The organism is Pseudomonas sp. SLBN-26 (assembly GCF_006715895.1).
Lineage (GTDB): Bacteria > Pseudomonadota > Gammaproteobacteria > Pseudomonadales > Pseudomonadaceae > Metapseudomonas > Metapseudomonas otitidis.
Map to the genome: position 1 here is coordinate 336,380 of NZ_VFOB01000001.1, position 54,356 is coordinate 390,735.

The 54,356-nt window shown below is 67.3% G+C and carries 54 protein-coding genes, 1 pseudogene and 1 riboswitch (2 of these 56 running past the window's edge); of the genes and pseudogenes, 25 read left to right on the top strand and 30 right to left on the bottom strand.

Going from position 1 to position 54,356, the window contains the following annotated elements:
• A protein-coding gene (locus tag FBY21_RS01640) for a CynX/NimT family MFS transporter (protein ID WP_107331160.1) crosses the window boundary here: on the top strand, positions 1 to 531 show its end. Its footprint begins 744 nt before the window's first position; 531 of the gene's 1,275 nt are visible here — the last part of the coding sequence; its start codon lies off the left edge, out of view; its stop codon occupies positions 529 to 531.
• 375 nt (positions 532 to 906) lie between these two features.
• On the opposite strand, the gene FBY21_RS01645 is transcribed toward FBY21_RS01640, so the two are convergent.
• Genes FBY21_RS01645 through FBY21_RS01660 form a run of 4 tightly spaced genes read right to left on the bottom strand, consistent with a single transcriptional unit; the run spans position 907 to position 5,816 of the window.
• On the bottom strand, positions 907 to 1,920 hold the full coding sequence (locus tag FBY21_RS01645) for a FecCD family ABC transporter permease (RefSeq protein WP_301307846.1): 1,014 nt from the start codon (positions 1,918 to 1,920) through the stop codon (positions 907 to 909).
• 5 nt (positions 1,921 to 1,925) lie between these two features.
• Positions 1,926 to 2,891, bottom strand: coding sequence for an ABC transporter substrate-binding protein (locus FBY21_RS01650; RefSeq protein ID WP_142008151.1), 966 nt, complete (start codon positions 2,889 to 2,891; stop codon positions 1,926 to 1,928).
• Positions 2,888 to 3,667 (bottom strand): ABC transporter ATP-binding protein, encoded by a 780-nt coding sequence (locus FBY21_RS01655; protein WP_142008153.1) that lies wholly within the window; start codon positions 3,665 to 3,667, stop codon positions 2,888 to 2,890. The genes FBY21_RS01650 and FBY21_RS01655 overlap by 4 nt, the downstream gene beginning before the upstream one ends.
• A 10-nt stretch (positions 3,668 to 3,677) precedes the next feature.
• On the bottom strand, positions 3,678 to 5,816 hold the full coding sequence (locus tag FBY21_RS01660; protein ID WP_142008155.1) for a TonB-dependent receptor: 2,139 nt from the start codon (positions 5,814 to 5,816) through the stop codon (positions 3,678 to 3,680).
• A 107-nt stretch (positions 5,817 to 5,923) separates the two neighbouring features.
• A riboswitch (cobalamin riboswitch) is annotated at positions 5,924 to 6,128 on the bottom strand.
• Between the two features lie 118 nt (positions 6,129 to 6,246).
• Between FBY21_RS01660 and FBY21_RS01665 the strand changes: the two genes are divergently transcribed.
• Complete coding sequence (locus FBY21_RS01665; RefSeq protein ID WP_142008158.1) at positions 6,247 to 6,876, top strand: class I SAM-dependent methyltransferase; 630 nt, start codon at positions 6,247 to 6,249, stop codon at positions 6,874 to 6,876.
• Positions 6,877 to 7,359: 483 nt separating this feature from the next.
• Here FBY21_RS01665 and FBY21_RS01675 read toward each other — a convergent pair whose 3' ends face one another.
• Positions 7,360 to 7,845 carry a flavin reductase family protein gene (locus FBY21_RS01675; RefSeq protein ID WP_142008163.1) on the bottom strand — a complete coding sequence of 162 codons (486 nt, stop codon included), beginning with the start codon at positions 7,843 to 7,845 and terminating at the stop codon, positions 7,360 to 7,362.
• A gap of 320 nt (positions 7,846 to 8,165) precedes the next feature.
• Here FBY21_RS01675 and FBY21_RS01680 point away from each other — a divergent pair, with 320 nt between their 5' ends.
• The 9 genes from FBY21_RS01680 (at position 8,166) to FBY21_RS01720 (ending at position 17,356) form a co-directional block, all read left to right on the top strand.
• Entirely contained in the window at positions 8,166 to 9,572 is a 1,407-nt protein-coding gene (locus FBY21_RS01680; protein ID WP_142008166.1) for a purine-cytosine permease family protein, read from the top strand.
• A gap of 140 nt (positions 9,573 to 9,712) precedes the next feature.
• Positions 9,713 to 10,339 (top strand): LysE family translocator, encoded by a 627-nt coding sequence (locus tag FBY21_RS01685; protein WP_142008168.1) that lies wholly within the window; start codon positions 9,713 to 9,715, stop codon positions 10,337 to 10,339.
• Between the two features lie 57 nt (positions 10,340 to 10,396).
• Positions 10,397 to 11,203: an AraC family transcriptional regulator gene (locus tag FBY21_RS01690; RefSeq protein ID WP_142008171.1), complete on the top strand. Its 807-nt coding sequence runs from the start codon at positions 10,397 to 10,399 to the stop codon at positions 11,201 to 11,203.
• 108 nt (positions 11,204 to 11,311) lie between these two features.
• Positions 11,312 to 12,121, top strand: a complete 810-nt coding sequence (locus tag FBY21_RS01695) for an alpha/beta fold hydrolase (RefSeq protein WP_044400362.1) — start codon at positions 11,312 to 11,314, stop codon at positions 12,119 to 12,121.
• A complete protein-coding gene (locus FBY21_RS01700; RefSeq protein WP_142008173.1) occupies positions 12,118 to 12,981 on the top strand; it encodes an alpha/beta fold hydrolase in 864 nt (287 codons plus the stop codon). The genes FBY21_RS01695 and FBY21_RS01700 overlap by 4 nt, the downstream gene beginning before the upstream one ends.
• 51 nt (positions 12,982 to 13,032) lie before the next feature.
• Positions 13,033 to 13,695, top strand: coding sequence for a glutathione S-transferase family protein (locus FBY21_RS01705; protein WP_142008176.1), 663 nt, complete (start codon positions 13,033 to 13,035; stop codon positions 13,693 to 13,695).
• A gap of 8 nt (positions 13,696 to 13,703) precedes the next feature.
• A complete protein-coding gene (locus tag FBY21_RS01710; RefSeq protein WP_044400369.1) occupies positions 13,704 to 14,510 on the top strand; it encodes a DUF4892 domain-containing protein in 807 nt (268 codons plus the stop codon).
• A 73-nt stretch (positions 14,511 to 14,583) separates the two neighbouring features.
• The gene (locus FBY21_RS01715) at positions 14,584 to 15,645 is read left to right on the top strand and encodes an AI-2E family transporter (protein WP_142008179.1); all 1,062 of its coding nucleotides are present in this window, start codon (positions 14,584 to 14,586) and stop codon (positions 15,643 to 15,645) included.
• A gap of 148 nt (positions 15,646 to 15,793) precedes the next feature.
• Positions 15,794 to 17,356, top strand: coding sequence for a YdgA family protein (locus FBY21_RS01720; protein ID WP_160158549.1), 1,563 nt, complete (start codon positions 15,794 to 15,796; stop codon positions 17,354 to 17,356).
• 60 nt (positions 17,357 to 17,416) lie between these two features.
• Here FBY21_RS01720 and xopAW read toward each other — a convergent pair whose 3' ends face one another.
• From xopAW to FBY21_RS01735, 3 genes are all read right to left on the bottom strand, one after another.
• Positions 17,417 to 18,013 carry an EF-hand domain-containing protein gene (xopAW, locus tag FBY21_RS01725; RefSeq protein WP_142008184.1) on the bottom strand — a complete coding sequence of 199 codons (597 nt, stop codon included), beginning with the start codon at positions 18,011 to 18,013 and terminating at the stop codon, positions 17,417 to 17,419.
• Positions 18,014 to 18,133: 120 nt separating this feature from the next.
• Entirely contained in the window at positions 18,134 to 19,168 is a 1,035-nt protein-coding gene (locus tag FBY21_RS01730) for an ATP-binding protein (protein WP_142008186.1), read from the bottom strand.
• Positions 19,165 to 19,914 carry a response regulator gene (locus FBY21_RS01735; RefSeq protein WP_044400382.1) on the bottom strand — a complete coding sequence of 250 codons (750 nt, stop codon included), beginning with the start codon at positions 19,912 to 19,914 and terminating at the stop codon, positions 19,165 to 19,167. Before FBY21_RS01735 ends, FBY21_RS01730 begins: the two co-directional genes overlap by 4 nt.
• A 287-nt stretch (positions 19,915 to 20,201) precedes the next feature.
• Between FBY21_RS01735 and FBY21_RS01740 the strand changes: the two genes are divergently transcribed.
• Entirely contained in the window at positions 20,202 to 20,939 is a 738-nt protein-coding gene (locus tag FBY21_RS01740; protein ID WP_142008188.1) for a ZIP family metal transporter, read from the top strand.
• Between the two features lie 81 nt (positions 20,940 to 21,020).
• Positions 21,021 to 21,719 (top strand): orotidine-5'-phosphate decarboxylase, encoded by a 699-nt coding sequence (gene pyrF, locus FBY21_RS01745; protein WP_074967722.1) that lies wholly within the window; start codon positions 21,021 to 21,023, stop codon positions 21,717 to 21,719.
• 69 nt (positions 21,720 to 21,788) lie between these two features.
• On the opposite strand, the gene FBY21_RS01750 is transcribed toward pyrF, so the two are convergent.
• Entirely contained in the window at positions 21,789 to 23,150 is a 1,362-nt protein-coding gene (locus FBY21_RS01750) for a class II 3-deoxy-7-phosphoheptulonate synthase (RefSeq protein WP_044400391.1), read from the bottom strand.
• 65 nt (positions 23,151 to 23,215) lie between these two features.
• A complete protein-coding gene (locus FBY21_RS01755) occupies positions 23,216 to 24,544 on the bottom strand; it encodes a flavin-containing monooxygenase (RefSeq protein WP_142008191.1) in 1,329 nt (442 codons plus the stop codon).
• A gap of 157 nt (positions 24,545 to 24,701) precedes the next feature.
• Here FBY21_RS01755 and FBY21_RS01760 point away from each other — a divergent pair, with 157 nt between their 5' ends.
• On the top strand, positions 24,702 to 25,448 hold the full coding sequence (locus tag FBY21_RS01760) for a spermidine synthase (protein ID WP_142008193.1): 747 nt from the start codon (positions 24,702 to 24,704) through the stop codon (positions 25,446 to 25,448).
• A gap of 124 nt (positions 25,449 to 25,572) precedes the next feature.
• Complete coding sequence (gene tpx / locus FBY21_RS01765; RefSeq protein WP_044400399.1) at positions 25,573 to 26,070, top strand: thiol peroxidase; 498 nt, start codon at positions 25,573 to 25,575, stop codon at positions 26,068 to 26,070.
• Between the two features lie 96 nt (positions 26,071 to 26,166).
• Here the strand turns inward: tpx and FBY21_RS01770 are convergent, their stop codons facing one another.
• A complete protein-coding gene (locus FBY21_RS01770) occupies positions 26,167 to 27,057 on the bottom strand; it encodes an SDR family NAD(P)-dependent oxidoreductase (RefSeq protein ID WP_069560295.1) in 891 nt (296 codons plus the stop codon).
• The gene (locus tag FBY21_RS01775; RefSeq protein WP_142008195.1) at positions 27,054 to 28,613 is read right to left on the bottom strand and encodes a flavin-containing monooxygenase; all 1,560 of its coding nucleotides are present in this window, start codon (positions 28,611 to 28,613) and stop codon (positions 27,054 to 27,056) included. Before FBY21_RS01775 ends, FBY21_RS01770 begins: the two co-directional genes overlap by 4 nt.
• A 112-nt stretch (positions 28,614 to 28,725) precedes the next feature.
• Here FBY21_RS01775 and FBY21_RS01780 point away from each other — a divergent pair, with 112 nt between their 5' ends.
• Entirely contained in the window at positions 28,726 to 29,439 is a 714-nt protein-coding gene (locus tag FBY21_RS01780; RefSeq protein WP_139233557.1) for a TetR family transcriptional regulator, read from the top strand.
• A 62-nt stretch (positions 29,440 to 29,501) separates the two neighbouring features.
• Here FBY21_RS01780 and FBY21_RS01785 read toward each other — a convergent pair whose 3' ends face one another.
• From FBY21_RS01785 to fnr, 3 genes are all read right to left on the bottom strand, one after another.
• A complete protein-coding gene (locus tag FBY21_RS01785) occupies positions 29,502 to 30,335 on the bottom strand; it encodes a metal-dependent hydrolase (RefSeq protein WP_044400408.1) in 834 nt (277 codons plus the stop codon).
• A 214-nt stretch (positions 30,336 to 30,549) separates the two neighbouring features.
• Complete coding sequence (locus FBY21_RS01790; protein WP_142008197.1) at positions 30,550 to 31,098, bottom strand: adenine phosphoribosyltransferase; 549 nt, start codon at positions 31,096 to 31,098, stop codon at positions 30,550 to 30,552.
• 61 nt (positions 31,099 to 31,159) lie between these two features.
• The gene (gene fnr, locus FBY21_RS01795) at positions 31,160 to 31,894 is read right to left on the bottom strand and encodes a fumarate/nitrate reduction transcriptional regulator Fnr (protein ID WP_044400414.1); all 735 of its coding nucleotides are present in this window, start codon (positions 31,892 to 31,894) and stop codon (positions 31,160 to 31,162) included.
• Between the two features lie 146 nt (positions 31,895 to 32,040).
• On the opposite strand from fnr, the gene FBY21_RS01800 reads away from it, so the two are divergent.
• On the top strand, positions 32,041 to 32,529 hold the full coding sequence (locus tag FBY21_RS01800) for a hypothetical protein (protein WP_253543605.1): 489 nt from the start codon (positions 32,041 to 32,043) through the stop codon (positions 32,527 to 32,529).
• Between the two features lie 33 nt (positions 32,530 to 32,562).
• Here the strand turns inward: FBY21_RS01800 and hemN are convergent, their stop codons facing one another.
• The 14 genes from hemN to ccoN (FBY21_RS01870) all read right to left on the bottom strand — a co-directional run bounded on the left by hemN (position 32,563) and on the right by ccoN (FBY21_RS01870) (position 46,305).
• The gene (hemN, locus tag FBY21_RS01805) at positions 32,563 to 33,945 is read right to left on the bottom strand and encodes an oxygen-independent coproporphyrinogen III oxidase (RefSeq protein WP_044400420.1); all 1,383 of its coding nucleotides are present in this window, start codon (positions 33,943 to 33,945) and stop codon (positions 32,563 to 32,565) included.
• A 124-nt stretch (positions 33,946 to 34,069) separates the two neighbouring features.
• Positions 34,070 to 34,753 carry a sulfite exporter TauE/SafE family protein gene (locus FBY21_RS01810; RefSeq protein ID WP_142008200.1) on the bottom strand — a complete coding sequence of 228 codons (684 nt, stop codon included), beginning with the start codon at positions 34,751 to 34,753 and terminating at the stop codon, positions 34,070 to 34,072.
• Entirely contained in the window at positions 34,746 to 34,964 is a 219-nt protein-coding gene (ccoS, locus tag FBY21_RS01815; RefSeq protein ID WP_044400426.1) for a cbb3-type cytochrome oxidase assembly protein CcoS, read from the bottom strand. Before ccoS ends, FBY21_RS01810 begins: the two co-directional genes overlap by 8 nt.
• 46 nt (positions 34,965 to 35,010) lie before the next feature.
• Entirely contained in the window at positions 35,011 to 37,410 is a 2,400-nt protein-coding gene (locus FBY21_RS01820) for a heavy metal translocating P-type ATPase (protein WP_142008203.1), read from the bottom strand.
• Positions 37,411 to 37,419: 9 nt separating this feature from the next.
• Complete coding sequence (locus FBY21_RS01825; protein WP_142008205.1) at positions 37,420 to 37,917, bottom strand: FixH family protein; 498 nt, start codon at positions 37,915 to 37,917, stop codon at positions 37,420 to 37,422.
• A gap of 12 nt (positions 37,918 to 37,929) precedes the next feature.
• On the bottom strand, positions 37,930 to 39,345 hold the full coding sequence (ccoG, locus tag FBY21_RS01830; protein WP_074967743.1) for a cytochrome c oxidase accessory protein CcoG: 1,416 nt from the start codon (positions 39,343 to 39,345) through the stop codon (positions 37,930 to 37,932).
• A 139-nt stretch (positions 39,346 to 39,484) separates the two neighbouring features.
• A complete protein-coding gene (gene ccoP / locus FBY21_RS01835; protein WP_074967745.1) occupies positions 39,485 to 40,459 on the bottom strand; it encodes a cytochrome-c oxidase, cbb3-type subunit III in 975 nt (324 codons plus the stop codon).
• Positions 40,456 to 40,644: a CcoQ/FixQ family Cbb3-type cytochrome c oxidase assembly chaperone gene (locus tag FBY21_RS01840; RefSeq protein ID WP_044400436.1), complete on the bottom strand. Its 189-nt coding sequence runs from the start codon at positions 40,642 to 40,644 to the stop codon at positions 40,456 to 40,458. The genes ccoP (FBY21_RS01835) and FBY21_RS01840 overlap by 4 nt, the downstream gene beginning before the upstream one ends.
• A gap of 5 nt (positions 40,645 to 40,649) precedes the next feature.
• On the bottom strand, positions 40,650 to 41,261 hold the full coding sequence (gene ccoO, locus FBY21_RS01845) for a cytochrome-c oxidase, cbb3-type subunit II (RefSeq protein WP_044400438.1): 612 nt from the start codon (positions 41,259 to 41,261) through the stop codon (positions 40,650 to 40,652).
• Complete coding sequence (gene ccoN, locus FBY21_RS01850) at positions 41,261 to 42,700, bottom strand: cytochrome-c oxidase, cbb3-type subunit I (RefSeq protein WP_044400440.1); 1,440 nt, start codon at positions 42,698 to 42,700, stop codon at positions 41,261 to 41,263. Before ccoN (FBY21_RS01850) ends, ccoO (FBY21_RS01845) begins: the two co-directional genes overlap by 1 nt.
• 436 nt (positions 42,701 to 43,136) lie before the next feature.
• Complete coding sequence (gene ccoP, locus FBY21_RS01855; protein ID WP_044400442.1) at positions 43,137 to 44,075, bottom strand: cytochrome-c oxidase, cbb3-type subunit III; 939 nt, start codon at positions 44,073 to 44,075, stop codon at positions 43,137 to 43,139.
• Complete coding sequence (locus FBY21_RS01860) at positions 44,072 to 44,254, bottom strand: CcoQ/FixQ family Cbb3-type cytochrome c oxidase assembly chaperone (protein WP_044400444.1); 183 nt, start codon at positions 44,252 to 44,254, stop codon at positions 44,072 to 44,074. The genes ccoP (FBY21_RS01855) and FBY21_RS01860 overlap by 4 nt, the downstream gene beginning before the upstream one ends.
• A 3-nt stretch (positions 44,255 to 44,257) precedes the next feature.
• A complete protein-coding gene (gene ccoO / locus FBY21_RS01865) occupies positions 44,258 to 44,869 on the bottom strand; it encodes a cytochrome-c oxidase, cbb3-type subunit II (RefSeq protein WP_044400446.1) in 612 nt (203 codons plus the stop codon).
• Between the two features lie 11 nt (positions 44,870 to 44,880).
• Positions 44,881 to 46,305, bottom strand: a complete 1,425-nt coding sequence (ccoN, locus tag FBY21_RS01870) for a cytochrome-c oxidase, cbb3-type subunit I (RefSeq protein WP_044400448.1) — start codon at positions 46,303 to 46,305, stop codon at positions 44,881 to 44,883.
• A 112-nt stretch (positions 46,306 to 46,417) separates the two neighbouring features.
• On the opposite strand from ccoN (FBY21_RS01870), the gene FBY21_RS01875 reads away from it, so the two are divergent.
• Entirely contained in the window at positions 46,418 to 47,035 is a 618-nt protein-coding gene (locus FBY21_RS01875; RefSeq protein ID WP_142008208.1) for an alpha/beta family hydrolase, read from the top strand.
• Positions 47,036 to 47,050: 15 nt separating this feature from the next.
• Here the strand turns inward: FBY21_RS01875 and FBY21_RS01880 are convergent, their stop codons facing one another.
• Complete coding sequence (locus tag FBY21_RS01880) at positions 47,051 to 47,521, bottom strand: Lrp/AsnC family transcriptional regulator (RefSeq protein ID WP_074967749.1); 471 nt, start codon at positions 47,519 to 47,521, stop codon at positions 47,051 to 47,053.
• 130 nt (positions 47,522 to 47,651) lie between these two features.
• Between FBY21_RS01880 and kynB the strand changes: the two genes are divergently transcribed.
• The 7 genes and pseudogenes from kynB to FBY21_RS30135 form a co-directional block, all read left to right on the top strand.
• A complete protein-coding gene (kynB, locus tag FBY21_RS01885; protein ID WP_142016202.1) occupies positions 47,652 to 48,293 on the top strand; it encodes an arylformamidase in 642 nt (213 codons plus the stop codon).
• A 9-nt stretch (positions 48,294 to 48,302) separates the two neighbouring features.
• On the top strand, positions 48,303 to 49,553 hold the full coding sequence (gene kynU, locus FBY21_RS01890; protein WP_142008210.1) for a kynureninase: 1,251 nt from the start codon (positions 48,303 to 48,305) through the stop codon (positions 49,551 to 49,553).
• Positions 49,554 to 49,622: 69 nt separating this feature from the next.
• Positions 49,623 to 50,933 carry an OprD family porin gene (locus tag FBY21_RS01895; protein WP_142008212.1) on the top strand — a complete coding sequence of 437 codons (1,311 nt, stop codon included), beginning with the start codon at positions 49,623 to 49,625 and terminating at the stop codon, positions 50,931 to 50,933.
• A gap of 32 nt (positions 50,934 to 50,965) precedes the next feature.
• The gene (locus tag FBY21_RS01900; RefSeq protein WP_142008214.1) at positions 50,966 to 52,384 is read left to right on the top strand and encodes an amino acid permease; all 1,419 of its coding nucleotides are present in this window, start codon (positions 50,966 to 50,968) and stop codon (positions 52,382 to 52,384) included.
• Positions 52,385 to 52,607: 223 nt separating this feature from the next.
• Positions 52,608 to 53,051, top strand: coding sequence for a hypothetical protein (locus FBY21_RS01905; RefSeq protein WP_142008216.1), 444 nt, complete (start codon positions 52,608 to 52,610; stop codon positions 53,049 to 53,051).
• A 316-nt stretch (positions 53,052 to 53,367) separates the two neighbouring features.
• Positions 53,368 to 54,138 (top strand): annotated as a pseudogene (locus tag FBY21_RS30130) (PAS domain-containing protein); the annotation flags it as partial.
• Positions 54,139 to 54,264: 126 nt separating this feature from the next.
• Positions 54,265 to 54,356, top strand: the 5' end (the start) of a protein-coding gene (locus tag FBY21_RS30135) for a methyl-accepting chemotaxis protein (RefSeq protein ID WP_373870829.1). It continues 310 nt past the right edge of the window; the window shows 92 of its 402 coding nt (coding positions 1-92); its start codon is at positions 54,265 to 54,267; the stop codon falls past the right edge of the window.

Below are 54,356 nucleotides of genomic sequence, written 5' to 3' on the forward strand. Positions count from 1 at the left end.
TCCCTGGCCTACATCGTGTTCGGCTGGCTGCCGTCGATCCTGATCGACCGCGGGCTGTCCGCCGTGGAGGCCGGGCTGGTGATGTCCGGTTCGGTGATGACCCAGCTGGTCAGCGCCCTCGGCGCCCCCTGGCTGGCCACCCGCGCGCGGGACCAGCGCCTGGCCGTGGTGCTGGTGATGGGCATGACCCTGGCGGGACTGATGGGAATGCTCTATGCGCCCCTGGGCGGCATCTGGGGCTGGGCGGTGGTGCTCGGCCTGGGGCAGGGCGGCACCTTCAGCATCGCGTTGGCGCTGATCGTCCTGCGCTCGCGGGACGCCCACGTGGCCGCCAACCTTTCCGGCATGGCCCAGGGCGTGGGCTACACCCTGGCCGCCATGGGCCCGCTGGCGGTGGGTGTGGTGCACGACCTGACCCACGGCTGGAGCGCGGTGGGCTTCATCTTCGTCGGCGTCAGCCTGGCAGCCACCGCCTTCGGCCTGGGGGCCGGGCGCAACCTGCTGGTGAATGCCCGCAGCGAACACCTCTGACACCCGTCTCCACGACAACGCCGGCCCCAGGGCCGGCGTTGTCGTTTCCGGGTACGTGGGGACCGTCAACAGCCCGTGCTTCAGCCCGGGATTGTGTGCCGCCTGCTCTCGGACCGAAGTCCGGGCTACGTGGGGTCGGCTAAGTCCGTAGCCTGGGCTTCAGCCCAGGGTTGTGTGCTGCCTATTCCCGGACTGAAGTCCGGGCTACGTGGGGGTGCAGGTCGTAGCCTGGGCTTCAGCCCAGGGTTGCGTGCTGCCTGTTCCCGGACTGAAGTCCGGGCTACGTGGGGTTGGCTCAGTCCGTAGCCTGGGCTTCAGCCCAGGGTTGTGTGCTGCCTGTCCCCGGACTGAGGTCCGGGCTACGTGGAGGGCGCGTCAGCGGCGGCGCAGCAGGCCGACGAAGAACAGCCCGCCGATGGCGGCGGTGGCGATGCCGATGGGCAGATCCTGGGGGGCGGCGAGGGTGCGGGCGCCGACGTCCACCCAGACCAGGAACAGCGCACCGAGCAGGGCGCTGGTAGGCAGCAGGCGGCGGTGCTCTGCGCCCACCAGGCGGCGCGCCAGGTGCGGCAGCATCAGCCCCACGAAGCCAATGGCGCCGCTCAGGGCCACCAGCACGCCGGTCAGCAGCGAGGCGCAGAGAAACACCCAGAGGCGCACCCGGCGGGGCTCGAAGCCGAGGCTGGCGGCGGTGTCTTCGCCGCTCATCAGGGCGTTCAGGCCGCGCGCCTGGGCCATCAGCAGCGCCAGCCCGAGGGCCAGGCTGACGGCTGGCAGGGCCAGCAGCTCCCAGCGGGCGAGGCCGAGCCCGCCGAGCATCCAGAACAGCACCGAGCTGGCGGCATGCGGGTCACCGAGGAACAGCAGCAGGTTGACCAGCGCCATGCACAGGAAGGACACCGCCACGCCCGCCAGCAACAGGCGGTCGCTCTCCAGGCGGCCGTGGCGGCTGGCGATGGCGAGCACCAGGGCGGTGCTCGCCAGGGCGCCGACGAAGGCTGCCAGGGGCAGGCTCAGGTGGCCGGCGAACTCGCCCAGGTAGAGCACCACCAGCACCGCGCCGAGGGCCGCGCCGGAACTGACGCCCAGCAGGTGCGGGTCGGCCAGGGGGTTGCGGGTGGTGGCCTGCAGGGCGCTGCCCACCAGGGCGAGGCCGGCGCCCACCAGGGCGCCGAGCAACACCCGTGGGGCGCGGATCAGCCAGACGATGCTGGCCTGGCCGTCGCTCCAGTCGCCCCGCTGCAGCAGCCCCAGGCGTTCGCCGACGATGGCCCAGACCTGCTCCTGGGGCAGCCGCGCCGGGCCGAAGCCGAGGGCGGCCACCAGCGACAGCGCCAGCAGCGCGGCCAGCCCCACCAGCAGCAGGCGGAAGGCGCCGGTCGAGCGCAACGGCCTCACCGGGCGACCCCGGCGAACACCTGCGGGTGCAACCCGGCAGCGAGGGCTTCGATGGCGGCGGCGTTCTCCACCGAGGGCGTGGCGTCCAGGTAGGGCAGCACCAGGAAGCGCCGCTCGCGGATGGCGGTGACCCCGGCCAGGGCCGGCTGGGCGAGCAGGAAGTCGCGCTTCTGCTGCCAGCTGCGCTCGCCGTAGTCGACGATGACGATCACCTGCGGGTCGCGCTCCACCACGGTTTCCCAGTTGACCTGGGTCCAGCTGGCGGCCAGGTCGCTGAGCAGGTTGTGCCCACCTGCGGCTTCGATCAGGGCCTGGGGCATGCCGAGGCGACCGCTGCTGAAGGGGCGGTCTTCGCCGCTGTCGTAGAGGAACACCCGGGGCCGCTCGGTGACGCCGGCCAGGCGTTCGCCCACCGCCGCCACGCGGGCCTTGAGGCCGGTCACCAGGGCCTGGGCGCGGGGCTCGACGTCGAAGATGCGGCCGAGGTTCTCCAGGTCGCGGTAGAGATCATCGAGGCTGGCCGCCTCGCGGGGCATGACGTGGGCGCAGGACTCGCTCAGTTCGTACACCGGGATGCCCAGCGGTGCGAGGGTGGCGGGGGTGACGTCGCCACCCACGTGCATGCCGTAGTTCCAGCCGGCGAAGAAGAAGTCGGTGTCGGCGGCCAGCAGGGTTTCCACCGAGGGGTACTTGCGGGCCAGTTCCGGCAGGCCGGCGAGGGCCTCGCGCAGGCTCGGGTCCAGGGTCTTCCAGCCGCTGACGCCGCTGTAGCCGGCCATGCGCTCGCGCAGGCCGAGGGCGATCAGCATGCCGGTGAGGTTCACGTCCTGGCTGACGGCGTGGGTGGGGGCGTGCTCGAACACCACCTGGCGGTTGCAGCTGGTGATGGTCACCGGGTACTGGGTGGCCTGGGCGCTGCCGGCGAGCAGCAGGGCGGTGAGGGCGAGGGAGCGGCTTTTCATGGGGGGGTGATCCAGGTGATGCGCGGGTGGCCGCCGATGGGGTGGCGGTCCACCAGCGCGGGGGTGCCGAACACCTCCAGCAGGCGTTGCGGCGTGAGTACGGTTTCGGGGGTGCCGCTGGCCACCAGGCGGCCGCCATCGAGCACCAGCAGGCGGTCGCAGAAGGCGGCGGCGAGGTTGAGGTCGTGGAAGCTGGCCAGGGTGCTCAGCCGCAGGCGGCGCAGCAGGGCCAGCAGTTCCAGCTGGTAGCGCGGGTCGAGGTGGTTGGTGGGTTCGTCGAGCAGCAGCAGGCCGGGGTCTTGCACCAGGGCGCGGGCCAGCAGGGCGCGTTGTTTTTCGCCGCCGGAGAGCCGGGCGAACGGGGTGTCGCGGTGGGCCTCCAGGGCCACCTGGCGCAGCGCTTCGCCGACCCGGGCGCGGTCGGCGGCGGTGTCGCCGTCGAACGGCCCCTGGTGGGGCGAGCGGCCCATGGCGGCGACCTCGGCGACGCTGAGACCGAAGTCGCTGGGGAACTCCTGCAGCACCACGGCGACCCGCTGTGCGCACCAGCGCGGCGGCTGGCGCCAGATGTCCTCGTCGTCCACCCGCACCGTGCCGCCGTGGGGGCGGGCGGCGCGGTAGATGCAGCGCAGCAGGCTGCTCTTGCCGCTGCCGTTGGGGCCGATGAGGCCGACGAACTCGCCTTCCGCCACGTCCAGCCCGATGCCGTCCAGGGACCAGCCGGCGAGGGCGCCGTCAGGGGCCCAGCGCAGGTCATGGAGGTTCAGGCGGGACATGGCGTAACCCTCAGAAGCTGTAGTCGGCGGTGACGAAGAACGAGCGCGGCTGGCCCAGCAGCCACTGCTGGCCGCCGTTCTGCTGGGTGACGGCGTAGCGGCGGTCCAGCAGGTTGTTCAGCTCCAGCCCCAGGCGCGTGTCGGGCAGCACCTGCCAGCCGAGGTTGGCGTCGAGCACGGTGTAGCCGGGCACTTTGACGGTGTTGGCGGCGTCGGCGTAACGGGCGTCGACGTAGCGCGCGCCGAGGCCGGCGTCCAGGTCATGGCTGAGCGCCTTGCTGACCCAGAGGTTGGCGGTGCGCCGTGGCACGTCGGTGGGGCGGTTGCCGGACCGGGAGACGAGCTGGCCGCCGACGGATTCGTTGAAGTCGTCGTATTCGGCGCGCAGCAGCGAGGCGTTGGCCGAGACGTGCCAGCCCTGCTCCAGGGCCAGTTCCAGGGTCGCTTCCAGGCCGTTGGAGGATTGCTGGCCGATCTGCTGGGTGGGGCGGGTCACCGATTCACGGGAGAGCAGCTTCTTCTTGACGATGTGGTAGGCGGCCAGGGTCCATTCGCCGCGCCCGTCCCAGAACTGCTGCTTGAGGCCGAACTCGGTCTGCTTCGACTCGGTCAGGTCCATCTGCTGCTGAGTGGGGCTGAGGGTGATGAGGTTGCTGACGCCGTCCTCGCTGGTGGAGTACTGGCCGTAGAAGGACAGCTGCGGGGTGGCGGCGAACACCAGGCCGGCGCGCCAGTTGCCGCCCTGGATGCTGCGGTCGCTGCGGCTGTTGGCGCGCAGGTCGGTGCGGTCGATGTGGTTCTGGTCGCGGCGCAGGCCGGTGACCACGGACCAGCGCTCGCTCAGTTGGGTGCGGTTCTCGGCGAACAGGGCGGCGGTGCGGGTTTCGCTGCGCGAGTGCGGGCGGTAGGCCGAGGCGCTCTGGTAGTAGCCGGGGGCTGGGTTCCACGGGTCGACGTAGTCGCCGCCGATGTCGGTGTAGGGCGCGTTGTTCAGCAGATCGAAGCGGATGCGGTTGAACTCGCCGCCCACCAGGGTGCGGCTGTCGAGGCCGAACAACGAATGGTCGAAGGTGAAGGTCTGGCGGTCGCCGATCTGCTCCTGCTCATGCTTGATGCGCAGCTGCTCGGCGCGCTCCAGCTGGCCACGGCCGGCGTCCCAGGTGTAGGCCTCGGCGTTGCGCCAGTAGCGGCGGCTCTTGATGTGGTAGAGCTGGTTGCTGGCGCTGAAGCCTTCGCTGGGCGTCCAGTCGGTGACGAGCCGGGTCCACTGGTCGTTGTAGTGCAGCTCGGCGTTGTGCAGGTTGTAGTTCTTGTCTTTCAGGCTGTCCCGCAGATGGCCGTCGATCAGCGGGGTGCCGAAATAGTTCATCGGCTGCAGGTCGCCCTGGTCGTGGGCCAGGGTGAAGGCCAGGGCGTCGCTGGCCTGCCAGCGCAGGGCGGCGCTGAGGCCGAGGTTCTTCGAGTCGCCCCGGTCGATCCAGCCGTGGCTGGTCTCGCGGTTGAGGTTGAGGCGGTAGCTGAGGGTGTCGGTGAGCGAGCCGCCGCTGTCCAGGGCCATCTGCTGGCGGTCGTCGGAGCCATAGCCCAGGCGCAGGCGGTTGCGGATCTCGCCGTCGAAGGGCTTCTTCGGCACCACGTTGATCACCGCGCCCGTGGCGCCTTCGCCGTAGAGCACCGAGGCCGGGCCACGGATCACGTCGATGCGCTCGACCATCCACGGATCGGTGGGGAAGGTGGTGGTGCCCATGCCGGTGTAGAAGCGCGTGCCGTCGTACAGCTGCATCACCGAGGCGTGGCCGGTGAAGCCCCGGGCCGAGAGGGCGGTGCCGCCGTTGCCGGGGGTGCCGATGTGGGTGATGCCGGGGCTGCGGGTCACGGCGTCCTGCACGGTGGCGTTGTTGCGAGCGCGTACTTCGTCACCGCTGATGGCGCTGGTGCTGGCCGGGGTTTCCAGGGCGGACAGGCCCAGGCGCGAGCCGGCGGGCACGGGCGTGTCGAGGCGGATGGCGGTGTCGTCCGCCTGGTCGGTGACGGCGGTGGCCGGTAGCGCCAGGGTGCCGTCTTCGGCGTGCAGGGAGAAGGAGATGGACAGCGCGAGCAGGCCGAGTGCGGCGCTCGCCGGAGCGTTGGAGCTGAAGGTACGGGACATGTCGTTCCTATCACGTCAGGAATGAATGGAGCCCGGAGGGAATGCAAAGGCGCGCGCGGGCGCGTGCACCCGTGCGAGAAACCGGCCCGTGCCCGCCCACCGCGGGTTTGCCTATCGATGCTCCAGGCCGGTCTCCGGGCTTGCGAGGATCACGCCGCATTCGCCTTCCCATGCCGTGGGCACAGTGGCGTATCGAATGCAGCGCTCGCTTACCGTTGCGGGGGCAGCGCCGGACTGGTCCTGATGGACGCACCGGCTTCCCGTTTCACCTCACGCGCGGCGGCGTGAGGCACCTGGAACGGCGCGCATCTGACCACTGGCACGGGGTGGCGTCAACCGTTGTCGGGAATCATTCGCCCTGTCGGCCGGCCATGGTCGTTCCCGTCGCAGCCGGTAGAATGCCCGCCGCCGTTCACTGCCCGGAGGCCCCATGAGCCTGGAACCCCACGATCTCGATGCCATCAGCGCCATCACCCTGGATGACTACCAGCGCAATGCCGAGGGCTTCCGCGAGGGCACCCGCGACCACGACGTGAGCCAGAACATCGAGGCGCTGCTGCGCCACCTGGGGCCGGGCGGGCCGTTCGACATCCTCGACTTCGGTTGCGGCCCGGGGCGCGACCTGCAGACCTTCCGCCGCCTTGGCCACCGCCCGGTGGGGCTGGACGGTACGGCGCGCTTCGTCGAGATGGCCCGCGCCGATGCCGGTTGCGAGGTGTGGCAGCAGAACTTCCTGGCGCTGGAGCTGCCCGCCGAGCGCTTCGATGGGGTGTTCGCCAATGCCAGCCTGTTCCATGTGCCGCTGCAGGAGTTGCCGCGTGTACTCGGCCAGTTGCACGCCACCTTGCGGCCGGGTGGCGTGTTGTTCAGCTCCAATCCACGGGGGCAGAACGAGGAGGGCTGGAACGGCCAGCGCTACGGCGCCTGGCACGACTACGCGCGCTGGCGTGAGTTGCTGGAGGCGGCCGGCTTTCAGGCGTTGGAACACTATTACCGGCCGGCGGGGCTGCCTCGCGAGCAGCAGCCCTGGCTGGCGAGCGTGTGGCGGAAGCCGGCCTGAGCAACGGCCATTGCCGGGGGGCTGTCGAGAGATGCCTGGGCAGGGCACCGTCTGAAAAGCTATGCCCAAAAGCGTGTTGCTGATTATCGAGTTCTATTGATGTCACCTGTTTCGCCTTGCCGGGCGAGTTTCTTTTTTCAATCGCCAAAAAAGAAACCAAAGAGGCTCGCCCCTACATCCGGGTCCCGCTGCGCGGGACTTCCCTCGCTCCATCGTTGCTCCAGGGGCCGGCGCGATGGGCCATCCATGGCCTGGCGCGCCTCTCGCGGCATCCATGCCGCTCGCTCCCCTGCACAACGACTGCGCTCGGCCTCCTGAAGGGGCAGATTCCCCGCCTCACCCTCTGAGCCAGGGCCGATTTCGTCGTGCGCTCTAGAGGGAGCGCCAGGTGGTGGCAGGTGCTGGAGCGTGGCAGCGGAAGAGTCGGGCATAGCCGAAAAAAGCCCCCATGGCGGGGGCTGAAAAACGCACGGTGGTCAGGTGTCAGGCCAGGGCGGGGAGGGCACCCATCTTGCCGTGGCAGTAGAGCAGGGGGGCGGCCTCTTCCTGGGGCAGGACCAGGTTCTTCACGGCGCCCACCATGATGGCGTGGTCGCCGCCTTCGTACTCCCGCCACAGTTCGCACTCGATGATCGCGCTGGCGCCGGCCAGCAGCGGGTTGCCCCGTTCGCTCAGGGTCCATTCGATGCCTTGCGCCTTGTCCTTGCCTTTGCGGGCGAAGGCATAGGCTTCCTTCTGCTGGGCGTCGGACAGGACGTGGATGGCGAAGCGCTTGTTGCGGATCAGCACCGGGTAGGAGTCGGAGCTGTAGTTGGGGCAGAACAGCACCAGGGCCGGGTCCATGGACAGCGAGCTGAAGGCGCTGGCGGTGAGGCCGACCACCTGTCCGTCGTCATCCAGGGTGGTGATCACGGTGACCCCGGACGGGAAGGAGGCCATGGCTTTCTTGTAGAGGGCGGCATCGATCATCGGTGGAACCTCGGTGGTGTACGGCAGGCTGAGTCAATTAGGTCTGATGGTATACCGTAATACGCAATTTGCAAGCGCTTTCATGGGCGCTCCGTCGGCCTTCTACTTTCGTCGGAAAGCCTCGAAGACCGGGGCTTTGGCTCTGGCGGCGGGACCTGGGGTTGCGTCAGGATGGCGGATCAGATGCGTCGTAGAAAAGCGGCTCAGGCTTGTCAAAAGTTTGGAATACCATAATATGGTGTTCATCTGAGGGGCGACGCAGAGCGCCTCCGGTTTGGCTTCAAACAACGATAAGAACAGACAAACTCGAGTTCATTTCCATGTCCCAGATGTCACGGCAAGACCCCCTGATCGAAAACCACACGGTGGACTACGTCCCCCTTGCGGAGCGCCACGGGAAGGCGCGCGATCTGTTCACCCTGTGGTTCAGCACCAACATCGCGCCACTGCCCATCGTCACCGGCGCCATGGTGGTCCAGGTGTTCCACCTCAACCTGTTCTGGGGGATGCTCGCGGTCGTCCTCGGGCACCTGATCGGTGGCGTGGTGATCGCCCTGGCCTCGGCCCAGGGGCCGCAGCTGGGGATTCCGCAGATGGTGCAGAGCCGCGGCCAGTTCGGGCGCTACGGGGCCCTGCTGATCGTGTTCTTCGCCGCGCTGATCTACGTCGGCTTCTTCATTTCCAACATCGTCCTGGCGGGCAAGTCCATCGTCGGTATCGCGCCGTCGGTCCCGGTGCCGGCCAGCATCCTGATCGGTGCGCTCAGCGCCACCGCCATCGGGGTGATCGGCTACCGCTTCATCCACACCCTCAACCGCATCGGCACCTGGGTGATGGGCTCGGCGTTGCTGGCCGGCTTCGCCTACATCTTTGCCCATGACCTGCCGGCGGATTTCTTCACCCGTGGCGGCTTCAACCTCGCCGGCTGGATCGCGACCCTGTCGCTGGGGATCATCTGGCAGATCAGCTTCTCGCCCTACACCTCGGACTATTCCCGCTACCTGCCGGTGGAAGTGGGCATCGCCCGGCCGTTCCTGGCCACCTACCTGGGGGCTACCCTGGGCACCATCCTGTCGTTCGCCTTCGGCCTGGTGGCGGCACTGGCCACTCCGGAGGGTACCGAGGCGATGGCGGCGGTGAAGCAGGCCACCGGCTGGCTGGGGCCGATCCTGATGGTGCTGTTCCTGCTCAACATCATCAGCCACAACGCCCTCAATCTTTATGGCGCGGTGCTGTCCATCGTCACCTCGATCCAGACCTTCGCCGGTCGCTGGACGCCGAGCATCCCGGTGCGCGTGGCGCTGTCGGCGGTGATCCTCGCCGGCTGCTGCGTGGTGGCGCTGGGGGCCTCGGCCGACTTCATCTCGCGGTTCATCGGCCTGGTGCTGGCGCTGCTGCTGGTGCTGGTGCCCTGGGCGTCGATCAACCTGATCGACTTCTACCTGATCAAGCGCGGCCGCTACGACATCGCCTCGATCTTCAGCCCGGACGGTGGCATCTACGGGCGCTTCAACCCGCACGCGATCATTGCCTACTTCATCGGCATCATCGTGCAGCTGCCCTTCGCCAACACCTCGCTCTACGCCGGCCCCTACGCCAACCTGGTGGAGGGCGCCGACCTCTCCTGGCTGGTGGGTCTGGTGGTGACCTGCCCGCTGTACTACTGCCTGGCCACCCGCAGCCGCAGCGCGGCCTCGAACCTGGCTGGCACCGCGCTGGCCGACTGAGCCCGGCGAACCTCGACACGCCGGTGCCAGGCCCTGCCTGGTGCCGGCGTTGTCGTACCGGGCGGGCCGTTTTGACCGCGTCTCGCCGCCCGGCATAGAGTGGCGAGCCGCCCTCCGACTCCCGCCCAGGCCACGGAACCATGATCGACCTGCCCCTGCTGCTCGCCTTCGTCGCGGCCGCCACCCTGCTGACCCTCACCCCCGGCGTGGACACCGCCATCGTGTTGCGTGCCGCCACTGCCCAGGGCCGGCGCCCGGCGGTGATGGCGTCCCTGGGAATCGGCCTGGGTTGCCTGCTCTGGGGCGCGGCGGTGTCCCTGGGGCTGGGGGCGCTGCTGCAGGCCTCGGAGCTGGCCTACACAGCGGTCAAGCTGGCCGGGGCGGCCTACCTGCTGTGGCTGGGAGCCGGGCTGCTGCTGCGCCCGCGCCAGGCCCTGGACGAGGACACGGATGCAGGCTCGGGCGGCCAAGGGGCAGCGTTCTGGCGGGGCTTCCTGACCAACCTGCTCAACCCCAAGGTCGGGGTGTTCTACGTCACCTTCCTGCCGCAGTTCGTGCCGGCGGGCGCCAGCGTGGCGGGCTATTCCTTCTTCCTCGCCGGGCTGCACGTGGTGCTGACGCTGATCTGGTTCGCCGTACTCATCGCTGCCACGGTGCCGCTGGGGCGTTTCCTGCGCCGAGCGGCGGTGATCCGCGCGCTGGACCGGCTCACCGGGGGCGTGCTGATCGCCTTCGGTGTGCGCCTGGCTGGCTCGTCGGCGCATTGAGCGCGGCTGCAATTTCGTCCAAGCCAGGACAGGGGGCGGCGCGCTAGAGTGGCGCGCATGGAACGCACCAGCCATATCGTCGGCGGCTTGCCCGGCATCCGCCTGATCGACGCCGAATACCACCGCTTCGCCTTCCCCCGGCATTTCCACCTGGAGTACCACGTGGGCCTGCTGCTGGAGGGGCGGCAGCGCTTCGTCTACCAGGGCGAGCGCCAGCTGGCGGGGCAGGGCGATGTGCTGCTGATGGCGCCGGAGCAGATCCACGACGGCGCCAGCCTGGACGCGGAGGGCTACCGCATTCGCGTGCTGGCCTTCGAGCCGCACTGGTTGGAGCAGGCCAGCCGCGCCTTGAGCGACGACCGCCGTGGCACGCCCCGGCTGCTCGGCGCGACCCTGCGCCACCCGGCGTTGCAGGCGCGCCTGCTGGCTGCCCATGACAGCCTGCTCGGGGATTCGCGGCTGGCCCAGGAGCAAGCGCTGTGGCAGGCCATGGCCTGCCTGCTGCAACTGGGCTCGAGCCTGCGCGTGGAGGACCCGGCCGGTGGCTTCGATGGGGCTACCTGGCGGCGCCTGCGGGAGTGGCTGGAGTCCCGGCTGGATGCGCCGCCCTCCCTGGAGGAACTGGCAGCCTTCTGCGGGCTGAGCCCCTGGCAGGTGCTGCGGCGCTTCCAGCGTCATTGCGGATTGCCGCCGCTGCAGTGGCTGACCCAGTTGCGTCTGGCCCGCGCCCTGCCGCTGGTGCTGGCGGGGGAGCCGCTGTCGGACGTGGCGCTGCGCCTGGGCTTCTATGACCAGGCGCATTTCTCCCGCCTGTTCCGCCGCACCTTCGGCGCGCCGCCGGCCCGCCTGCGCGGGCGTGGCTGAAACCACCTTGCCCCTGGCCATAGCGCCGTCATCACCGTGCGTGAGAGTCATTGCCGGGTGGGGTGGCCTGCCGGAAAATCCCCGGCAGTTCCGCCACGAGCCGCCGCCATGACCCAGACCCTTTTCTTCGCCCATGCCAACGGCTTTCCGTCCGCCACCTACGCCAAGCTGTTCGACGCGCTGGCGCCGGACTACCGCGTGCTGCACCTGGAGCAGCACGGGCACGATCCGCGCTTCCCGGTGAACGACAACTGGGAAAACCTGGTGGACGAACTCATCCACCACCTGGAGGCCCAGGCCGAGCCGGTCTGGGGCGTCGGCCATTCCCTCGGCGGGGTGCTGCACTACCACGCGGCCCTGCGCCGGCCGGAGCTGTACCGCGGGGTGGCGATGCTCGATTCGCCGGTGCTGACCCTGGCCGACAAGATGGTCATCCGCGCCGCCAAGCGCTTCGGCTTCATCGACCGCATCACCCCGGCCGGGCGCACCCTCGGGCGTCGCGAGGAATTCGCCGACCCGGAGGAGGCGCGCCGCTACTTCGCCGGCAAGACGCTGTTCCGCCACTTCGACCCGGACTGCCTGGACGCCTACGTGCGCCACGGCTTCACCGAGACCGCCGGCGGGCTGCGGCTGAAGTTCGACCCGGAGACCGAGATCCGCATCTACCGCAGCGTGCCCCACAGCAGCCCCGGCCGACCGCAGCAATTGCAGGTGCCGCTGGCGGTGGTGCGCGGGCGCCACAGCCGGGTGGTGATGCCGCACCACGCGCGCCTGGTGCGCCGGGTGCCGAAGGGTGAGTACCTGTCGCTGCCGGGCGGCCACATGTTCCCGCTGGAGCGCCCGCACGACACGGCGACGCTGCTCCGTACCCTGTTCAAGCGCTGGGACGGCCAGGCCGCCCGCCAGGAGTCCGCATGAGCGCGCACGTCGAAGAAATCCGCCTGAGCCTGCCCCATGTGGAACTGGCCGCGCACCTGTTCGGCCCCGAGGATGGCCAGCCGGTGCTGGCCCTGCACGGCTGGCTGGACAACGCCATGACCTATGCGCGCCTGGCACCGAAGCTCAAGGGCCTGCGCATCGTCGCCCTGGACCTGGCCGGGCACGGGCATTCCGGGCACTACTCGGCCGGCTCCAGCTACCAGGTGTGGGAGTACGCCGAGGACGTGCTGCATGTGGCCGAGCAACTGGGCTGGGCGCGTTTCTCGCTGATGGGCCACTCCCTCGGGGCCATCGTGTCCATGCTGGTGGCGGCATCGCTGCCGGAGCGGGTGGAGCGCCTGGCGCTGATCGATGGCCTGATCCCCTACACCGGCGAAGCCGATGGAGCGCCGGCCCGCCTGGGTGAGGCGTTGCGGGCACGGCTGGCCCTGCAGGGCAAGCGCAAGCCGGTCTACGCCGACATCGACCGTGCCGTGCAGGCCCGCATGAAGGGCGTGGTGGCGGTGAGCCGCGAGGCTGCCGAGCTGCTGGCCGAACGCGGCCTGATGCCGGTACCGGGCGGCTACACCTGGCGCACCGACATGCGCCTGACCCTGCCATCGCCCATGCGCCTGACCTTCGCCCATGCCCAGCAGTTCCTCCGCGCCGTGCAGTGCCCCACCTGTCTGGTGCTGGCCGAGGGCGGGCAGATGGCCGCCGAGCCGCGCATCGCGCAGTTGCTGCAAGGGCTACCCTTCGAGGTGCACCATCGGCCGGGCGGCCATCACCTGCACCTCAACGACGAGGCCGGTGCCCAGGCCGTAGCAGACTGTTTCAATCCCTTCTTCGCCGCGCCTTGACTTGAATGGGGCAAGCGGGAAGGCTGGGCCCCATTTTCAAGGAGAGACCGGATGATCGACCTCTACACTGCTGCCACCCCCAACGGCCACAAGGTCTCCATCGCCCTGGAGGAACTGGGGCTGCCGTACCGGGTGACTGCGCTGTCCTTCGAGCGCAAGGAGCAGAAGGCGCCGGACTTCCTGGCGATCAACCCCAACGGCCGCATCCCGGCCATCGTCGACCGCGATAACGGTGACTTCCCGGTCTTCGAGTCCGGCGCCATCCTCGTCTACCTGGCGGAGAAGACCGGCCAGCTGATGCCTGCCGACCCCAAGGGCCGTTCCCTGGTGATGCAGTGGCTGATGTTCCAGATGGGCGGCGTCGGCCCCATGCAGGGGCAGGCCAATGCCTTCTTCCGCTACTTCCCCGAAGTCATCCAGCCGGCCATCGACCGCTACCAGCACGAGACCCGCCGCCTCTACGAGGTGCTCGACTCGCGCCTGGCGCTGGTGGAGTACCTGGCCGGCGACTACAGCATCGCCGACATCGCCACCTTCCCCTGGGTGCGCCTGCACGATTGGGCCGGCGTGTCGGTGGAGGGGCTCGCGCACCTGCAACGCTGGCTGGCCGCCATCGAGGCGCGCCCGGCGGTGCAGCGTGGCCTGGCGGTGCCGCCGCGCCAGGCCTCGGCTGAGAACGTGGTGAAATCCGCCCAGTCGATGCTGATGCGCTGAGGTCGCCCATGCGTTTTCTTCCCTTGTGCCTGGGCCTGGCCCTGGCGGCCCCGCTGCAGGCCGCCGACCTGCCCGAGAGCCATGACCTCACGGCGTTGCCGCGCTTCCCCCATGCCGAGATCGTCGACTTCAAGGAAGCGCCCGATCAGGAGCGCTTCTACCCCCAGGGGCCGATCCGCCGCATCAGCAACCAGCTGCGCATGGAACAGCGGGTGGATGCCCAGGGCCGGCAGACCTCGGTGACCTATCAGTTGCCCAGCGGGCACAGCTCGGCCGAGGCCTTCGACCGCGCCCGCGTCGACCTGATGGAGAAAGGCGCCATCCCGCTCTACTGGTGCCAGGGCCGCGACTGCGGTTCCAGCAGCCTGTGGGCCAACACCGTGTTCGGCAACGCCCGGCTCTACGGGCCGGACGACCAGCAGGCCTACCTGCTGGTGCGCCTTGTCGAGCCCAGCCAGGACAGCCTGCTGGCCGTGTACGCCATCACCCGTGGCAATCGCCGCGCCTACCTGCATGCCGAGCAACTGGATGCCGCCGCCCCCCTGGGCGAGCTGCTGCCCACGCCGGCGACCCTGCTGCGCGAGCTGAAGAGCAGCGGCGAGCTGCACCTGCCGACGCTGCCGGCCGTGCCCAGCGAGGCCTGGGCCACGTTGCTGGCCCGTGGATTGAACCTGGACAGCACCCTGCGGGTCAGTCTCGGCGGGGCCGGTGCCGAAGCCTGGCGCGAGGCGCTGGTGGGGCAGGGCGTGCGTGCGGCTCGCCTGGAGCTGGGCACGTCCCGCGAGGCCGGCCTGCACCTGGAGTGGCTGCGCTGAGCTTCACCGTCCATGCTTTTCTTCGTTCGTGGCGCCGGCTCGGCGCCACGCGCGCGTCAATCGGAGTGACTTCATGCTGAACAACGACCGCCTGCTGGTGCAGATCCTCCTGCTCACCTTGCTGGCTGCGTGCATCTGGGTGCTGGCGCCGTTCTGGTCGGCGCTGTTCTGGGCCGCCGTGCTGGCCTTCGCCAGCTGGCCGCTGATGCGCCTGCTGACCCGTCTGCTGAACGGCCGCACCGCCACGGCCGCCGCCATCCTCAGTGCCGGCTGGATGGTGCTGGTGGCGGTGCCGCTGGTGTGGCTGGGCTTCAACCTCGCGGACCACGTGCGCGATGCCACCGAGTTCGTCAAGAACGTACAGGTCGAGGGCCTGCCCCAGCCGCCGGAGTGGCTGGGGCAACTGCCCATGGTGGGTGACCGCCTGGTGGCCCTGTGGGCGCGGGTGGACGAGCAGGGCGCGGCCTTCTTCAGCAGCCTCAAGCCCTACATGGGAGAGGCCGGGAACTGGCTGCTGGCGCGCAGCGCGCAGATCGGCCGCGGCATGCTGGAACTGGCCCTGAGCCTGGTGCTGGTGTTCTTCTTCTACCGCGACGGCCCGCGCATGGCGCTGTTCGCCGAGCAGGCTCTGGGGCGCCTGATCGGTGATCGCGGGCCGCACTACCTGGAGCTGGTGGCGGGCACGGTACAGCGCGTGGTCAACGGCGTGATCGGCACGGCCGCCGCCCAGGGCCTGCTGGCGCTGATCGGCTTCTGGATCGCCGGCGTGCCCGGGGCCATCGTGCTGGGCCTGGTGACCTTCGCCCTCAGCCTCATTCCCATGGGGCCGCCGCTGGTCTGGGTGCCGGCCGCCGCCTGGCTGTTCTGGCACGGCGAGTACGGTTATGGCGTGTTCCTGGCGATCTGGGGCTTCTTCGTTATCAGCGGCGTGGACAACGTGCTCAAGCCCTACCTGATCAGCCGGGGCGGCAATCTGCCGCTGGTGGTGGTGCTGCTGGGGGTGTTCGGCGGCATCCTGGCCTTCGGCTTCATGGGCCTGTTCCTCGGTCCGACCCTGCTGGCCGTGGCCTACAGCCTCATCTCCGACTGGATCGGCGCGCCCCAGACCCACACGGAGCAGGACCCCGAGAGCTGAGCACCACCTCACAGAAACGCGGGGGAACTGCCAGAAAAGCGGCGCGAGCTGATAGCCTTGTGCCGCTTTTTTCCGCCCCGCCGGTCCATGGCACCGCTTGCGGATGCAGGGAAGCAGCCCCACTACAAGGATCATCCGCGAGTCGACCATGAAGAAATCCGCAGGAATCGTTATCGGCGCGGCCGTTGCCGTCGCCGTCGTCAGCACCGCCGGCGCCTGGTACACCGGCAAGCAACTGCCTGGCGTGCTGGACACCTCCATCAAGGAAGCCAATGCCCAGCTGCAGCAGGCCGCGCCGTCCCTGGGCGTGAGCGCCCGTGCCGAGCTGGTCTCCCTGGAGCAGGGCCTGTTCAGCAGCACCGCCCATTACCGCCTGGTCATCGGCGAGTCCGAGCTGCTGTTCGTCGACCACATCGACCACGGCCCCTTCCCGCTGAACCGCCTCAAGCGCTTCGAACTGGCGCCGGTGATGGCCGCCAGCACCTATGAGCTGGCCCCGAGCCCGCTGGTGCAGGGCTGGTTCGACGCCGCCAAGGGCGCCTCGCCGCTGGTCGGCACGGCCGCCATCGGCTACGACCGTGCCGTTTCCGGCAGCCTCGAACTCAAGCCGCTGGAAACCCAGCTCGACGAGAAGAGCCACCTGGCCTTCTCCGGCCTGCGCCTGGACCTGCGCAGCAGCGCCGGTGGCGAGCGTGTGGCCGCAGTGGGCAGCATGGACAGCCTGCGCTTCGACTCCACCTCCGAAACCGGCCAGCCGGTGCAGGTGGAAATGAAGGGCCTGAGCCTGGACAGCGACCAGTCCCGCACCGAGTCCGGCCTGTACGTCGGCAAGGGTGATCTGGTGCTGAAGACCACCCGCATCCTCATCGACGGCGAACCGACGGTGACCCTGGATGACCTGTCCCAACGCCAGGACACCCGCGCCAACGGCAGCAACATCGAAGGCAGCCTGACCTTCGCCGCCGGCGTTCGCTACAAGGACAAGCCGGTGGGCAACACCGAGATGGTGTGGAGCGTGAAGAACATCGACGCCGCCGCGCTCAAGTCCCTGTCCGAGCTGTACGCCAGCGTGGTGGAAAAGGCCGGTGCCGGCGCCGAGCCCAACCTGGACGCCCTCGACGAAGCCCAGCAGAAGCAGGCCCAGGCCGACCTGGTGCGCATGCTCGACGCCAAGCCGGCCATCGCCCTGGACAAGTTCAGCTTCAAGACCGCCAACGGCGAGAGCCGCCTGAGCCTGGGCGTGCAACTGGCCAAGCCCAGCTCCTTCGAGCAAGCGCCTGACCAGGTGGCCCGCGAGATCGTCACGGGCCTGGACATGGAGCTGAGCCTGTCCAAGCCGATGATCAGCGACATCGTCAGCCTGAAAGCCGCCCTGGACGGCGAGGAAGACCAGGAGCTGATCGCCCAGCAGGCCTCCATGACCACCGAGATGGCCAGCGGCATGCTGCTGTCCACCAACCTGGTGGCGCTGGAAGGCGAGACCATCCGCTCCCGCCTGCACTACGCCGACGGCCAGGTGGACTTCAACGGCAAGAAGATGACCGTGGAAGAGTTCGCCGGCATGGCCATGGCCATGGCAGGCGGCCTGGGCGGTGCCCTGGGTGCCCAGCCCGAGATGGGCGGCATGGAGGGCATGGAAGGTATGGAGGGTATGGAGGGTATGGAAGGCATGGGTGAAGGCGAGGCCGAAGAGGCCGCTCCGCAGGAGTAACCCACGCTGCAGTGCCAGAAGGCCGGCTCCCGAAAGGGGCCGGCCTTTTTTGTCGCCGGCTCAGGCCGCCGTGGACAGCTGGCTGCCCACGCGGGTGGTGTAGGCGGTGGTGCTGCTCTCGTACTGCTTGAGCAGGGAGGCCACCAGCTTGGCGTAGACATCCTGGTCGCTGCTGCTGGTGCTACTGCCACCGCTGCTGTTGGACTGGCCGAACAGCGCGCTGAGCTCATCCTGGCTGACGCTGCCATTGCCGTCGGTATCCAGCTCGCCGAACAGGTCTTCCGGCTTGCCGCCACCGGCGCCCATCGGGCCTCCACCACCGCCCGGCGGGGGAGGTGGCGGGGCGAGGGCGGCGGTCTCGTCCTGGCTGATGGAGCCGTCGCCGTTGGCATCCAGCTGGCTGAACAGGTCATCGATGTCGATGGTGAGGCTGCTGTCGTTTTCCTTGGCGCTGTCCAGCGCCGTGCTCAGCTCGTCCTTGGCGACGCTGCCGTCGCCGTTGCTGTCCAGCAGGCTGAAGAGCTTTTCCTGCACCTTGTTGCCCTGGCTCGGGGCGCAACTGCCGGCGTTGCCGCTGGCGGTGCTCCGCGCGCTGAGCGTCGAGCCATAGCTGCCGTAGCTGCTGTAGCCCGAGTAACCACTGACGCCACTGATCATGGGATCACTCCTGTGAGAGGGATGGCACGACCGGAAGAGGGTCCTCCGGTTCTCCCAGGCTCAGGGGCGGGCGTGTCGGCGGTGTGTGCGCTTTGTATCGGCGTTGCGACAGCGCGGGGCTCAGTGACGGGGGATGCTCAGGGTGGCCAGCAGGCCGCCGCCGGGGTTTTCCCCCAGGGTCAGCTCGCCGCCCTGGCGACGAGCGGCTTCGCGGGCGATGGTCAGCCCCAGGCCGACGCCCCCGGAGCTGCGGTTGCGGGAACCTTCCAGGCGGAAGAAGGGTTCGAACACCGCCTCGCGCTGCTCAGGGACGATGCCGGGGCCGTGGTCGCTGACTTTCACACGGACTTCGGCCGGGCTGTCCTCCAGGCGGATGACCGCGTGGCCGGCGTAGCGCAGGGCGTTCTCCACCAGGTTGCTGAGGCACGAGCGCAGGGCCATGGGCTGGGCGCGCAGGGGCGAGCAGCGGCCTTCGACGCGCACGTCGGCGCCCCGGTCCTGGGCATCCTCGGCCATGGATTCCACCAGGGCCTGGAGGTCGAACATCTGCAGCGATTCGTCGGCGCGTTGCTGGTGCAGGTAGCTGAGGGTGGCGTCGAGCATGGCGATCATCTCGCCCAGATCCTGCTCGATGCGCCCGCGCAGGTTGGCGTCCTCCACCTGTTCAACCCGCAACTTGACCCGTGCAATGGGCGTGCGCAGGTCGTGGGACACCGCGGCGAGCATGCGGCTGCGTTGGGCCACCTGTTCGCGGATGCGCGCCTGCATGCGGTTGAAGGCGTGGGCGGCCTGGCGGGTTTCCCAGGGGCCGCTTTCGGAGAGCGCGGGGCTTTCCAGGTCTTCGCTGAGGCGGTCGGCGGCGTTGGCCAGGCGGCGAATGGGGCGTGACAGCAGGCGTGCGCCGTACCAGGCGGCGCCGATCAGGCAGACGAACTGGAAGGTCAGCGGCACCCAGGGGCCGCCGAACATCGGTGGGCGTGGCGGCGGGCCCTGGGTGTGGGTGGCGCCGGGCGGCGGCGGAGGAGGCGGGCCATCGCGGCCGGGGGGCTTGCCGTACTGGCTGAACCAGAGGAAGGCCAGCAGGTGGGCGAGCACGATGGCCGCGAGGAACAGGCCGAACAGCCGGGCGAACAGCGTGTCGGCCTTGCGCATCAGCCGATCTCCCGGGCGTCGAACAGGTAGCCTTCGCCGCGCACGGTCTTGATCAGGCGCGGGGACTTGGGGTCATCCCCGAGCTTCTGCCGCAGGCGCGAGACCAGCAGGTCGATGCTGCGGTCGAAGGCCTCGATGGAACGACCCCGGGCGGCATCCAGCAGCTGTTCGCGGCTGAGCACCCGGCGCGGGCGTTCGAGGAACACCCAGAGCAGGCGGAATTCGGCGTTGGACAGTGGCACCACCAGCCCCTCGGGGGAGTGCAGCTGGCGCAACACGCCGTTGAGGCGCCAGGCGTCGAAGCGGATGCTGGCGCGCTGGTCGGCGCGCAGGCCTTCGCGGTCATCGCGCACGCGGCGCAGGACGGTCTGGATGCGCGCCACCAGTTCGCGGGGCTCGAACGGCTTGGCCATGTAGTCATCGGCGCCCAGTTCCAGGCCGATGATGCGGTCGGTGGGTTCGCAGCGGGCGGTGAGCATGAGGATCGGGATGTCCGACTCGCTGCGCAGCCAGCGGCACAGGGAGAGGCCGTCTTCACCGGGCAGCATCAGGTCCAGCACCACCACGTCGAACGGTTCGGCGGCCAGCGTCTCGCGCATGGCCTGGCCGTCGGCCACGCCCACCGCTTCGATGTTGAAGCGGGCCAGGTAGTCGCAGAGCAGGTCGCGGATCGGCACGTCGTCGTCCACCAGCAGGGCGCGGGTGCTCCAGCGGCGGGTCTCGGCAGGGGTGTTGGGCGGGTTGTGCATGGAAGGGCTGCCATCTGGCGGGGCGCCGGGCCCCGGTTGCTACGGGAGGGGCGTCGGCTCGGGGCTGGGTCGGCTGGCGCTCATGCTACTCCGCCGGGCGTGGGCCGGCCAACGCGGCGTGAGGCTCGCGCAGTGGCGTGTCCGGGGCGTGTCGGCTTTGTATCGGGCTTGATACGAAAGGCGCCGCTCGCGAGGCCGAATCATTCCGCCGTGGGCTGCTTTCCTGCGGCGGATGGGGTAGTTATGGGCGCCTCGCGCGTTGCCGCACCCCGATAGAAGGACGATCCATGGAGCTTTCCACCACTCTGCTCGCCGGCTTCTGGGGCTGGCTCGCCGCCAGCAGCCTGTTGCTGGGCGCCGCCATCGGCTACTGGGTGACCCTGCCGCCGAAGGTGACGGCGTCGATCATGGCCTATGGCAGCGGGGTGCTCATCGCCGCCCTGTGCTTCGGGCAGATTCCCGAGGCCGAGCGCCTGGGCGGGCTGGGTGCGACCCTGGGCGGGATGGTGGCGGGGGGCGTGCTGTTCGTCCTGGCCAGCCAGTGGCTGGACCGCTGGGAGGCGCATCATCGTGCCCGCAACGGCGGCGCCAGTTCCATGGCTGCGCTGTTGATCGCGGTGGGGGCCTTCCTCGACGGCATTCCCGAATCCCTCGGTCTCGGGCTTGGCCTGCTGGATGGCGGGCAGGTCAGCCTGCTGATGCTGGTGGCGATCTTCCTCTCCAACCTGCCGGAGGGCCTGGCCAGTGCCGCCGGCCTGCGCGAGGAGCAGCGCGGCGCGGGGTTCGTGTTCGGCCTGTGGGGCAGCATCGTGCTGCTGTCGGGCCTGGCGGCCATGGCTGGGCCAGGGCTGATGAGTGACCTGCCGCCGGTCTGGCTCGGCTTCGCCCTGGCGTTCTCCGCCGGTGCGGTGCTGTGCATGCTGGTGGACACGCTGATCCCCGAGGCCTTCGAGAGCACCCACGCCTGGACCGGGCTGATCACCCTGGCCGGCTTCATGACCGCCTTCGCCCTCGACCATCTCTAGTCGACGGCGATCACCGGAGCAGCAGCGGGCACGGGCTTCCGCTACAATGCGCGCCGTTTTGACTTGCCAGAGAGCCCGCCCATGTCCGCCTGCCAGACGCCCATCATCGTCGCCCTCGATTTCCCCACCCGCGAAGCCGCGTTGAAGCTGGCCGACCAGCTCGACCCGACGCTGTGCCGGGTGAAGGTGGGCAAGGAGCTGTTCACCAGCTGCGCTTCGGACATCGTCGCCACCCTGCGCGAGCGCGGCTTCGAGGTGTTCCTCGACCTCAAGTTCCACGACATCCCCAACACCACCGCCATGGCCGTCAAGGCCGCTGCCGAGATGGGCGTGTGGATGGTCAACGTGCACTGCTCCGGCGGCCTGCGCATGATGGCGGCCTGCCGTGAGACCCTGGACAAGTTCAATGGGCCCAAGCCGCTGCTGATCGGCGTCACCGTGCTGACCAGCATGGAGCGCGAGGACCTGGCCGGCATCGGCCTGGACATCGAGCCCCAGGAGCAGGTGCTGCGCCTGGCGGCCCTGGCGCAGAAGGCCGGCATGGACGGCCTGGTCTGCTCGGCCCAGGAGGCACCGGCCCTCAAGGCGGCGCACCCGTCGCTGCAACTGGTCACCCCCGGCATCCGCCCGGCGGGCAGTGCCCAGGACGACCAGCGTCGCATCCTCACCCCGCGCCAGGCGCTGGACGCCGGTTCCGACTACCTGGTGATCGGCCGCCCCATCAGCCAGGCCGCCGACCCGGCCCAGGCCCTGGCCGCCGTGGTGGCCGAGCTGGCGTGAGCCGGCGCGAGGCGCTGATGTGAAAAAGCCCGGCTCAGGCCGGGCTTTTTCATGGGCGACTGCCAGCCGTTACCGCCTGATTTGCTTCAGTGTCTCGGCGATGAGGAAGGCCAGTTCCAGGGACTGGTCGGCGTTCAGGCGCGGGTCGCAGTGGGTGTGGTAGCGGTCGGAGAGGCCGTCTTCGGTGATGGGGCGGGCGCCGCCTATGCATTCGGTGACGTTCTGCCCGGTCATCTCGATGTGGATGCCGCCGGCATGGCTGCCTTCGGCCTGGTGCACCTGGAAGAACTGCTTGACCTCGGAAAGGATGATGGCGAAGTCGCGGGTCTTGTAGCCGCTGGAGGCCTTGATGGTGTTGCCGTGCATCGGGTCCGAGCTCCACAGCACCTTGCGGCCTTCGGCCTGCACGGTGCGGATCAGCCGCGGCAGGTGCTCGCCGACCTTCTCGGCGCCCATGCGCACGATGAGGTTGAGGCGGCCTGGGTCGTTGTCCGGGTTGAGGATGTCGATCAGGCGGATCAGGTCTTCGCTCGGCATGCTCGGGCCGACCTTGACGCCGATGGGGTTGCCGACGCCGCGCAGGAACTCGACGTGGGCACCGTCCAGCTGGCGGGTGCGGTCGCCGATCCAGAGCATGTGGGCGGAGCAGTCGTACCAGCCGCCGGTGAGGCTGTCGCGGCGCACGAAGGCCTGTTCGTAGTTCAGCAGCAGTGCTTCGTGGGCGGTGAAGAAGCTCGCTTCGCGCAGTTGCGGGGCACTGTCCAGGCCGCAGGCGCGCATGAAGGCGAGGGTCTCGTCGATGCGGTCGGCGAGCTGGCTGTACTTCTCCGTCAGCGCCGAGTTGGCGATGAAGTCGAGGTTCCACTGGTGCACCTGGTGCACATCGGCGAAGCCGCCCTGGGCGAAGGCACGCAGCAGGTTCAGGCTGGCGGTGGACTGGTGGTAGGCCTGCAGCAGGCGTTCCGGGTCGGGGATGCGGCTGGCTTCGTCGAAGCCGATGCCGTTGACGATGTCGCCCCGGTAGGCGGGCAGGGTGACGCCACCGATGGTCTCGTCATTGGCCGAGCGCGGCTTGGCGAACTGGCCGGCCATGCGCCCCACCTTCACCACCGGGCAGCCGGCGGCGAAGGTCATGACGATGGCCATCTGCAGCAGCACCTTGAAGGTGTCGCGGATCTTCGCGGCGGAGAACTCGGCGAAGCTCTCGGCACAGTCGCCACCCTGCAGCAGGAAGGCGCGCCCTTCGGTGACCTCGGCGAACTGCCGGCGCAGTTCGCGGGCCTCGCCGGCGAACACCAGCGGCGGGTAGCTGGCCAGGGTCTGCTCGACCTGGGCCAGGCGGGCGGCATCGGGGTAGACGGGTTGTTGCAGGATGGGCCGGGTTCTCCAGCTGTCCGGGCTCCAGGGGGCGTGGCGCGAGGTGTCGTTCATCTAGGGCTCGAAAGGGGCGGGCGGGGCGATGGCGAATGGTAACCGAAAGCCCCGCCGGCCCGCGATCAGGCCGGGGCGTGTCGCCCTTGCGGGGCATCGGCCAGGTCGCGGCGCAGGGCGTCGATGTGCTGGCGCAGGGCGGCGCGGTAGCTGTCCTTGTGTACGTAGTAGGCCATGCGCGCCAGGGGCAGGTAGGCGTAGCCGCCGTCCACACGCTGGCTGGCCCGCTCGGCCTTGGTCCGGGCCAGGTGTTCGGCGGAGGCGGCGCCGGCCTGGCGCTGGCGGATGAACAGCGCCACCAGCTCGGCCTGCTCCGCGCGGCCCTGCCAGCCCAGGCCGGAGGCCTCGACCATGCCGAGCATGAACAGGTTGTCGTACCGGGGATGGAAGATGTTCAGGTACAGCGCCGGCGCGTCGGCGTCCTCGCCCCAGTTCAGCGTGTCGCGGCTGATGAAGGGGTAGTCCAGGCAGTAGCCGGTGGCTTGCAGGATGAGGTCGTATTCGCCCCGCTGACCGTCGCTGAAGGTGACGCCGTGGCCTTCGACCGCCTGCACGTCGGGACGCGCACGGATGTCGCCATGGCCGAGGTAATGCAGCACCAGGGAGTTCACCACAGGGTGCGCCTCGTAGAGCCGGTAGTCCGGGTCGGGCAGGCCGTAGTCCGAGGGTTTGCCGATCAGCGCACGCACCAGGGCGGCGTCGAGGCGCTGCTTGAGCGGGCGAGGCAGCTTCACTGCGCCGCCGAAGGTGTCGATGGGCCGGCCGAGCAGGAATTTGGGCAGGAAGTAGTAGCCCCGGCGTACCGAGAGGTCCACCGAGCGGGCGCGGTGCACCGCGTCCACGGCGATGTCGCAGGCGGAGTTGCCGCAGCCGATCACCAGCACGCGCTTGCCCTCGAATACCGCCGCCGAGCGGTACTGCGCCGAATGCAGCTGCTCGCCGGCGAAGTGACCCGGCAGCGGCGGCTGGTTGGGGGTGTGCAGCGTGCCGCTGGCGATCAGCACCCCGTCCACCCGCCACTCCCGTGCCTGGCCCGCCTGGCGGGTGCATACGCGCCAGCCTTCGCCCTGGGGCTCGATGCGTTCCACCGTGGTGCCGAACTGGTAGTGCCCATGCAGGCCGAAGTGCCGCGCGTAGTCGTGGAAATAGCGGCGCATCTCGCGGTGGTGCGGGTAGGGCGCCACGTCGTCGGCCATGGGGAATTCGCTGAACTCGGTGGTGCGCTTCGAGGAGATCAGGTGCGCCGATTCGTAGAGCGTGCTGTGGGGGTTTTCGATGTCCCAGAGCCCGCCGACGTCCTGATGCTGCTCGAAGCCGACGAAGGGAATGCCGTGGCGTTGCAGCTGGCGGGCCGCGCTCAGGCCGGCGGGGCCGGCGCCGATGATGGCGTACATGGGGAAAGCACCTCTTGGCTGGTATTCTTCTCGGGCTTTTTTGCCGGGCCTTGGCCTGGACGGATTATGGCGAGGTGCGTGCACTTCGCTTCAATGGCAAACGGCGCCGTTGTGGCGCGACCCTGGTGCGAATTGTCACGGGGCGTGGGGAGAGGGGATGCGCGAGGAGCGATTGCTCGCCGAGGTGCACGATGCCTTCGGCGTGATCCGGGTACTGGAAGTGGGCGACTACCGCTTCCTCGAATTCGGCGAGGCGGTGGAGCAGAGCTGCGTCTTCACCGCCGATCCCAGTTGGCTGGAGTACGACTACACCCGCGCCATGCTGGTGGGGGCGCTGTGCCACGAGGCGCCGGAGAGCGCACTGTTCCTCGGCCTGGGCGCCGGCACCCTGACCCAGGCGTGCATGAAGTTCCTGCCGCTGGACGACGTGGAAGTGGTGGAGCTGCGCCCGGACGTGCCGCGCCTGGCCATGGAGTACCTGGGGCTGGACGACGACCCGCGCCTGACGGTGCGGATCGGCGATGCCCTGGAGCTGCTGCCGACGACCGAGACGGCCGACCTGATCTTCGTCGACCTCTACACCGACACCGGCCCGGGCGTCGGCCACCTGGCCTGGCGCTTCCTGGAGGACTGCCAGAAGCGCCTCAACCCGGGCGGTTGGCTGGTGATCAACCAGTGGGCCGGCGACGATGGCCGCCCGTTGGGGGCGGCGCTGCTGCGCGGGCTGTTCCACCGTCATTACTGGGAGTGCCCGGTGAAGGAGGGCAACGTGGTGCTGATCATCCCGGCGGACCTGGACCAGCGCCTCGACCATGCGGCCCTCCGGGCCCGCACCGAAGCCCTGGCGCCGCGCCTGGGCTACTCCCTGCAACCGCTGCTGGATGTGCTCCGCGAGGCCACCTGAGCCGCGCGGGAGCCTGCGCCATGGCCGTGGGTGATCGAAAGTCTGACTTGCCGGTCGGAATTCATTATCCTGCGGCCTCCAACTTGCTGTGCCGTACAACCCATCACTAAGAAGGACAATCCAAATGGCTCAAGTAACCCTCAAGGGCAACCCGGTTTCCGTCGACGGCCAACTGCCGGCCAAGGGCGCCCAGGCGCCGGCGTTCAGCCTGGTTGGCAGCAACCTGGCCGACGTGACCCTGGCCAGCCTGGCCGGCAAGCGCAAGGTGCTGAACATCTTCCCGAGCGTGGACACCCCGACCTGCGCCACCTCCGTGCGCAAGTTCAACGCCGAAGCCAGCAAGCTGGCCAACACCGTGGTGCTGTGCATTTCCGCTGACCTGCCGTTCGCCCAGAGCCGCTTCTGCGGTGCCGAAGGCCTGGAGAACGTGATCAACCTGTCCACCATGCGCGGCGCCCAGTTCCTCAAGGACTATGGCGTGGCCATCTCCAGCGGCCCCCTGGCCGGCGTCGCCGCCCGTGCCGTGGTGGTGCTGGACGAGAACGACAAGGTGCTGCACAGCGAGCTGGTCGCCGAGATCGCCGACGAGCCGAACTACGCGGCTGCCATCGCCGCCCTCTGAGCGTGCGGTGAATGAAGAAGGGAGGCCTTGGGCCTCCCTTTTTTGTGGGTGCTCGCTTGGCGTTCGGGGCATTGCTGCCCCGGCAGCCGTGGGGCATCAGTCAGCCAGGTTCTGCGCTTCCCGCTCGCGGTTGCGGGGCTTGGGGGCGAAGCGGGCGGCCAGGCGCATGGAAGTGGTGACCAGGCGTTGGTAGAGGGTCGGCAGCAGGCGCTGCATGCCATCCAGGGCCCAGGCGTCGGCGCCGATGAGGATGCGTCGGCTGTCGCGCAGCACGCCGCGCAGGATCACCGAGGCGGCCTTGTCGGGGGTGGTGCGCAGCAGCTGGTCGTTGAACTGCTTGCGGGCCTGGTCGGCCTCCTGGCCGGTGACGCGGGCGAGGCTGGCGTTCATGCGCGCGGTCTTGGCGATGTTGGTCTTGATGCCGCCGGGGTGCACGCAGCTGGCGGAGACGCCGCAGCCTTCCATGTCCAGCTCCTGGCGCAGGGCTTCGGTGAAGCCGCGCACGGCGAACTTGGTGGCGTTGTAGGCGCTCATGCCCGGCTGGGCGAACAGGCCGAACACGCTGGAGACGTTGACCACGTGGCCTTCGCCGGTGGCCTTGATGTGCGGCAGGAAGGCCTTGGTGCCGTGCATCACGCCCCAGAAGTTGATGTTCATGATCCATTCGTACTCGGCGTAGTCGCTGCCTTCGACAGTGCCGGCGTGGGCGACGCCGGCGTTGTTGAAGATCAGGTTGACGCGGCCGTGGTCGAGCACCACCTGGTCGGCCCAGGCGTGCATGGCTTCGCGGTCGGCGACGTTGACCGGGGTGTGGGTGACCGTGACGCCGAGCTTGCGGGCCTGCTCGGCGGTTTCCGCCAGGCCTTCGACATTCACGTCGGACAGGGCCAGGTGGCAGCCCTGGCGGGCGAGGGCGTAGGCCAGGGCGCGACCGATGCCGGAGCCGGCGCCGGTGATGGCGGCCACTTTGTTCTCGAAGGACTTCATGCGGTCACCTCCTGCGGGGCGGCGTTCTGGAAGGCCAGGGGCCCCTGGCCGGCGTGGACCGGCTGCTGCCGGCTGAAGTGGTAGGCGGCGGGGTCGAAGTTGCGGGTCAGCAGGCGGAAGCGCCAGGTGAAGCCGGGCCAGACAGTGCAGTTGCGGCCGCTGACCGGGTGGATGTACCAGCTCATGCAGCCGCCGGCGTTCCACACGGTGTTGCCGAGGCTGCCCTGGAGCTTGCCGTTGAAGCGGTCCTGGACGTCGCGCTTGACCTCCAGGCTCTGCAGGTGGCGGGTCTTGAGCAGGTCGAGGGCGCCGAGCACGTAGTGGATCTGCGACTCGATCATGTAGACCATGGAGTTGTGGCCAAGGCCGGTGTTGGGGCCCATGAGGAAGAACAGGTTGGGGAAGCCGGCGGTGAGGGTGCCCTTGTAGGCCTCCGGGCCTTGCGGCCAGGTGTCGAGCAGGTCGACGCCGCCCCGGCCGAACACCACGCCGCGTGGCAGCGGATCGCTGGGGGTGAAGCCGGTGCCGTAGATGATGGCGTCCACGGTGCGCTCCTGGCCGTCACGGGTGACGATGCTGTTGGCGCGGATCTCCTGGATGCCGTCGGTGATGACGTCGACGTTCGGCTGGTTGAGGGCCGGGTAGTAGTCGTTGGAGATGAGCACGCGCTTGCAGCCCATGGTGTAGTCGGGCGTGACCTTGGCGCGCAGGGCGGGGTCGTTGATCTTGCGCTTGATGTAGTGCTTGGCATACAGCTCGGCGAGCTTCATCACCTTGGGAGTCAGGGCGAAGCCGACCACGCGGCTTTCCAGCACGGTGTAGATGAGGCCGCGCCAGAGCTTCTGCGCCAGGGGGAAGCTGCGGAAGCGGTTGCGCTCGCGCTCGCTGATGGCGCGGTCCGGCTTGGGCATCACCCAGGGGGCGGTGCGCTGGTAGAGGTCGAGGTGGGCGACCTGTTTCTGGATCTGCGGGACGAACTGGATGGCGGAGGCGCCGGTGCCGATCACGGCGACACGCTTGCCGTTGAGGTCGTAGTCGTGGTCCCACTGCTGGGAGTGGAAGCTCTTGCCGGTGAAGTTCTCCATGCCCGGCAGGTGGGGAATGGAGGGGGTAGACAGGGCGCCCATGCCGGATACCACGAACTGTGCGGTGTAGTGGTTGCCGGCAGCGTCTTCGATCTGCCAGATCTCCTGCTCGTCACTCCAGGCCAGGCGCTTGATCTCGGTTTCCAGCAGGGTCTTGTCCTGCAGGCGGTACTTCTCCCAGCAGCGTTCCAGGTAGGCCTTGATCTCGCCCTGCTTGGCGAACATGCGCGTCCATTCCGGGTTCGGCTCGAAGGAGAAGGAGTAGAGGTGGGATTGCACGTCGCAACCGCAGCCCGGGTAGTTGTTGACCCGCCAGGTGCCGCCGACGCCGGCCTCTTTCTCGAACATGAGGAAGTCGTTCTCGCCGGTCTGCTTGAGGCGGATGGCCATGCCGAGGCCGGAGAAGCCGGAGCCGATGATGGCGATCTTGCAGTGACGGGCAGGGGGTGTGGGCGTGACGGGCGCGTTCATGGAGAGGCTCCTGTTATGATTGTTTTCGCGTATACAGCTGTATACCAATGTAGACATCTGTATACTCGCCAGCAAGCCATTCCCGGACAACCAACCTAAGGTAGGGCCAGACATGGATTCAGTGGTCGATGAGGAGCAGCTGGCTCCGGATCGCACCCCTCCCGCCCCCGGCAAACGCCTGCTGATGGAGGCGGCGCTGCGGCTGTCGTCCCAGAGCCGCAGCCTGAGCAGCCTGGGCCTGCGCGAACTGGCGCGCGAGGCGGGGCTCAACCCCAACACCTTCTATCGCCACTTCAAGGACGTGGATGACCTGGGGTTGGCGATCATCCGCAGCATTTCCAGCGAGCTGCGCCAACCTTTGCGCGACCTGCGCCGCGAGGCCGCGGAGCGGGCGGTGCAGGCGAGCGGACCGGCATCGCCACAGTTGCTGGGCATCGACATGGGGCGGGGGCGGCGGGTCTGTCACGAGACGGTGGATCTGTTCTTCGATTTCGTGGCGGGGCATGCCGAGGCCTTCATCATCGGTGTGCGCGAATTGCACGGTGCCTCGCCGGTACTGCGCGAGGCGCTGCGGCAGGTAATGGACGAGTTCGCCGAGGACATGGCCGAGGACATCATCGAGTTCCGTCTGCTGCCGGCTCAGGTGAGCGAGGGGGTGGTGCGGCGGGTGTCCAGCCTGATCAGTCGCAACCTGTTCCAGATGTCCCTGGACTTCATCGGCGAGCCCGAGCGGCAGGCGGAGATTCGCCAGGAGGCGGAGGAGCAGATTCTCTACTTGTTCACCGGTGCAGCGGTGTTGCAGAGCCTGGAGGCGATGGGCCTCTGAGTGGCTTGCGCTGAGACGGAAAAGCCCGGCGATGCCGGGCTTTTTCATGGACGGACGGTGGCTCAGCCGGTGAAGCCGAGGCGTTCCTTCCAGCGGCTTTCCAGGGCCTTGGTTTCGTGGTCGAAGGGGTGGAAGCCAGGACGGTAGTAGTCCAGGTAGGGCTTGATCATGCGCGGGAAGTAGCCGGTGCGCGGGCCGAACAGGGTCTTCAGGCCGCGGGCCCAGCTGCGCAGGTTGAACAGTTGGCCGTCCTTGCGCAGCAGGTGGAACTGGAAGGCGCCGATCACGCCGATGAACATCACGCTGGTGAGTGCCATGGTGATGACGCGCTCGAAGTAGCCGCCACCGACCGCCATGTAGGCGTCGTAGCAAACGGCCTTGTGTTCGTTCTCTTCGACGGCGTGCCACATCCACAGTTGGTACATCCGGGTGTCGTCCATCTGGGTGCTGAGGTCTTCGCGGCGCAGCAACTGCTCGGCCATGGTGGCGGTGAAATGCTCCAGGGCGCAGGTGATGGCGAGGCGATGCTTCTTGGTGGTGAAGCGGGTGACCCATTCGAGCAGCACCTTGATGCGCAGCTCCAGGCGCTCCAGGTCGATGCCGTGCTCGGCGGCGTAGTCGTTGTAGGTGGCATGTTCCTTGGAGTGCATGGCCTCCTGGCCGATGAAGGCGCTGATGTCCTTCTGCAGCTGCGGGTCGCTGATCTGGTCGCGGACGGCGCGCACGCTGTCGACGAAGAATTTCTCGCCATAGGGGAACAGCGAGGACAGGTTGTTCATGAAGTGGCTCATGAAGGGATCACCGCTCCACCAGTACTTCTGGGTCCTGGCGAAGCTGAAGTCCATGCGGCGGACGGGGAAGTTGGCCTTGGGCAGGTTGGCGGTTGCGGTGGTCATGCGTGGATCCTCTCGATTGGGAGCCGTCCCATGTTGTTGTCTGGCTTTTGGTGACACGTTCGACTGTGTCATTGATCGATGTAACTGTTGAGGATTAACGCAGGTTTTGCCCGCTGGCGCGGACCAACTTTCGGCGGGTCGTGATGGGCTGAGGCGTAGGGGAGGGGATGCGGAGGCGGGAAAACGGGCCGCGCGAGGACGGCCCGGAGGGCGATTACTTTTCGTCGAGGCGGAAGGCGGTGAGGGCGAAGGTGGGAATGCCAGCGTCTTGCAGGCGCTCGGAGCCGCCCAGTTCCGGCAGGTCGATGATGGCGGCGGCCTCGACCACCCTGGCGCCCATGCGGCGTACCAGGCTGGCGGCGGCGAGCAGGGTGCCACCGGTGGCGATCAGGTCATCGAAGATCAGGACCTTGTCACCGTCGCACAGGCTGTCGGCGTGCACTTCGAGGAAGGCTTCGCCGTATTCGGTCTGGTAGCCCTCGGCGAGCACGTCGGCCGGCAGCTTGCCCTGCTTGCGGAACAGCACCAGGGGCTTGTTCAGGGCGTAGGCGACGATCGAGCCGATCAGGAAGCCCCGGGCGTCCATGGCGCCGATGTGGCTGAAGTCCGCCTCCACGTAACGCTGGACGAAGCTGTCCACCACCAGGCGCAGGCCGCGCGGGGACTGGAAGAGCGGGGTGATGTCGCGGAACACCACGCCGGGCTTGGGGAAGTCGATCACGGGACGGATCAGGGTCTTGATATCGAGGGCGTCGAAGTTCATCGCAACAGCCTGCTGGAGGAGGGGAGAGGAAGAACGTGCCGGCGGGCGCCGGCACGGTGGATCAGCCTTCGATGCTGCCGCCGGCGAGGGCGCAGAGCTCGATGGGGTCGAGGATGTGGACTTCCTTGCCTTCGGCGGCGATCAGGTTGCCCTGCTGGAAGCGGGTGAACACGCGGGAGACGGTCTCAACCGCCAGGCCGAGGTAGTTGCCGATCTCGTTGCGCGACATGGCCAGGCGGAACTGGTTGGCCGAGAAACCACGGGCGCGGAAGCGGGCGGACAGGTTGACCAGGAAGGTGGCGATGCGTTCGTCGGCGGTCTTCTTGGAGAGCAGCAGCATCATCTGCTGGTCGTCGCGGATCTCGCGGCTCATCACGCGCATCAGCTGGCGGCGCAGTTGCGGCAGCTGGACGGACAGTTCGTCGAGGCGCTCGAAGGGGATTTCGCAGACCGAGGTGGTTTCCAGCGCCTGGGCGGAAACCGGGTACAGCTCGGTGTCCATGCCGGACAGGCCGACCAGTTCGCTGGGCAGGTGGAAGCCGGTGATCTGCTCTTCACCCGAGTCGGTCAGGCCGAAGGTCTTCAGGGCGCCGGAGCGCACGGCGAATACCGACTCGAAGGTGTCGCCCTGGCGGAACAGGAAGTCGCCTTTCTTCAGGGGACGGCCACGCTTGACGATTTCGTCGAGCGAGTCCATGTCCTCCATGTTCAGCGAAAGGGGCAGGCACAGGGCGGCGAGGCTGCAGTCCTTGCAGTGGGCCTGGGGCAGGTTGCGCGCCTTGATGATCTCGGACATCCAGGTTTCCTTCATGGCAAACACGTAGAAGGCGTAAGGGTAACGCAGGCCGGGGGCCGAGGGCCAGAAAAACGCCTCCTGCGAAACGACTCAAGTTCAGCCGTGCAGTGCCGAAAACCTGGCGTGATTACGAGGGAGTGCATGTCATGAGGATCGACATTTCCGGCTGGCCCTTCTCCAGCCAGCATGCGACGACGCTCCGTAGCGCCAAGGCCGAGGGTGGGCAGGACCCGGCCCAGACGGAAGAGGCCAAGGCAGCCGGCAGTGCCACTGCTGCCGAGCAGTCCGGTGTGAAGGTAAGCCTCTCCAAGGAAGGGGTGGCGCGTTCCGAAGGGACGGGCAAGAACGATGACATCGACGAGAGCGGCCTGCCGGATGTCATCAAGCAGATCCTCAAGATGATCCGCCGCTTGCGGGAGCAGGTGCAGGAGAAGCAGAAGGAGCTGCAGGAGGTGGCGACGGACAGCAGCCTGGACGAGGAAACCCGCAAGCTGCGTCAGCAACAACTGCGTGGCGAATTGGCCAGCCTTAACTCCGCGCTGACCACGGCGCTGGTCAACCTGCGCAAGGCAATGAAGGAGTCGAAGCTCAGCGATGAGCAGTCGGTCAAGGCGATGAGCCTGGCCATGAAATGAGCCAAAGGCCCGCCCCGTTCGGGGCGGGTTTCTTCAGATCACCCGGGAGAAGCGCTGGGTGGTTTCCGGGGTGAGGTAGTGGTCGAACAGCATGCACACCGAGCGCACCAGCAGCCGGCCGGTGGGCTGGATGTCGATGCGGCGATCGGTGAGGCTGATCAGCCCGTCCCGCGCCATGGCTTCGAGCTGGGGCCACACGGCGTCGAAGTACCCCCTGAACTCGATGTTGTAGCGCGATTCGATCATCTCGAAATCCAGCTCGAACTCGCAGATCAGTTGCTGGATCACGGCGCGGCGGATGCGGTCGTCCTCATTGCATGACAGGCCCCGGCGAGTGGCCAGTTGATCGGCACCGAGCGTTTCCTGGTAGGTGTTGAGGTTGCTGTCGTTCTGGCAGTACAGGTCGCCGACCTGGCTGATGGCAGAGACGCCCAGGCCGATCAGGTCGCAGTGGCCATGGGTGGTGTAGCCCTGGAAATTGCGTTGCAGGCGGCCGTCTTCCTGCGCGATGGAGAGCTCGTCGTCGGGCAGGGCGAAGTGGTCCATGCCGATGTAGCGGTAGCCGGCCCGGGTCAGCTGCTCGATGCTGCCCTGGAGCATTTCCAGCTTGTGGGCCGGGCTGGGCAGCTCTTCGCTGCGGATGCGCCGCTGGGGCATGAAGCGTTCCGGCAGGTGGGCGTAGTTGAAGACCGAGAGGCGGTCGGGTTGAAGCGCGATCACTTCTGCGACGGTACGGGCGAAGCTCTCCGGAGTCTGTCGTGGCAGGCCGTAGATCAGGTCGATGTTCACCGAGCGGAACTGCAGGGTCCGGGCCGCTTCGATGATGCCGCGGGTCTCGGACAGGCTCTGCAGGCGGTTCACTGCGAGCTGCACGGACGGATCGAGGTCCTGCACGCCCAGGCTGACGCGGTTGAAGCCCAGCTCACGCAGCAGGCCCATGGTGGACCAGTCGGCTTCGCGCGGGTCGATCTCGATGCCGTAGTCGCCCGAGTCGTCGTCCAGCAGGTTGAAGTGCTTGCGCAGATGGCCCATCAGGCGGCGCAGCTCGTCATGGCTGAGAAAGGTGGGGGTGCCGCCGCCGAAGTGCAGTTGTTCCACCCGTTGCTGCGGGTCGAGGTGGCAGGCGATGAGTTCGATCTCGCGCTCGAGCTTCTCCAGGTAGGGGAGGGCGCGGCCACGGTCCTTGGTGATGACCTTGTTGCAGGCGCAGTAGTAGCAGATGTTCGCGCAGAACGGGACGTGGACGTAGAGCGACAGCGGGCGCTGCGCCTTGCGGCTGTCGCGCAGGGCGTGCAGCAGGTCGAAGGAGCCGATGCGATCGTTGAATTGCACGGCTGTGGGGTAGGAGGTGTAGCGGGGGCCTGCCGCGTCGTAGCGGCGGATCAGGCCGGAGTCCCAGCGGATATCGTCGAGCATGCGGGCAATCCAGGATCAGCAGTCAGTGGCGCGAGTCTAGGTGCCGCCCGGCCATGGCTTGTTGATCTGAGTCATGCTGTCGCAGAGCCCCGCCACATGGGGTTGAGCGGTTCTACAGGAGGGCTTAGTGCCCCATCAACCAGTGCTGGTGCGGACCGGGAAGCGTCCAGATGCCGAACAGCATCACCAGCACGCCGCCGGCGATGCGGATACCGCGCTTGCGCAGCAGGGCGGTCAGGCGTTCAGCGGCCAGGCCCGTTGCCAGCAGCACCGGCCAGGTGCCCAGGCCGAAGGCGAGCATGAGCAGCGCGCTGTCGCTGGCCGAACCCTGGCTCGCCGACCAGAGCAGGGTGCTGTAGACCAGGCCGCACGGCAGCCAGCCCCAGAGCGCGCCGAGCAGCAGGGCGCGGGGCAGTGTGGAGACCGGCAGCAGGCGGCTCGCCACGGGCTGGATATGGCGCCAGAGACCGCGCCCCAGTGCTTCGATGCGGGTCAGGCCGCTCCACCAGCCGGCCAGGTAGAGGCCCATGCACACCAGCAGCAGGCCGGCCACCACGCGCATTGCCAGTGCTGCCGGGCTGTTGGCCACGGCCCAGCCGGCCAGGCCGATGAGCAGGCCGGCCGTGGCGTAGCTGAGGATGCGTCCGAGGTTGTAGGCCAGCAGCAGGCGCAGGCGGCGGGCGCGCTGCTCAGGTGGGATGGCCAGGGTCAGCGCGCCCATCAGGCCGCCGCACATGCCGATGCAGTGACCACCGCCCAGCAGGCCGAGAATCAGTGCCGACACCAGTTGTGGGGCGAGTTCAGGCACCGTCGCGGTCCTTGTCCTGCTCGGCGTTTTCGGCTTCGTCCGCCTCGGCGATGCCGGCCTTGTGGCTGGGGTCTTCATCATCGAAGAGGATGCTGTGGGCGGGGCCGTCGAGGTCGTCGTACTGGCCGCTGTCCACTGCCCAGAAGAACAACCAGATGGCGAAGCCCACCAGGCCGATGGCGACGGGAATGAGGATGTAGAGCGCAGGCATCGGGAGTCTCGTTGTCAGGGCAGGGCGGAGGATGCCGGGCTGGCCGCTAGGTGCGCGCCAGCCGAAGGGCGTTGATCACGACCAGCAGTGAGCTGACCGACATGCCGAAGGCGGCCCAGAGCGGGGTGACCCAGCCCAGTGCGGCAAATGGCAGGACGCTGCCATTGTACAGCGTCGCCCAGGCCAGGTTCTGGATGATGATGCGGCGGGTGCGCGAGGCGACCGACAGCGCCTGGACCAGGCTTTCCAGCCGGTTCGAGAGCAGCACCGCATCCGCGCTGGTCTTGGCCAGGTCAGTGGCGCTGCCCATGGCGACGCTGATGTCGGCACCGGCGAGGACGGGGACGTCGTTGACGCCGTCGCCCAGCATCAGCACACGCCGGCCTTGCTGGTGCAGGTCCCGCAGCACGGCCAGCTTGGCGTCCGGGCTGAGGCCACCGCGTGCATCGTCGATGCCGAGCTGGCGGGCGATCTCGTCGACCATCGGCGAGCTGTCGCCGGACAGCAGCATGATCCGCCAGCCTTTGGCCTTGCAGGCCTCCACCAGCAGCGGGGCGTCTTCGCGCAGGCGATCATCGAGCACCAGCCACGCCAGCGGCCCGTTGTCATCACCCAGCAGCAGCCACTGGCCCTGCTGGCCGGGAATGGCGGGCGCTGCCCAGCCACCGAGTTCGGCGACGAAGTCAGCCTGGCCAATGCGCAGGCGACGCCCTTCCACGAGGCCTTCAAGCCCCTTGCCGGGGATGCTGCGCACTTCGTCGGCGGCCACCGGCGCACGGCCGAAGGCGCGGGCGATGGGGTGTTCGGAGCGGTTCTCGAGTGCAGCGGCCAGGGCCAGGCAGGCGTCGCCGTCCAGGCTCGCGAGGGGGTGGATGGCGCTCAGGGTCAGCCGGCCCTCGGTGAGGGTACCGGTCTTGTCGAAGATCACCGTGTCGATGTGATTCAGCCCTTCCAGCACATGGCCCCGGGTCAGCAGGAGCCCGAGCTTGTGCAGGCTGCCGGTGGCGGTGGTGAGGGCGGTGGGTGTGGCGAGGGCCAGTGCGCAGGGACAGGTGGCGACCAGCAGCGACAGCACGACCCAGAAGGCGCGGGAGGCGTCGATTTCCCACCAGATCAGCCCGACCACGGCGGCCGCCAGCAGGACGAAGATGAGGAACCACTGGGCGACCTTGTCCGCCAGTTCGGCGAGGCGCGGCTTGTCGGCCTGGGCGCGTTCCAGCAGGCGCACGATGGCGGACAGCCGGGTCTTGTCGCCCAGGGCTTGGACTTCGAGGGTCAGTGGCCCTTCGACGTTGAGCGTGCCGGCAGTGACGGCATCGCCCGGGTTGCGCGGCAGGGGCAGGTACTCGCCGGTGAGCAGGGATTCGTCAACGCTGGAGCGGCCTTCCAGGATCACGCCGTCGGCCGGCATCAGGGCGCCCGGAGGCACCAGGACGCGGTCGCCCAGCTTCAACTCGTCGAGGAGGATGCGCTGGCCTTGTCCGGTGTCATCCAGCCGCAGGCAGGAGGCGGGCAGCAGGTTGACCAGTTGGGCGGTTGCGGCGGCCGTTCGCTCGCGGGCACGGCGTTCGAGGTAGCGGCCGGCCAGGAGGAAGAGGGCGAACATGCCCACGGCGTCGTAGTACAGCTCGCCCGTGCCGGTGACCGTCGACCAGATACCGGCCACGTAGGCGCCGCCGATGGCGAGGGACACGGAGACGTCCATGCTCAGGTGGCGGGTGCGCAGGTCCCTGAGCGCGCCGCGGAAGAACTGGCCGCAGCAGTAAAAGACGATGGGCGTGGTGAGGAACAGGCTGACCCAGCGCAGGATCTTGTCCAGCTCCGGCGTCAGGTCGATGTTGAATTCGGGCCAGGTGGCCATCGCGGCCATCATCACCTGCATCCACAGCAGGCCGGCGACGCCCAGCTGGCGCATGGCACGGCGGTTCTCGGTGGCGAGTCGCTCGGCGGCTTCGTCGGCCTTGTAGGGGTGGCCGGCATAGCCGATGCGGCGCAGCTCCTTGAGCAGCCTGCTGAGGGGGATCTGGCTGTCGGTCCAGCGCACCTGGAGCCGGTGGTTGGACAGGTTGAGGCGCGCTTCGGCAACGCCTGGCAGGCCCCGCAGGTGCTTCTCGATCAGCCAGCCGCAGGCGGCGCAACTGATGCCTTCGATGAGCAGGCTGGTCTCGCTGAGTTCGCCTTCGTGCTGGACGAAGGGTTGCTGGACGTCCGCGCGGTCAAACAGGGCCAGTTCGTCCGGCAGTGCGCCGGGAAGAGCATCGGGGTTAGCGGCGGTCTCGCTGCGATGGCGGTAGTAGCTCTCCAGGCCGCCGGCGACGATGGCTTCGGCCACGGCCTGGCACCCTGGACAGCACATGGCCCTCGTCTCTCCCAGCACGAGGGCCTCGTAAGGGCTGCCGGTGGGAACCGGCAAGCCGCAGTGGTAGCAGTTGAGTGGTGCAGGCATGGGCGGGGCTTATTCGCCGAGCTGGGTTACGCCACCCGCCTCAAGGTTTTCTTCTTCGAAGAGACGCCAGTCCTGGCCGTCTTCCTGGCCGATCAGTTCAACGAAGCGGCGGCCGCCAATGTTGTCTTCCAGGTGTCCGGCGTAGAGGCCGGGTGCCTTGGGTTGGAGCACGACGCGGCGATCCTTCTCGGGCTGGGTAGGGGAGAGGAGGCTGAGCACCAGGTGCTGGGGCTGGCTCTTGCCGTCGAGGCGGACCTCGACCTCGCCGCTGTCATTGTCGAAGCGAACCTCGGCACGCATGCCCAGGCTTTGGGCCAGGTTCTCGCGCTCCAGGGAGGTGTTGATGCCCTTGCCGACCTCGTAGTAGTTGTCTGCCACCAGGCTCGGCGGGTTCTTGATGGCGACTACCAGCATGGTGGTCCCCAGCACCACGGAGGTGCCGAGGATGCCGAGGATGAACCACGGCCAGGGTTGCTTGTACCAGGGGCTTGGGGCTTCGGACTGCATGGTATTCCCGTTCTAGCGGACGCTGGGGCCGATGAAGCGGCTGTCGGCGTCGTTCTCGATGCTGGCGTCATCCACCGCGCGGACGCGGAAGACAATGGTGTTGGTGCTGGACGGCAGCTTGTCCGGGTCGATGGACAGTTCCACCGGTACGGACAGGACTTCGCCTGCCTCGGCACGCACCTCGCGCTTGCCCTCGTAGACCAGGCCATCCAGGCCGTCGGCTTCGAGTACGAAGTCGATGTCCTTCTGGGCCTTGTTCATGATCTTCAGGGTGTAGACGTTCTCGATGCGGCCTTGCTCGTTTTCGCGATAGAGCACCCGGTCCTTGATGACGTCCAGTTCCACCAGGGAACGGGCGCTGACGGCATAGCCGAACAGGCTGATCATCGCGACGAGGGCGGCAGCGTAACCGATCAGGCGGGGGCGCAGTAGGTGCGTCTGCTGGCCGTTCAGGTTGTGTTCAGTGGTGTAGCTGATCAGCCCCTTGGGATAGTTCATCTTCTCCATGATGCTGTCGCAGGCGTCGATGCAGGCGGCGCAGCCGATGCACTCGATCTGCAGGCCGTCACGGATGTCGATGCCGGTGGGGCAGACCTGCACGCACATGGTGCAGTCGATGCAGTCGCCCAGGCCCTGGGCCTTGTAGTCGACGTTCTTCTTGCGCGGACCGCGGGATTCGCCGCGACGCGGGTCGTAGGAAACGATCAGGGTGTCCTTGTCGAACATCACGCTCTGGAAGCGGGCGTAGGGGCACATGTAGATGCACACCTGCTCGCGCAACCACCCGGCGTTGCCGTAGGTGGCCAGGGTGAAGAAGCCGACCCAGAAGTAGGCCCAGCCGTCCGCGTTGCCGGTGAAGAGGTCGGTCACCAGGTCGCGGATGGGGGTGAAGTAGCCGACGAAGGTCAGGCCAGTGACGAAGCCGATCAGCAGCCAGAGGCTGTGCTTGGCCGACTTGCGCAGGAATTTGTTGGCGCTGGCGGGGGCCTTGTCGAGCTTCATGCGCTGGTTGCGGTCACCCTCGGTGACTTTCTCGCACCACATGAAGATCCAGGTCCACACGCTCTGCGGGCAGGTGTAGCCGCACCAGACACGGCCGGCGAACACGGTGATGAAGAACAGGCCAAAGGCGCAGATGATCAGCAGCCAGGACAGGAGGACGAAGTCCTGGGGCCAGAAGGTGGCGCCGAAGATGTAGAACTTGCGTTCCGGCAGGTTCCACCAGACGGCCTGTCGGTCGTTCCAGGTCAGCCAGACGGTGCCGAAGTAGAGCAGGAAGAGGAAGGCGCCCCCTGCCATTCGCAGGTTGCGGAAGAGGCCGGTGAAGGCTCGGGTGTAGATCTTTTCGCGGCTGGCGTAGAGGTCGGTGCTTTGACCGCCTTTTGCCGGGGGAGGGGTAATGTTCTGGACGGGGATCTGTTCGCTCATCTATCTCGTACCACGGCTGTTTGGCTTGCCCCGATCAGTGCTTGCCGAACGGGATCTTAGTGCCACATCACATATGGTACGCCTGATAGCTGCCCGCCATGTGCGACAGTGCGTCGCGCATGGCGGGCATAGGTACTGCTTATTTGCCTTCGGCTTCGGTCGCACCCTTGTGGGAGAGACTGTACACGTAGGCGGCCAGCAGGTGGACCTTGTCGTTACCCAAGTGTTCTTCCTGCGCCGGCATCATGCCCTGGCGACCATAGCGGATGGTCTGCTGCAGTTGGGCAAAGCTGCTGCCGTAGATGAACGCGTTGGGGTGGGTCAGGTTCGGAGCGCCCATGGCCGGGGTGCCCTTGCCTTCCGGACCGTGGCAGGCCACGCAGTTGGCAGCAAAGATGGCTTTGCCGTTTTCCGGGTTGGCGTTGGCGTCCTTCGGCAGGTCGCGACCATCCAGGGTCTGGCGCACAAAGGCGGCGACGTCACGAACGCCTTGCTCACCGATCACTTCGCCCCAGGCCGGCATCACGCCGTGACGGCCGCCGAGGATGGTGGTCTTGATGGTCTCGGGCTCACCACCCCAGCGCCAGTCGGCGTCGGTCAGGTTCGGGAAGCCGTAGGAGCCCTTGGCGTCGGAGCCGTGGCACACCGAGCAGTTGGAGGCAAAGAGACGACCACCCATTTTCAGGGCTTTCTCGTCCTTGGCCACTTCCTCGATGGGCATGGCGGCGTATTTCTTGAACAGCGGGCCGTATTGCTGATCGGCCTTGTCCATTTCCTTTTCCCACTGGTGGACACCGGTCCAGCCGCTTTCGCCGTTGGCGAAGGGCTTGCCTTCGGCCACTTCGTTGTAGCCGGGGAAGATGCCTTTCCAGTTGCCCATGCCCGGGTACAGAACCAGGTAGCCGACGGCGAACACGAGGGTGCCGACGAACAGCATGAACCACCACTTGGGCAGCGGGTTGTCGTATTCCTCGATGCCGTCGAAGGCATGGCCGAGGGTTTCTTCGGTGGTTTCCTGGCGCTGGCCCTTGCGGGTGGCAAAGATCAGCACCGCCAGTGCCACCAGGGTGGCGCTGGTCAGGAGGGTTACGTACCAACTCCAGAACGTGGTCATTCGCTCTTACTCCTAGAAGCTTCGTCGTCGCGCTTGGTGTCCGCCGGCTTGTCATCAGCGAAGGGCAGGTTGGCAGCTTCGTCGAAGCTGCTCTTGCGCTTGCCGTTGTAGGCCCAGAGGACGACGCCGATGAAGGCGACGAACACCAGGATGGTTCCCAGCCCGCGGAGAGTCTGGATATCCATCGTGCTTACCGTTTGTTCTTGATCGAGGTGCCCAGACCCTGAAGGAACGCCACCAGTGCGTCCATCTCGGTCTTGCCCTTGACCGCGTCACGTGCGCCGGCGATGTCATCGTCGGTGTAGGGGACGCCGAGGGTACGAAGCGCTTGCATCTTGGCAGCGGTGTCTTTGCCGTCGAGCTTGTTCTCAACCAGCCAGGGGTAGGCAGGCATCTTCGACTCGGGCACCACGTTGCGCGGGTTGTAGAGGTGCGCACGGTGCCAGTCGTCGGAGTAGCGGCCGCCTACGCGGGCCAGGTCCGGGCCGGTCCGCTTGGAGCCCCACAGGAAGGGGTGGTCCCACACGCTTTCACCGGCAACGGAGTAGTGGCCGTAGCGCTCGGTCTCGGCGCGGAAGGGACGGACCATCTGCGAGTGGCAGCCAACGCAGCCTTCGCGGATGTAGATGTCGCGGCCTTCCAGCTCCAGGGCGGTACGCGGCTTCATGCCTTCGACCGGGGTGTTGGTCACGTCCTGGAAGAACAGCGGGACGATCTGCACGAGACCGCCGATGCTAACGGCGATCACCATGAACAGTGCCAGCAGACCGACGTTCTTCTCGACTAATTCGTGTTGCTTCATTAGTGAGCTCCTTGCGGAATCTGGGCAGCCGCATCGTACTCGGCCGGCTTGGCGGCGCGTACGGTACGGAAGGTGTTGTAGGCCATCAGCAGCATGCCGGTCACGAAGAAGGCACCGCCGATCATGCGCACCAGGTAGCCCGGGTGGCTGGCCTCAAGGGCTTCGACGAAGGAGTAGGTGAGGGTGCCGTCTTCGTTGACTGCGCGCCACATCAGACCCTGGGTGATGCCGTTGACCCACATGGAGGCGATGTACAGAACGGTACCGATGGTAGCCAGCCAGAAGTGGGCGTTGATCAGGCCGACGCTGTGCATCTGCTCGCGACCGAATACCTTCGGGATCAGGTGGTAGAGCGAGCCGATGGAAATCATCGCCACCCAGCCGAGGGCACCAGCGTGTACGTGGCCGATGGTCCAGTCGGTGTAGTGGGAGAGGGCGTTGACGGTCTTGATGGCCATCATCGGGCCTTCGAAGGTGGACATGCCGTAGAAGGCCAGGGACACCACCAGGAAGCGCAGGATGGGGTCGGAGCGCAGCTTATGCCAGGCACCCGACAGGCTCATCATGCCGTTGATCATGCCGCCCCAGCTCGGAGCCAGCAGGATCAGGGACATGGCCATACCCAGGGACTGCGCCCAGTCCGGCAGCGCGGTGTAGTGCAGGTGGTGCGGACCGGCCCAGATGTACAGGGTGATCAGCGCCCAGAAGTGCACGATGGACAGGCGGTAGGAGTAGATCGGACGCTCGGCCTGCTTCGGAACGAAGTAGTACATCATCCCCAGGAAGCCGGTAGTCAGGAAGAAGCCCACGGCGTTGTGGCCGTACCACCACTGGATCATGGCGTCGGTTGCACCGGCATACAGCGAGTAGGACTTGGTCAGGGTGACCGGGATTTCCATGCTGTTGACGATGTGCAGCATCGCGGTAACCAGGATGAAGGCCCCGAAGAACCAGTTACCGACATAGATGTGCTTGGTCTTGCGCTTGATCACGGTGCCGAAGAACACGAGCGCGTAGGTGATCCAGACCACCGCCAGCAGGATGTCGATCGGCCATTCCAGCTCGGCGTACTCCTTGGAGGAGGTGTAGCCCAGCGGCAGGGTGATGACCGCCAGCACGATCACCGCTTGCCAACCCCAGAAGGTGAACGCGGCGAGAGTGTCGGAGATCAGGCGAGTCTGGCAGGTGCGCTGTACCACGTAGTAGGACGTGGCGAACAGGGCGCAACCACCGAAGGCGAAGATCACCGCGTTGGTATGCAAGGGACGCAGACGGCCGAAGCTGGTCCACGGAAGGTTCAGGTTGAGTTCCGGCCACACGAGTTGTGCGGCAATGAACACGCCTAGACCCATCCCAATGACCCCCCAGATCACCGTCATAATGGCGAACTGGCGGACCACCTTATAGTTATAAGCAGTCTGACTGATTGCTGTGCTCATGCTAGGGGTTCCACGGTTAATGGAGTTTTTCGGGACAAAAAAGCGGCGGCAAGTATGGAGAAAGAGGGTATGCAATGCAACGACACATGCCGTCACAAACCCGCTTTCCAAGCCCTCTGGAAAGGGTTTCCAACCTGTTTGCCAGGTGTCCCGACCGTGGTTTCCCAGTGATCGGTTCCAGTGCTTTCGAGAGGGGAAAGTCGCCTCGTGGTTATGCCGGGCGGCGACTACGGACCATATTAGTGCAAGGTCCAACTCGCGAAAGGCTACTGGTCGGAACGGGTGCGACATCGCGTCGCACTATATATAAGGAGGGGTGGACACCTCCCTGTGTCCGGTTTGCCCTTCTTGCGTCGGGCTGCCTTTGCGCGGCTTCCGTCAGGCGCCTTTCGGGCCGGGCGGGGTGGCGACGCCTCCTTGCGTCGCCGGTCTCGGGTTACTCCGCTGCGACTTTGTCGCCGCCCTTGCGGGACAGGCTGTACACGTAGGCGGCCAGGATGTGGACCTTGTCCTGACCCAGGTACTGGTCCTGGGCGGGCATCTGGCCGTTACGACCGTAACGGATGGTCTGTTGCAGTTGGGCCAGGCTGGAGCCGTAGATCCAGGCGGCGGGCTTGGTCAGGTCCGGAGCGCCCATGGCCGGGGTGCCATGGCCTTCGGGGCCGTGGCAGGCCACGCAGGTGCTGGCGAACAGGGCCTTGCCGGCGGCCACGTCGGCCTTGGCGTCTTCCGGCAGCTTCAGGCCGGCCAGGTCCTGGCGGACATAGGCGGCCACGTTCTTGACGCCATCCTCACCGAGTACCTCGCCCCAGGCCGGCATGGCAGCCATGCGACCGTGGAGGATGGTGGTCTTGATGGTTTCGGCGTCGCCGCCCCAGCGCCAGCTGTCGTCGGCCAGGTTCGGGAAGCCGACGGCGCCCTTGGCGTCCGAGCCGTGGCAGATGGAGCAGTAGGTGGCGAACAGGCGGCCGCCCATCTTCAGGGCCTGCGGATCCTGGGCAACAGCTTCGACCGGCATGGCCGAATACTTGGCGAAGATCGGGCCGTACATCGCGTTGGCCTTGTCCACTTCGCGCTGCCATTGCTTGTCCTGGGTCCAGCCGTCGTCATAGCCCGGCAGCACGCCCTTCCAGTTGCCCAGGCCCGGGTAGAGCGCCAGGTAGCCGAAGGTGAAGATGATGGTGCCGACGAACAGCATGAACCACCACTTGGGCAGCGGGTTGTCGTACTCCTCGATGCCGTCGAAGCTGTGGCCCATGGTCTTGTCGACCGTGCCCTTGGCTTCGCCCTTGCGGGTGGCGAAAACCAGCCAGAGCAGCGCCACCAGGGTGAACAGGGTGAGCAGGGAGATGTACCAGCTCCAGAAAGTGCTCATTCGAATGTGCTCCTAGAATCATTCCGGTCTTGCGGGCTTGGCAGGTCGTCGCCGAAGGGCAGCAGGGCGGCCTGGTCGAAATCGGCCTTGCGGCGCCCGCTGTAGGCCCAGCAGATAACCCCGATCATCGCGACCAGCACCATCAGGGTGCCCAGGCCGCGAAGCGTTCCGATGTCCATGCCTTACCTCTTGTTCTTCAGGCTGGTGCCGAGCACCTGCAGGTAGGCCACCAGGGCGTCCATCTCGGTCTTGCCCTTCACGGCATCGGAGGCACCGGCGATGTCTTCTGCGGTGTAGGGAACGCCCAGCGTGCGCATGGCCGAGAGCTTGGCGGCGGTGTCCTTGCCGTCCAGGGTGTGCTCGACCAGCCAGGGGTAGGCGGGCATCTTCGACTCGGGCACCACGTTGCGCGGGTTGTACAGGTGCGCACGGTGCCAGTCGTCGGAGTAGCGGCCGCCTACGCGGGCCAGGTCCGGGCCGGTCCGCTTGGAGCCCCACAGGAAGGGGTGGTCCCACACGCTTTCACCGGCAACGGAGTAGTGGCCGTAGCGCTCGGTCTCGGCGCGGAAGGGGCGAACCATCTGCGAGTGGCAGCCGACGCAGCCTTCGCGGATGTAGATGTCGCGGCCTTCCAGCTGCAGGGCGGTGTAGGGCTTCATGCCTTCGACCGGGGTGTTGGTCACGTCCTGGAAGAACAGCGGGACGATCTGAACCAGGCCGCCGATGCTGACGGCCAGGATCATGAACAACGCCATCAGGCCGACGTTCTTCTCGATGACTTCATGCTTTTTCATCTATCGGCTCCTCAGGCGATCTGGGCGATGGCGTCGTACTCGGCCGGCTTGGCGGCCTTGACGGTGCGGTAGGTGTTGTAGGCCATCAGCAGCATGCCGGAGAGGAAGATCGCGCCGCCGATCATGCGCACCACGAAGCCGGGGTGGCTGGCTTCCAGCGCTTCGACGAAGGAGTAGGTGAGGGTGCCGTCTTCGTTGACTGCACGCCACATCAGGCCCTGGGCGATGCCGTTGACCCACATCGAGGCGATGTAGAGCACGGTGCCGATGGTGGCCAGCCAGAAGTGCGCGTTGATCAGGCCGACGCTGTGCATCTGCTCGCGACCGAACACCTTCGGGATCAGGTGGTACAGGGAGCCGATGGACACCATGGCAACCCAGCCGAGGGCACCGGCGTGTACGTGGCCGATGGTCCAGTCGGTGTAGTGGGAGAGGGCGTTGACGGTCTTGATGGCCATCATCGGGCCTTCGAAGGTGGACATGCCGTAGAAGGCCAGGGACACCACCAGGAAGCGCAGGATCGGATCGTCGCGCAGCTTATGCCAGGCGCCCGACAGGGTCATCATGCCGTTGATCATGCCGCCCCAGCTCGGAGCCAGCAGGATCAGGGACATCACCATGCCCAGGGACTGCGCCCAGTCCGGCAGCGCGGTGTAGTGCAGGTGGTGCGGGCCGGCCCAGATGTAGACGGCGATCAGCGCCCAGAAGTGCACGATGGACAGGCGATAGGAATAGACCGGACGGCCTGCCTGCTTCGGCACGAAGTAGTACATCATCCCCAGGAAGCCGGCGGTCAGGAAGAAGCCCACCGCGTTGTGGCCGTACCACCACTGGATCATGGCGTCGGTCGCACCGGCATACAGCGAGTAGGACTTGGTCAGGGTGACCGGGATTTCCAGGTTGTTGACGATGTGCAGAATGGCCACGGTCAGGATGAACCCGCCGAAGAACCAGTTGCCCACGTAGATGTGCTTGGTGCGGCGCTTCATCACGGTGCCGAAGAACACCATGGCGTAGGCCACCCAGACGACGGTGATGAGCAGGTCGATCGGCCATTCCAGCTCGGCGTATTCTTTCGAGCTGGTCCAGCCCATCGGCAGGCTGATCGCGGCGAGCACGATCACCAGTTGCCAACCCCAGAAGGTGAAGGCCGCGAGGCCATCGGACACCAGGCGGGTCTGGCAGGTACGCTGGACGGCGTAGTAAGAGGTCGCGAACAGCGCGCAGCCACCGAAGGCGAAGATCACCGCGTTGGTGTGCAGCGGGCGCAAGCGGCCAAAGCTGGTCCAGGGAAGGTTGAAATTGAGCTCCGGCCAGGCCAGCTGAGCGGCAATGAGAACGCCGAGCCCCATCCCGACGATTCCCCAGACCACCGTCATGATGGCGAACTGGCGGACCACCTTGTAGTTGTAGGCGGTACTGACTTCTGTGTTCATGTGCTTGGGCTTCCGTACACGGTTTTTTAGGAATTGCCGCGAAAGCATGGTTAAACACCTGTTTTGCCCCATTGATCTGGATCAACAGCCAACAGCTAGCGGAGAAGTCCGAATGTTCGTGTGGGAGAGGCCTTCAGGCCTGGTCGACATCACCCTGGTACTGGCCCACGGCGCAGGCGCGCCGATGGACAGTCCGTTCATGGATGAAATGGCGCGGAGGCTTGCACAGAGCGGCATTGCGACCGTGCGCTTCGAGTTTCCCTACATGGCCGCGAGGCGCGAAGACGGGCGTCGCCGTCCCCCCAATCCGCAGGCCGTATTGCTCGATTGCTGGCGGGATGTGCATGCCCAGGTGCGACAGCAGGTCACGGGGCAATTGGCCATCGGTGGCAAGTCCATGGGCGGGAGGATGGCCAGTCTGCTGGCCGATGAGCTGAAGGCCGACGCCCTGGTCTGCCTCGGTTATCCCTTCTACGCCGCCGGCAAACCCGAGAAGCCCCGGGTGGCGCACCTGGCGGATCTGCGCACCCGCACCCTCATCGTCCAGGGCGAGCGGGATGCCCTCGGCGACCGCGAAACCGTCGCCGGCTACTGCCTCTCCGACGCCATCCAGCTGCACTGGCTGGAAGCCGCGGACCATGACCTGAAGCCCCTCAAGGCGTCCGGCCACACCCACGCCGAGCACCTCCAGACTGCCGCCGAGCAGATCGCCCGCTTCCTCAAAGGGTGAGCGGAGGAGGGCGGGTCAGCGGCGCAGCAGGTCCAATGCGCCGCCGCCTTCCTTCACCGTCTGCAGGATGATTTCCGAACGGATGTCGGTCACCCCGTGGGCCCGGTTCAGGCGCGTGACGATGAAGTCGGAGAACTGCTTCAGGTTGCGCGCCTGCACCCGCAGCACGTAGTTGCTCGCCCCGGTCACGATGTAGGCGCTGACCACCTCCGGCCAGCCCTGCAGCTGCTCCACGAAGCGCTCGTGCCAGTCCGCCTCGTCCTGGCGCATGGACACATGCACCAGCGCCTCCAGCTCAACCCCCAGGCGCTCCGCGTCCAGCACCGGTCGATACCCCCGCACGATGCCGCTGTCCTCCAGGTTGCGCAGGCGCCGCAGGCAGGCCGACGGAGACAGCGAAACCCGTTCCGCCAGTTCCTGGTTGCTGATCCGGCCGTCGTGCTGCAGGCAATGGAGGATGCGGATATCGGTGCTGTCCAGGGTCATGAGAATAAAATTTCAGGAAAATGGAGTTTCATAGAATTTACTGCGACTGGATGACGCAAGCGTCGCAAAGATAGCACGATAATTCGAAGGCCTTTGCAGCATGATTTTTTCGCCCAACGAGGAGAAGACCATGCGCAATGAGCCGTTGCTGTGGGACATCAGCCCACCCCTGAACAGCCAGACTCCCACCTGGCCTGGCGACACCCCCTTCCAGCAGCACGCCACCTGGCAGATCGACGCGCACTGCCCGGTCAACGTCGGGCGCATCGCTCTCTCGCCCCACACCGGCGCCCACGCCGACGCCCCGCTGCACTACGACCCGGCCGGCGCCGCCATCGGCGCCGTCTCGCTCGCGCCCTACCTCGGGCCCTGCCGCGTGATCCATTGCCTGGAGGCCGAGGGCCTCGTCGAACCCCATCACCTTCGGCCTCACCTCGCCGGCGTCCCGCCCCGGGTGCTGATCCGCACCTGCCTGACCGCCCCACAGGACCGCTGGCCCGACACCTTCACCGCCATCGCCGCCGACGCCATCGCGCTGCTCGCCGCCCATGGCGTCTGCCTGGTGGGTACCGACACCCCGTCCCTCGACCCCCAGCACAGCAAGACCCTCGACGCCCACCACGCCGTTGCCGCCCACGGCATGGCGATCCTCGAAGGCCTGGTGCTCGACGAGGTACCCCAGGGTGATTACGAACTCATCGCCCTGCCGCTCAAGTTCACCCATCTCGATGCCAGCCCGGTCCGTGCCGTGCTGCGTCGCCTGTCGACCTAGGAGCCGACCATGACAACAAGACAAGCCTGCCTCGACCTCGACGCCCGCGATGCCCTCGCGCCCCTGCGCGACGCCTTCGCCCTGCCCGAAGGGGTCATCTACCTCGACGGCAACTCCCTCGGCGCGCGCCCCAAGGCCGCCCTCGAACGGGCCCGGCAAGTGGTAGAGGACGAATGGGGCACTGGCCTGATCGGCAGCTGGAACGAAGCCGGCTGGCGTGGCCTGCCCGAGCGCCTGGGCAACCAGCTCGCCGGCCTCATCGGCGCCGGCCAGGACGAAGTGGTGATCACCGACACCACCTCCATCAACCTCTTCAAGGTGCTGGTCGCCGCCCTGCGCGTGCAGGCCCAGCGCGACCCCGCTCGCAAGGTCATCGTCACCGAGAGCAGCAACTTCCCCACCGACATCTACATGGTCGAAGGCCTCGCCGACCTGCTCCAGCAGGGCTACAGCCTGCGCCTGGTGGACACCCCCGAGGAGCTGCCCGCCGCCATCGGCAGCGACACCGCCGTCGCCCTCATCACCCAGGTCAACTACAAGACCGGCTACCTGCACGACATGCAGGCCCTCACCGCCCTGGCCCACGAATGCGGCGCGCTGACCATCTGGGACCTCTGCCACTCCGCCGGCGCCGTGCCCATCGACCTCACCGCCGCCAAGGCCGACTACGCCATCGGTTGTACCTACAAGTACCTCAACGGCGGCCCCGGCTCCCCGGCCTTCGTCTGGGTCGCCCCCGCCCTGCGCGAGCTGGTCTGGCAACCGCTGTCCGGCTGGTGGGGCCACGCCCGCCAGTTCGGCATGGAGCCCGCCTACGAGCCGGCACCCGGCATCGGCCGCTACCTCTGCGGCACCCAGCCGATCACCTCCCTGGCCATGATCGAGAGCGGTCTCGAGGTCTACGCCCGCACCAGCATGGAGGCCCTGCGGGAGAAGTCCCTGGCCCTCACCGACCTGTTCATCGAGCGCGTGCAGGCCCGTTGCGGCCAGCACCCGCTCACCCTGGTCACCCCCCTGGAGCACGCCCGCCGTGGCAGCCACGTCAGCTACGAGCACCCCGAGGGCTACGCCATCATCCAGGCGCTGATCGACCGGGGCGTGGTCGGCGACTACCGCGAGCCGCGCATCATGCGCTTCGGCTTCACCCCCCTCTACACCCGCTTTGTCGACGTCTGGGACGCCGCCGAAACCCTGGGCGAGATCCTCGACAGCGAGGCCTGGCGCCAGGAGCGCTTCATGGCCCGCAAGCAGGTGACCTGACCCCAAGCACTCGGCGCCCACCCGGGCGCCTCCACCTCTCACCCATAACCACAACAAGAGGTCGATGAGATGAACACCCCGCGATTGGCCCGCGCCGCCTTGCTCCTGAGCGGCATCGCCGCCACCCCGCTGATGGCCGCCGACAGCCCCGAAGGCTTCCTCGAAGGCAGCCGCCTGCAGCTCAACCAGCGCAACTTCTACTTCCACCGCAACCTGCTCAACAACCCGGGCGGGCAGAACTACCGCGAGGAGTGGGCCCACGGCTTCACCCTCGACTACCAGTCCGGCTACACCCAGGGCACCGTCGGCTTCGGCCTGGACGCCTACGCCAACCTCGGCCTCAAGCTCGACAGCAACCGCGCCCGCACCGGCACCGACCTGCTGCCGATCGACTCCCGGGGCCGCCCCGAAGACAGCCAGGCCGAAATCGGCGGCGCCCTCAAGCTGCGCGTCTCCCGCACCGAGCTGAAGTACGGCAGCCAGGCCCCCATGAACCCCGTGTTCGGCACCGGCAACGCCCGCTTGTTCGCCCCCATGCCCATCGGCTTCTCCCTCGGCAGCCGCGAGGTGGAGAACCTGCTGCTGGAGGCCGGGCATTTCACCGCCGGCAACGACGGCAACTCCACCAACCGCGACGGCGCCCTCAAGGCCCTGTTCGCCCAGGTGGAAACCCGCCGCGCCGACTACCTCGGCGGCCAGTGGACCCCCAGCGACGCGACCCACCTGTCCGCCTACGCCTCGCGCTATGAGGACATCTGGCGCCAGTACTACCTCGGCGCCGGCCAGCGCCTCGACCTGGCCGACCAGCAGTCCCTGACGCTCGACGCCAGCTTCTACCGCACCCTCGACCAGGGCCGCAGCCTGGCCGGCCGCATCGACACCACCGCCTGGTCCGCCTCCGCCCGCTACCGCTTCGGCGCCCACGCCCTGACCCTGGCGCACCAGCGGGTGAACGGCGACCAGCCCTTCGACTACCTCGGCTTCGACCGCCAGCCCGGCACCTCCATCTACCTCGCCAACTCCGTGCAGGTCCTCGACTTCAACGCCCCCAACGAGCGCTCCTGGCAAGTGCGCTACGACCTCGACTTCGCCCCCTTCGGCGTGCCCGGGCTCAGCTTCATGAGCCGCTACATCCGGGGCGACCACATCGACGACAGCCACCGCAGCAGCCCCAGCGCCTACCAGCGCTACGGCGAGGCCGGCAAGCGCTGGGAGCGGGACATCGAACTCGGCTACGTCGTCCAGGGTGGCAGCGCCAAGGACCTCTCCATCCGCCTGCGCCAGGCCAGCATCCGCTCCACCGCCCAGGTCGGCCGGGCCGACACCGCCGACAACAACGAACTGCGGGTGATCATCGACTACCCGCTGCAACTGCTCTGACGCCCCGCATAACGACAACACCGAGGCACACGATGAACGACAAGACAGGATTCGCCGCCATCACCGCGCGCGAGCAGGGGCTCAAGCGCCAGCTCACCTCCGGCCAGATGGCCATGATCGCCATTGGCGGTGCCATCGGCACCGGCCTGTTCATGGGCAGCAGCTTCGCCATCGGCTTCGCCGGCCCCGGCGTGCTGGTCAGCTACGCCATCGGCGCCCTGATCGCCCTGCTGCTCATGGGCTGCCTGGCCGAAATGACCGTCGCCCACCCCACCTCCGGCTCCTTTGGCGCCTACGCCGAGTTCTACATCAGCCCCCTGGCCGGCTTCCTGGTGCGCTACGCCTACTGGGCCGCCATCGTCCTGGCGGTCGGCACCGAAGTGACCGCCATCGCCGTGTACATGAAGTACTGGTTCCCCGCCGTTGCCGGCTGGGTCTGGATCCTGCTGTTCTCCGCCGCCCTGGTGGTCACCAACGCCATCAGCGTCAAGGCGTTCGGCCACTTCGAATACGGCTTCTCGGCGATCAAGATCGGCGCCATCGTCGCCTTCATCCTGCTCGGCGCCTGGCTGGTGTTCGGCGGCGGCGACCCCGCCTACGGCTTCCACCACTACGTCGCCCACGGCGGCTTCATGCCCCACGGCGTCTCCGGCGTGTGGATCGCCGTGATCATTTCCATCTTCAGCTACCTCAGCATCGAGATGATCGCCGTCGCCGCCGGCGAAGCCGAGCAGCCGGAGGTGGCCGTCAAGCGCGCCTTCCGCGTCACCATGGCGCGCCTGCTGGTGTTCTACATCCTCACCCTCGCGCTGATCCTCGCCCTGGTGCCGTGGAACCAGTCGGGGCAGGGCGCCCAGAGCCCCTTCGTGATGGTGATGGAGCAGGTGGGCATCCCCGGCGCCACCGGGCTGATCAACTTCGTCATCCTCGTCGCCGCCCTGTCGGCCATGAACAGCCAGCTCTACACCACCACCCGGATGATGTTCAGCCTTGCCCGTGCCGGCCACGCCCCGCGCCTCATGGGGCGCCTCGGCAGCAACGGCGTCCCGCTCAACGCCCTGGCTCTGTCCTGCACCGGCATCGCCCTGGCCACCCTGGTCAACCTGGTGTTCCCCGAGGAGTCCTTCATGCTGATGATGGCCATCTCCATCTTCGGCGCGCTGTTCGCCTGGATGATGATCTTCCTCACCCACTATCGCTTCCGCCGCTACCACGCGCGCAACGGCGGCCTGCAGCTGTCCTTCCGCATGTGGGGCTTCCCCTGGGCTACCCTGCTGGGCTTCGGGCTGATGGTGGCCATCCTCATCACCACCGCCTTCGTCCCGGCCTTCCACATGACCCTGGTGTTCGGCATCCCCTTCCTGCTCGTGCTCTGGGGCGCCTTCCGCCTGCTCATGCGGCGTGCCAGCCTGCTGGTGGAGGCCGAGCAGGCGCCGGTGGGGGAGAGCTGACACCGCTGCAATCCACCTGGAAAAAGACACGCTTCGGCGTGTCTTTTTCGTTGCGGTGTCGAAGCACACGCGCCTCCATCTGCGAACCCATCGACAGGAACTCATCCCAGGGATTGACCTGGCCCGCGCGCCGTCGATGATGGCGCCCTGGGCACGCCCATCCGCAGGCAGGGAAGCCGCCTCGCCGGGCGTAGAGGATGACCCATACAAGGAGGTCGGTAACATGCAGGGCATGGCATTGATCGGGATGCTGCTGGTGGGCACGCTGCCCGCGCTGCTCCCCGGGCGACGAGCGTTTCTGGTGGCCCTGGCCGGGGTGGCCGTGCTCTACGGGGCGCAAGTCGCCTGGTTCTTCTGGGCCGTGGAGCGGGATGCGACCGAGGGGCCCGCCTTCATGGCCGGTATCGCCATCCTGGGCGTCGAGCAGGTGCTCGTCGTTGCCTCGATCATCGGGCGGCTCATCGCCCACTTCCTGGCCCGCCGACTGGGCCGGTACGCGCGGGCCGGCCTGATCTGCGGGCTTGCCCTGCTGGCGGCCAGCCTCTGCGCCTTTTCGCTGAGCGATTACGCCTCGCCCATGCTCATGGGCGCTGCAGCGCCGTTCGTCTGGTTCTGCCTGGCCTTGGTGCTGGCGCCTCGCCCAGATCGGGGCCTGTCATTCGCCTGACCCGAACGTGCGGGAGGCTTCAGGTGGGGGCTTTGCGGCCCTCGACCCTCTGCCTTGTGCATTTATCAAGCGCAGCGGCATTTGGGTCGCTAAGGATTTCCCTACAGAAAATCGGGAAGTGCCGATAACCATTGAGTCCGGATCACAGGAAGATGAAGCGGAACTGAAGGCAACCCCAAGCCGATGGGCTCGTTGTTGCATCAGCCTCTCATTCCGTTTGGCTTGGCTACTCTGAGGAAGGCCGCTCCGGCTACCGGACGACCACTGCGGGCAGTAAGGGCAAAACGTTTCGACCCCATACCGCGAGGAGCTCATCATGCTGTTCAGAAAGAGCCGAGTCAGCCCTGACATCAAGACCCCCCAGGACGAAGAAAACCTCCAGCGGCTGCGCGCCATCGAGGACAACGTCGCGTCCATCTCCTTCACCCCCCGGGGCGACATCATCACCGCCAACCCCCTGTTCCTCCAGGTGGTCGGCTACACCGAGCAGGAGATCGTCGGCAAGCACCACCGCCTCTTCTGCGAGGACAGCTTCCGCAACTCCAGCGCCTACGAACGTTTCTGGACCTCTCTCGCCAACGGCATCTCCCAGCGCGGCGTGTTCAAGCGCATCGCCAAGAACGGTGCGGTGATCTGGCTGGAGGCGACCTACTTCCCGGTCAAGGACGCCTCCGGCCGCGTGGTGGAGGTGCTGAAGATCGCCAGTGACGTCACCAAGGAGCACTCCGACCTGCTGGTGCTCGGTGCGCTGAGCGACGCGCTCCGCCGCTCCATGGCCATGATCGAGTTCACCCCCGATGGCGAGATCATCGACGCCAACGACAATTTCCTGCGCCTGATGGGCTACGGCCTCGGCAGCCTCAAGGGTCGCCACCACCGCATGCTCTGCCTCGACGAGTTCTACAGGGAGAACCCCGACTTCTGGGCCAACCTCAAGGCCGGCAACTTCTACCGTGGCCACTTCGAGCGCAAGACCGCCTCCGGCAGCACCGTGCACATCGAGGCCAGCTACAACCCGGTGAAGGACGAGTCCGGCACCGTGTTCAAGGTGGTCAAGTTCGCCATCGACGTCACCGAACAGGTGCGCCGCAACGAAGAGGTCCGGCGTGCTGCCGAACTGTCCTTCGCCACCGCCGAGGAGACCGCGCAGATCTCCAACCGGGGCATGGATTCGCTCGACCAGTCGGTGGCGATCTCCGCCACCACCCTGACCATGGTGAACACCGCCGTGGACCTCATCTCCAAGCTGAGCCTGCAGGCCAAGGACATCGAGAATATCGTCACCACCATCCAGGGCGTCGCCGA

Bases quoted from the DNA above. Each gene is read 5' to 3' on its own strand.
- FBY21_RS01650 (WP_142008151.1), bottom strand. From the start codon at position 2,891: ATGAAAAGCCGCTCCCTCGCCCTCACCGCCCTGCTGCTCGCCGGCAGC.
- FBY21_RS01655 (WP_142008153.1), bottom strand. From the start codon at position 3,667: ATGTCCCGCCTGAACCTCCATGACCTGCGCTGGGCCCCTGACGGCGCC.
- FBY21_RS01660 (WP_142008155.1), bottom strand. From the start codon at position 5,816: ATGTCCCGTACCTTCAGCTCCAACGCTCCGGCGAGCGCCGCACTCGGC.
- FBY21_RS01665 (WP_142008158.1), top strand. From the start codon at position 6,247: ATGAGCCTGGAACCCCACGATCTCGATGCCATCAGCGCCATCACCCTG.
- FBY21_RS01675 (WP_142008163.1), bottom strand. From the start codon at position 7,845: ATGATCGATGCCGCCCTCTACAAGAAAGCCATGGCCTCCTTCCCGTCC.
- FBY21_RS01680 (WP_142008166.1), top strand. From the start codon at position 8,166: ATGTCCCAGATGTCACGGCAAGACCCCCTGATCGAAAACCACACGGTG.
- FBY21_RS01685 (WP_142008168.1), top strand. From the start codon at position 9,713: ATGATCGACCTGCCCCTGCTGCTCGCCTTCGTCGCGGCCGCCACCCTG.
- FBY21_RS01690 (WP_142008171.1), top strand. From the start codon at position 10,397: ATGGAACGCACCAGCCATATCGTCGGCGGCTTGCCCGGCATCCGCCTG.
- FBY21_RS01695 (WP_044400362.1), top strand. From the start codon at position 11,312: ATGACCCAGACCCTTTTCTTCGCCCATGCCAACGGCTTTCCGTCCGCC.
- FBY21_RS01700 (WP_142008173.1), top strand. From the start codon at position 12,118: ATGAGCGCGCACGTCGAAGAAATCCGCCTGAGCCTGCCCCATGTGGAA.
- FBY21_RS01705 (WP_142008176.1), top strand. From the start codon at position 13,033: ATGATCGACCTCTACACTGCTGCCACCCCCAACGGCCACAAGGTCTCC.
- FBY21_RS01710 (WP_044400369.1), top strand. From the start codon at position 13,704: ATGCGTTTTCTTCCCTTGTGCCTGGGCCTGGCCCTGGCGGCCCCGCTG.
- FBY21_RS01715 (WP_142008179.1), top strand. From the start codon at position 14,584: ATGCTGAACAACGACCGCCTGCTGGTGCAGATCCTCCTGCTCACCTTG.
- FBY21_RS01720 (WP_160158549.1), top strand. From the start codon at position 15,794: ATGAAGAAATCCGCAGGAATCGTTATCGGCGCGGCCGTTGCCGTCGCC.
- xopAW (WP_142008184.1), bottom strand. From the start codon at position 18,013: ATGATCAGTGGCGTCAGTGGTTACTCGGGCTACAGCAGCTACGGCAGC.
- FBY21_RS01735 (WP_044400382.1), bottom strand. From the start codon at position 19,914: ATGCACAACCCGCCCAACACCCCTGCCGAGACCCGCCGCTGGAGCACC.
- FBY21_RS01740 (WP_142008188.1), top strand. From the start codon at position 20,202: ATGGAGCTTTCCACCACTCTGCTCGCCGGCTTCTGGGGCTGGCTCGCC.
- pyrF (WP_074967722.1), top strand. From the start codon at position 21,021: ATGTCCGCCTGCCAGACGCCCATCATCGTCGCCCTCGATTTCCCCACC.
- FBY21_RS01750 (WP_044400391.1), bottom strand. From the start codon at position 23,150: ATGAACGACACCTCGCGCCACGCCCCCTGGAGCCCGGACAGCTGGAGA.
- FBY21_RS01755 (WP_142008191.1), bottom strand. From the start codon at position 24,544: ATGTACGCCATCATCGGCGCCGGCCCCGCCGGCCTGAGCGCGGCCCGC.
- FBY21_RS01760 (WP_142008193.1), top strand. From the start codon at position 24,702: ATGCGCGAGGAGCGATTGCTCGCCGAGGTGCACGATGCCTTCGGCGTG.
- tpx (WP_044400399.1), top strand. From the start codon at position 25,573: ATGGCTCAAGTAACCCTCAAGGGCAACCCGGTTTCCGTCGACGGCCAA.
- FBY21_RS01770 (WP_069560295.1), bottom strand. From the start codon at position 27,057: ATGAAGTCCTTCGAGAACAAAGTGGCCGCCATCACCGGCGCCGGCTCC.
- FBY21_RS01775 (WP_142008195.1), bottom strand. From the start codon at position 28,613: ATGAACGCGCCCGTCACGCCCACACCCCCTGCCCGTCACTGCAAGATC.
- FBY21_RS01780 (WP_139233557.1), top strand. From the start codon at position 28,726: ATGGATTCAGTGGTCGATGAGGAGCAGCTGGCTCCGGATCGCACCCCT.
- FBY21_RS01785 (WP_044400408.1), bottom strand. From the start codon at position 30,335: ATGACCACCGCAACCGCCAACCTGCCCAAGGCCAACTTCCCCGTCCGC.
- FBY21_RS01790 (WP_142008197.1), bottom strand. From the start codon at position 31,098: ATGAACTTCGACGCCCTCGATATCAAGACCCTGATCCGTCCCGTGATC.
- fnr (WP_044400414.1), bottom strand. From the start codon at position 31,894: ATGTCCGAGATCATCAAGGCGCGCAACCTGCCCCAGGCCCACTGCAAG.
- FBY21_RS01800 (WP_253543605.1), top strand. From the start codon at position 32,041: ATGAGGATCGACATTTCCGGCTGGCCCTTCTCCAGCCAGCATGCGACG.
- hemN (WP_044400420.1), bottom strand. From the start codon at position 33,945: ATGCTCGACGATATCCGCTGGGACTCCGGCCTGATCCGCCGCTACGAC.
- ccoS (WP_044400426.1), bottom strand. From the start codon at position 34,964: ATGCCTGCGCTCTACATCCTCATTCCCGTCGCCATCGGCCTGGTGGGC.
- FBY21_RS01820 (WP_142008203.1), bottom strand. From the start codon at position 37,410: ATGCCTGCACCACTCAACTGCTACCACTGCGGCTTGCCGGTTCCCACC.
- FBY21_RS01825 (WP_142008205.1), bottom strand. From the start codon at position 37,917: ATGCAGTCCGAAGCCCCAAGCCCCTGGTACAAGCAACCCTGGCCGTGG.
- ccoG (WP_074967743.1), bottom strand. From the start codon at position 39,345: ATGAGCGAACAGATCCCCGTCCAGAACATTACCCCTCCCCCGGCAAAA.
- ccoP (WP_074967745.1), bottom strand. From the start codon at position 40,459: ATGACCACGTTCTGGAGTTGGTACGTAACCCTCCTGACCAGCGCCACC.
- FBY21_RS01840 (WP_044400436.1), bottom strand. From the start codon at position 40,644: ATGGATATCCAGACTCTCCGCGGGCTGGGAACCATCCTGGTGTTCGTC.
- ccoO (WP_044400438.1), bottom strand. From the start codon at position 41,261: ATGAAGCAACACGAATTAGTCGAGAAGAACGTCGGTCTGCTGGCACTG.
- ccoN (WP_044400440.1), bottom strand. From the start codon at position 42,700: ATGAGCACAGCAATCAGTCAGACTGCTTATAACTATAAGGTGGTCCGC.
- ccoP (WP_044400442.1), bottom strand. From the start codon at position 44,075: ATGAGCACTTTCTGGAGCTGGTACATCTCCCTGCTCACCCTGTTCACC.
- FBY21_RS01860 (WP_044400444.1), bottom strand. From the start codon at position 44,254: ATGGACATCGGAACGCTTCGCGGCCTGGGCACCCTGATGGTGCTGGTC.
- ccoO (WP_044400446.1), bottom strand. From the start codon at position 44,869: ATGAAAAAGCATGAAGTCATCGAGAAGAACGTCGGCCTGATGGCGTTG.
- ccoN (WP_044400448.1), bottom strand. From the start codon at position 46,305: ATGAACACAGAAGTCAGTACCGCCTACAACTACAAGGTGGTCCGCCAG.
- FBY21_RS01875 (WP_142008208.1), top strand. From the start codon at position 46,418: ATGTTCGTGTGGGAGAGGCCTTCAGGCCTGGTCGACATCACCCTGGTA.
- FBY21_RS01880 (WP_074967749.1), bottom strand. From the start codon at position 47,521: ATGACCCTGGACAGCACCGATATCCGCATCCTCCATTGCCTGCAGCAC.
- kynB (WP_142016202.1), top strand. From the start codon at position 47,652: ATGCGCAATGAGCCGTTGCTGTGGGACATCAGCCCACCCCTGAACAGC.
- kynU (WP_142008210.1), top strand. From the start codon at position 48,303: ATGACAACAAGACAAGCCTGCCTCGACCTCGACGCCCGCGATGCCCTC.
- FBY21_RS01895 (WP_142008212.1), top strand. From the start codon at position 49,623: ATGAACACCCCGCGATTGGCCCGCGCCGCCTTGCTCCTGAGCGGCATC.
- FBY21_RS01900 (WP_142008214.1), top strand. From the start codon at position 50,966: ATGAACGACAAGACAGGATTCGCCGCCATCACCGCGCGCGAGCAGGGG.
- FBY21_RS01905 (WP_142008216.1), top strand. From the start codon at position 52,608: ATGCAGGGCATGGCATTGATCGGGATGCTGCTGGTGGGCACGCTGCCC.